The following is a 57,671-nucleotide window of genomic DNA, read 5'->3' as shown; positions in this document are numbered from 1 at the left end:
CTGAATCAACTTGATGATGTTATCTTTGGCCACGGCATATCGCTCCTTCGGTGGAGAAGTGGAGGCGTCAAGCACCCCCACGATATGCCGCCTTCCCGATTCCCGCCGTCACCAACTTTCAGCGATAGCTCTGGACTGGAAGCGGGTCCAGACCGTGGCGGTCAAGCCGCCGGAAACTGTTGGGTATAGCGCTGCGGCGAAGTGAATCAGTGGGCTGAAAAGGCAAGAGAACCGGGGCAAAATGTGCTCTGGTCGGGTCAATGACGCCGCCCGATCACAACCTCCCGAATGACGTAAAGATGCTGAGAGCCATGGTGCTTGCGATGGCCGAGAGGCGGCCCGCGCCGATGCTCTGGAGAGCGAAGTCGCCGATCAGGGCGCGCAACGCCGATGCCGATGCGCGTATCGAGCGGCTGACGCAGATCCTGAAGGTCCTTCGACCGCGCCCGGTTCGGCCGACGAACCGGAAAAGCTCGGCTCTGCGAACGGTGACGATGAACAGCAGACCTTTGTCTTCGAGGAAATCGAGACCGGCATCGCTGCGATCAAGGCCCAGGTCAACGAGGGCCGTGAGCAAGCGGATGGCAAGCGTACCGCGTCGGCGCCAGGGCTTTGCGCCCCATCTGGAACGGATCGAAACGGTCATTGAGCCGGAAGAGCTGGCTGAGCATGCCGTCAAGCAGAAGGTGGTGATCGGCGAGGACGTGTCAGAGCGTCTGGATGTGGTGCCGGTGAAGTTCCGTGTGATCGTTACGCGCCGTCAAGAAGGAGGACGGCGTGATCCAGGCCCGGCCCCGGTCCATATTATTGAAGGAGGCATTCCGACGGAAGCGCTTTTAGCCCAGATCGCCGTCGCCAAATATGCCGATGGCCAACCGCTCTACCGGCAGGAGGCCATCTACGTCCGCGTGAGTAACAGAATGCGCTAAGTGCAGACCGCATGGCTGCTCCGTGACGCTCAGTCTCAAGGAGTTATGCTGGGATCATGATCTGTGGGGCCATTTGCCGAGGCCTTTCGCGCCTTCTCCAATGCGTCATGTTCATCTGGCTCTATGCGATCGAACCAAGAGCCCGGAGGAAATGCCGCGATGCGCTTGGCAAAGAAGGATTGCGGCTCCCAATCTCGTCGCGCCCGCTTCTCGAAGGTGATGACCCCGTTGCGGGTAAAATAGCGCGGCCCTGGAATGTTACAGTTCACCAAAAGCAGGACACGCCACATGTCACCCTTATCGGTCGCATTCTCATTCGGCTTCGGCACGTAATCCACTACAACGGGTTCCATGATATTGCAGCGGCCGCGCCGCAGAAGATTGCCGAGCTTTCCTTGCGCCGTCGTCACGAAGTTGAAGTTGGCCGGATCATGCAGAAAGTGAAGATTAGCGGTCCTTTCGCCATCTGCGATTTCACCGGCGATCAGCGAGAGCGCAAAGGCGCGCCAGCCCAGTTCAATGGGCTTTGCATATGTCGACGCCACTTCAATGCCTCCGTCAGATGCGACCTTCCAGGTGATAACGTACACTTCGTCTGATGCACGCTCGTGGTGCCTTGTCCACGACAGATACACGTATTCAGTTCGGTCAACTCCTTCAGCGACCCCCCACGTTTGAGTGACGAACTGCGCCACCTTCGAGACTTTGGAGGTAATTTGTTCTATGGTCTCGCCGTCCTGCGCTCGCCATGTTGACCTGACCCGTTCGACAAGGGCGTTGTCGTTGGCGCGAACACTGTTGCTCGTCGTGGCCAGCTCGGCGTGGCAGATCAGCGATCGAATGAGCCAGAACCAAAGCACATGTCTTCCAACCGTTTTACGCTTCATAGTTGTCGGCTCGTCTGGCTTTCATCCACACACATCAATTCCGAGGCGGGTAACTTCAACGCGCTATGCGCGATCGCATGAAGTTAGCGGCGACGTGACGGGGGCGCCCGCTGGTGTCCCGCGCGAGCAGGCGTAGTCCCCTTTGTGTCACGCGCCGCTAACTTCGGTGGCTAGCCACAGCCTCAACTTGCAATGCTGGACCTACCCAGGAGGAGAAGCCTGGGCTACCGAGAGCCTGCATTCTTCGTGCCAGCTAATAGGCGGCCGTTTGCACTATAATTGTGTCGCCTTTGTCGACTTTCCGACCTGCGTACGTTGCAATGCGTCCCTTCAGTCCGCCTCGACCTGCAGAATTCATGGCACGCGCTTGATCACGCGCTTAATCTCCGGTGGCGCAGGTGATCGACTTGCGGCGAGGTGTCTCACGACAGTCTAGCCCGTCCTATTCGTGAGAGTGCGGTTTTTTGGTCCGATTGATGTGGCCGCACATCTGCTCTGACGAGGCGCGCGGGATTGCCTTCGGCTTTTCACCGCCTGACGACCCGTACTTTGCAACGCGCTTAAGGTGTAGGTTGGGCGAACGGGGGGCGGACGCCCCGCCGGTCAAGGACCGAGCGGCAGCAGCGCGCCTGGCAAGCCGCGGATCAGGTCGGCTTCGGGACATGCCGCGGCAAACGCAAGGCGAATGCGGCTCGTGGTCTCGACGACACGGGCAGCGAGTTTCAAGAGCCGAAGACGCAGCGTCGCGAACTCGGCAGTGGCCAATTCCCGGACTTTGGGAATCGCGTCGCGCACGGTCAGCATCAGCCAATAAGCGGCGGTGTGGAGAACGAGGCGGACTTGATTGGCGAGCGCCGAACGACAGCTGGTGCGATCGGAGGCGAGCTGTGTCTTATGCAGCTTGATCAGATTCTCGGCTTGGCCGCGCGCGCAATACAGGCTGTCGTAGATCCACTCGGCCGAACCGACATCGAGGCTGGTGACGACCGAAGCGGATGTCGAGGCCAAGCATCGTCGCCTCAATACGGGCGACGGTGCGCCGTTCGCGATCCCAGGACTTTGCCTTGTGGCGCGTCTCGGTATAGCCACGCAGAACCGGCAGGTTCTCGATGGCGCGTCGCGTGCGGATGTCGTCGGCGGCCTCGTCGACTTTTCTGGCGAGCGGCTTGGTGCCGGACAGACCGAAGATGTAGTCGATGCCGTTGGTCTCGCACCACGCCATTGCCTCCGGCCGAGCATAGCGCCCGTCGCCACGGAACGTAATTCGCGTGTTGTGCCACCGCGTCCGGATATGCCGGATCAGGCGGCGCAGATGGGCACGCACCTCGACGCCGCCCGGCGTCTTGCCGGGCCGCAGCACGACCGCCACGGGCCGGCTCTTCTCCGTGTCGTAGACGTGGATCGGCAGGAAGCAGCGTTCGTCATAATGAGCGTTGAACAGCGAGAGCTGCTGATGGCCGTGGACGACATCGCAGGTATCATCGATGTCGAGCGTGACGGATGCCGGCTCGCGCGGGTAGCTATCCATCCATGCGTCGACCAAAGTGTAGGTCAGTCGGATCACGTCGCGCAGGCGCGGAGCATTCTCCAGCCGCGACAGCGTCGGTTGGGAACACAGATCGCGACCCGTGTCCGGCAGCCGTCCGCAGGCCAGCTTGAATGCGGGATCGGACCGCAGATGATCGAGGTCGTCGGCGTCCTCGTAGCCGCAGCAGATCGCGAACATGCGCGCGCGGAACATATCGACAAGGCTGTGCACGACCCGCGTCGGATCGCGCCGATCCGGGAACACCCGGGCCAAATTGTCGGCCAAGCCGAGACGCCGCTCGGCCATCGCCAGAAGCATCACGCCCCCGTTCGAGGTCAGCCGACCGCCATCGAAGGCAGCTGTGACTTTCCTGGCGTGAACGGCTGGAAACGAGAAGGGCAGAATCGTATCATCGGTCATGGCGGGCGTGGTGTTCGCGGCTGAAGGTGATGGGGTGGCTTTGCAACCGAATCCTACGCCGCATCAGCGCTTTACACCACGCTCGCCAGCCTCTCAGGCGCCCTCTGACGAATAAGACGGGCTAGAGCAGATTGTCTACCATCGAACCCGTCGTTCGGTTTTGAACGTCGTGGCTCTATCCACACGCGATTGGCGCTCCTTCGCGACTATGCGACAGTCCTGAAGTGCTAGTTGCAGCGCCAGGCAGATGTGCTTGGCACTCAAGGGCCCACAACGATACGAAACCGCCCATCAGCGCCGGGCGTTTAGAACAGACGCCGCCGAAGTGCACGCTTTAAGCAGGCGGGCGAGATGATAGCATTCACTGGCATGCGCGATCGCTCGTGTCGGCCGGCGCATATCGTGCTCTTCAATCGACCGGAAGATGCGGCTTCGACGCAAGTCCTGTCCTCCGCAAGCAGGTAGAGGCGCTGAGCCGTGCTAGCCTCGGCTTGAGCCGATCAATAGTTTCGAGAGAATCTGTCGAGCGGCGTTACTCAAGAGCGGTCTTACCATCAATCCGAACAAGCCGACCGCCGAGACGGCAACAGCAAAGACACCGAGGGCACTCCAAACAGCCATTTTCATTGCGAGCCGGTCTCCTTGGTTTGGTTGATATGCTTGCCTGGGCAGTATCGCCAAAAAGTGTCCGAGAGAGCTGGCGCCGGTTGTTTGGACAGCGCCCCGCGGGATTTAAGTGGATTCCTGCCGGGTTATGCTGAACGCGGGGCCTTACGATTTTGTCGTTGCGTCGGGAGGGCGTAGCCCGACCAGAGCGACGACAAAATCGTCGGCGACGGTCATGCGGCGATCACCATAGCTTGCGTGCCGAAGTAAGCCTCGTCGGGCGTGCGCCCGTCAAGGCTCGAGTGAGGGCGTCCCTGATTGTAGAAGGCCAGATACTTGGCAATTGACGCTCGCGCCTCGGACACGCTGTCGTAGGCGCGGAGATAAACTTCTTCGTATTTGACCGTGCGCCAGAGCCGCTCGACAAACACGTTGTCGCGCCAGGCGCCCTTGCCGTCCATGCTGATGGCGATCTTCGCGTCCAGCAGCACATCGGTGAACTCGAGGCTGGTGAACTGGCTGCCCTGGTCCGTGTTGAAAATCTCGGGCCTGCCGTGCTTCGCCAACGCCTCCTGGACCGCTTCGACGCAGAAGGCCGCCTCCATTGTGATCGAGACGCGATGGGCCAGGACCCGTCGGCTGAACACATCGACGACCGCCGCGAGATAGACGAAGCCACGCCGCATCGGAATGTAGGTGATGTCCATTGCCCACGCCTGGTCGGGCCGCTCGATCTTCAATCCGCGCAACAGGTACGGGTAGATCTTGTGACCCGGTGCCGGCTTACTCGTGTTCGGGCGACGATAGACCGCCTCGATCCCCATGCGCTTCATCAGCGTCGCGATGTGGCGGCGACCGGCGTATACGCCCTCCCGCCGCAGCAACGATCGCTGCATACGCGCTCCCGCGAAGGGATAATCGAGATGCAGCTCATCGAGCCGACGCATCAAGGCAAGGTCCTCGGCCGAAACTGGCCGAGGTTCATAGTAGACCGTGCTGCGAGCCAGCTTCAGGACCTTCGCCTGGCGCACGATAGAAAGATCATGACCGCGGTCGATCATCGCTTTGCGCTCAGCAGGCCCGCCTTGGTGAGCGCGCCGGACAAAAAATCGTTTTCCAACGCCAGCTCGCCGATCTTGGCATGTAACGCCTTCAAATCGACCGGCGTCTCGGCCGACGCCTTGTCATGCCCAAACACGCCGGCGGCGCCTTCCAGGAGCTGGTTTTTCCAGATCGTGATCTGGTTCGGATGAACATCAAACAGTTGCGCCAGCTCCGCCAGCGTCTTGTCGCCTTTGACCGCAGCCAAAGCAACCTTCGCCTTGAATGCCGGAGAATGCATCCGGCGGCTCTTCTTCGTCATCTTCGCTCCTGATTCGCGGCAAGAATCCTCGCCGCTGTCAGGCAGAAAATCCACTCAAGCTACTGTCCGAATTTGCGGAGCCAGCTCTGAGTGACGCCTACCAGAAATGGCTGGCATCACAGAAACACCTCGCGCCGCGTATGCTATCTTATTCGGTGGATCGTTGATTGCTTGGAGAAGGCAGCGCGCCGTGCTTGATGAACCGGGGCCAGCTTGCATGAAAGCCGTCTGTTCGACCAAGTGGTCCTCGGCGCAAAGGCGGCGTATTCGGATTTGTCGCTGCCCACGCGGAGGGACTTTCGGGATGTCATCCGATGTCCGTGATTGCAGAGCGACTTCTGCATCGAGGATGAACGGTGGGCATGCCGCTAGGCACATTAGCAGATCGCAACATGAATTCGCGAGGTTGACGGAACATCCCTTTTGCCGATAATTGAAGGTGTCGAGGTTCTCCAGTCTCATTAGGCCGGAGCTAAGAGGGAAGCCGGTGTCAATGCCGGCGCTGTCCCCGCAACTGTGAGCGGCGAGCCGCTGTCCAACGAAGTCACTGAAGCCTGACGGTTTCGGGAAGGCCGGACAGCAGCGCTGAGCCGCGAGCCAGGAGACCTGCCCCGACACTATCTTCGTCCACGGGCGGGGTGTCCCGGTGGTGCGCCAAGCAGCGGTCGCTCGCGCGACTTCTTCTGCCTGCGTCCGCCATGGCCTTTGCCCCCAATATGGGGTTAACGCTATGTCTCTTCTCTCTCTTCCGGTTGCCACACTCGGAACGCCACGCATCGGTCCAAGGCGAGAGCTCAAGGTTGCGCTCGAAAGTTACTGGGCCGGAAAAATCGCCGAACAGCAGTTGCTCGAGGATGCAGCTGGCCTACGTGCCGCAAATTGGGCTCGCCAGAGGTCTCTCGGTATCACCGTGATCCCATCGAACGATTTCTCGCTGTACGACCAGGTGCTCGACACCAGTGTCATGGTTGGTGCCATCCCAGAAGTCTACGAGACGAATGCCGGATCCATTTCGCTCAAGACATACTTCGCCATGGCACGCGGGTCACAATGCGACGGTCAGGATGGGAGTTGCGGTCACCCGTCGCGTGGATATGGCGCACCCGCGCAGGAGATGACCAAATGGTTCGACACCAACTACCATTACATGGTCCCGGAATTTCACCCGGGGCAGACTTTCAGACTATCCTCTCGCAAACCAATCGAGGAGTACGAGGAAGCCAAGGCCCTTGGCTTTCAGACGCGCCCTGTCCTGATCGGGCCGGTTACATTCTTGAAGCTTGGCAAGAGTGCCGATCGTGCGTTCCAGCCACTGTCACTGCTGGATGACCTGATACCGGTCTATATTGAGCTTTTGAAGGAATTGGCCAAACGCGGGGCAAATTGGGTTCAATTCGACGAACCTTGGCTAGTCCTTGATCTGGATGAGAGTTCGCGAAACTCCTTGGTACATGCTTATGGCCGGCTCGCAAAGGAAGGGCCGGCCATCAAGATCATGGTTGCAAGCTATTTCGGTGGCCTCTGCGACAATCTGGACGCTGCCCTGCGCCTGCCTGTTGCCGGGCTTCACGTCGATCTGGTTCGCGCGCCAGAGTTATTGAGCCAGATCATTGCGAGCGGCCGAAGTGACCTCGTCATGTCGCTCGGCGTCATAGACGGTAGGAATGTTTGGCGATCGAATTTGTCGGCGCTCCGCCAGCGACTGGACCCCGCGATTGCGAAGCTTGGTAAGGACCGCGTACAGATCGCCCCATCCTGCTCGCTGCTTCATGTGCCGGTCGATGTTGAACTCGAGACCGGGCTCGCCTCCGACGTCAAGAGCTGGCTTGCTTTCTCGGTTCAGAAGATGCGTGAGCTTGCGACCTTGGCGCGGGCACTCGCAGGCGACCAGAATGTTGCGAAAGCTCTTGCGGAATCGGAGTGTGCCGCAGCCGTCCGCCGGACGTCGCCGAAGATCCGAGATGCCAATGTCGTTGTCCGGCTGAGTGCGATCAACCAGGCCATGCGCCGGCGCGCCAGCCCATTTGCCAGTCGGGCCGAGATCCAACGCAAGCGCTTCGGGCTGCCAGCGTTCCCGACCACGACGATCGGATCGTTTCCTCAGACCTCAGAGGTCCGTAATACCCGGGCGGCGCATGCGCGAGGCGCGATGAGCGACGAGCAATACGACAAGTTCCTCAAGGAAGAGACGGCGCGCGCCGTACGTTGGCAGGAAGACATCGGTCTGGACGTGCTCGTCCATGGCGAGTTTGAGCGCAATGACATGGTGCAGTACTTCGGCGAGCAACTCTCCGGCTTCGCATTTACCAAAAACGGTTGGGTGCAATCCTATGGCTCGCGCTGTGTCCGGCCGCCGATCCTGTTTGGAGATGTCTCGCGGCCGAAGCCGATCACGGTGGACTGGTGGCGCTATGCGCAGTCGCTAACCAAAAGGCCGATGAAGGCGATGTTGACCGGACCAGTAACGATCTTGAACTGGTCGTTCGTTCGCGAGGATATTCCCCGAAGCGAAGTCTGCCGTCAGATTGCGCTCGCAATTCGAGATGAAGTCGGCGATCTCGAGAATGCGGGTGCTTCCATGATCCAGATCGATGAGGCTGCACTACGCGAAGGCTTGCCATTGCGTCGTGCGCAGTGGACCGTTTACCTCGAGTGGGCTGGAGATTGCTTCCGCATCTGCTCATCGGGCGTCGCCGAACAAACTCAGATTCATACCCACATGTGTTACTCAGAATTCAACGACATCATCCATGCGATTGCTGCAATGGACGCAGATGTCATCTCGATTGAGACTTCGCGCTCGAAGATGGAACTGCTCGACGCGTTCAGGAACTACAACTATCCGAACCAAATTGGGCCAGGCGTGTACGACATTCATTCCCCACGCGTTCCCGAGACCGGCGAGATGAAGGAGCTCATGGCCTTGGCTCTGAAGCGGCTGCAGCGGTCGCAGCTCTGGGTCAATCCGGACTGTGGCTTGAAGACACGCAAATGGGAGGAGGTTCGCCCGGCACTTGTCAACATGGTCGCTGCGGCCCGCGAACTGCGCGCTGCATCCGCTCCAATAGGCCATTGATCCTTGGTCAGGTCTTTCGTCGAGCTGATCGGCTTAAGGAGATCTCGATAGTCCCGGGAGAGCCTTCGTGAATACAAAAGGCCCGGCCGCGTTTAGCGGCCGGGCGGAAGTCGAGTCTGGGAGGAGCGACGCTGCTAGGCATCGCGGCCACTTCCATCGGCAGAGGGAGCACGGCCGACGGCTCGATCTCGGCGAGGACATTCGCCGAAAATCTAAGTCCCAGTTAAGGCACAGGATGATCGTAACTCAATTATGCCCTGGTATGCGGCCAATATAGCCAAGGATTAGAAAACTACACCAAGGTTGTTGCTGATGAGGACTGTCTCAACGACTCGCTGAGTCGAGCATGGGTGGGCGATGATGTGGAGCGATCGCCGCATGGAAGGCAACGGGCCGCAAAACGTGGTGCGCTCTCCTGCCCGCAAACAATACGCTCAATCACCGAGACATACCAAAATCGCGCACGCAAGGACCTCATCATCACCAATGAAATGAGCAGCTTGAGTTAGGCCAGATTCGGTCGGTCGTTGGTCAAACCGTTGTCGCCCGATTGGAATCCTCGGTTCCAACGAGTGTTTGAAATCTACGTGCGGCTCGACGTAGTGGGTGTGACGACGCTTGTAGATAGCTCGGGACCGGATGCCAAATCGGCGTGCTATCAGCCGTGCGATACTCCTAACCAGAAGCCGATTTGGTGATGTTGATCTCCGATCGGAACCGGATCGGGTTGGCTTCGGTTCAAACCGCCCGACTGTGCGTAGCCCTCGACCCAGGGAGGTGCGCGTCGAACGAAGATGCGACGCTCCGGACCAGAAACTCTGCGCCATCGACCACGGAAAGTCGACCGTCGTCCAGTACGGCAACTCCATCTGCGATCAGGTTGGCGAGTCGAGAACGATCGACGACGGCCAGGCTCGGATCCTTGCCGTAACGACGGCATGTCTCGCAAAGATCGACTGCCATGCCGCACATGAGTCGCTCGATGATTTCGGCGCGGAAGCGATCGTCGTCGGCCAGCAAATAGCCCTTCATCGTGGCCAGCCGTTCCTCGGCGATGCGAGCAAGGTAGTCCTTTATCGACACAGCGTTCGCGACGAACCCTTGTTGCATCTGGCCAATGGCGCTGGCGCCGAGTCCAAGGAGGGTGTCCGCCGAATCATCCGTATAACCTTGAAAGTTGCGCCTCAACCTGCCTTCCTGCCGTGCCAGGGCGAGATTGTCGTCCGGCAGGGCGAAGTGATCGATGCCGATGCGTACATATCCAGCGTCGACCAAAGCTTGCGCGATCGTTTCCGATTGCAGGTGTCGCTCGACGCTGTCGGGCAGAGTGGATCCATCGATCTTGCGTTGATGCTTCTTAAGGAAAGGAACGTGCGCGTAGCCAAACACCGAGAACCGATCCGGATGCAGTTCGAGACATTTGGAGAGAGTGTCGAGGCAGGAAACGACGGTCTGCTGGGGCAGCCCATAGAGCAGGTCGAAATTAATCCGGCCGATGCCGGCGCGGTGTAGACGATCGACCGATACTGCGGTCTGTTCGAAGCTCTGCAGACGGCCAATGGCCCGTTGAACAACCGGATCGAGGCTTTGGACACCTAGGCTCGCCCTGTTGACCCCGCAATAGCCTAGCGCCTCGGCCATCGGCTCGGTCAATATGCGTGGATCGATCTCTACGGCGATCTCGGCATCAGGCAAAATTGCGAACGAATAGCGCAACGAGGCGACCAGATCAGCAAACGTTTCAGGTGTCATGATCGTCGGCGTGCCGCCGCCGAAGTGGACATGGGAGACCGGTTGTCGTCGACCGATGGTTTCTCCAATGAGGTAGGCTTCAGTTCGCAGTGCGGTTGCATAGGTCGCGAGCGGCTCCTGGCGTTTCATGACAGATGTGTGGCAGCCGCAGTACCAGCACATGCTTCGGCAAAATGGCACGTGCACGTAAATCGAGGCGGACTGCTGGCCGCCTAACGACTTGAGCCACGCTTGATAGTCGGATTCGCTAACTGACGCCGAGAAATGGGGAGCCGTCGGATAGCTGGTGTAGCGTGGCAGGGAGTGCTGCCCGTAGGATTTTGCCAAGTCGGGTCGCATTCTTCTTCTCTGGGTCCAAATCGCAGATACGCCGGATAGGTTTTTGCGCTGCGTCAGTTTAATTGGTGGCTGATGGCAGTGGCGAGTCTGAAGCCAAATTGGTAGGGCATGCCCACGGCGTATATCGTCCCTGGATCGCGATGAAGCGGTGATGCCGCAGCAATGGGCGGCATGCAGGCCAGTTCTCGTTTTGATCCAATTGGGCCTGCATGAGCAAAGGGAGAAAGTATTCCTCTCCCGAAGGATATTAGCCGTCCCTCGTGAGGCCATGTAGCGGGCTGCCGGCCATTCCGGAGGAAAGAGCGACCGAACTCCGTTCGGCTTCAGCTTCTTGCTCCAATTCTAGGATATGCGCTCTTAGCGCATCGGAGGTCGCCCTTGCTGCTTCGCTGAATAGGGGATCACCATGATCGGTGAGAGCAGAAGCGATGTCGGTCCAATCCTGAGGGGATAGAGCCAGAACGGCGGCGGGAAAGAAATCTCGTTCTTCCAACATCATGTGGTGCCGCTCGCGTACGATAAAGTCGCGTACGATATTGCCGACGTCTTGCCGAACGAGTTCACGATCCGCGAGGATCCCATCAATAGCTTGAACGGCGTGGTGCAGACGGTCGACGACTTCCTGGTGTTCATGTGCGAGATTGCCGACGATCGCAGCCGCATCCGGATCGCGAGTCTCGAGCTTTGAGAAAATCAAGTCTTCTTGAGGATGATGGTACATCGCCGGGTAAACCTCGAAGTAGCTGAGGATCGCGCGAATGACCTCATAGTCCGGACGGGTCCCATGCTCGAAAACCTCCAATTCGCGTTGGAGGAAAGTCAGAAGAAGATCAATATTGCGATGCTCTCGAAGCAACAGATCGATGATCATTGTGGGCTCCATGGAGGAACAAGGTAGCAGATCGCTCAAGCTAAGGTTCAGTGTCCTTCACGGCGCCGCAATTGTCCGCGCTGTTCTTGCAGAATTCGCATTTTCGCCGCGGCTTGTGACTTAACCCAAGTTCTGCACATAGCGGCTGGATAATCTGCCGTCACGCAGCTCGACTCGGCGTGAGGTTGGTAGGGCAATAACGCCATTCTGCTCAAGTTGGGTAAAGGTGCGCGACACCGTCTCGATGGTCAAACCAAGGTAATCGGCAACATCCTGCCGTGACATGGGAAGTTCGATCGCACCCTTCTTGGTAGCGCGGCGAGACATATCGAGCAGAAAGGCCATCACCCGATCTTCTGCGCTGCCGATCAGGAGCATTGAATGTTGCTGAAAGCGGCGGAGCTCCAGCGCCATACCGTCCCACAGCTGTCGCGTGAGCTCCCTCTCGTGACTGGCGCGAACAATGACGGCGGAGCGCTTCACCATCAGCAGATGCGTCTCACAGATCGCCTCGGCCGAAGAGATATGGCTTTCTCCGGCCTCGAAGCCGAAGATGTCGCCGGGCAGATAAAATGCACCGATCTGACGGCGTCCGTCCTCCAGAATCTTGTAGGTTCGCACAGCACCTGACACCACTTGATACAGGTATTCAGCTGCCTCATCCTCGCCGAAGATCTCGCTGTTGCGAGTGAACCGCATCGGTGCCGCAATCATACCAAACGGACCACAACCATGCGGCTGCCTGCGCAAGACGCTAGTCGGATGTCGGCTGATCTCGTGAGAAGGTGCGGCCTGGGCCTGCATGGCGGACTCAATCTTGCTAACGACGATGGGGCTCAGATTGGCCGCTTCCAACGGGCCGGCAAATTCGGATGTTTTCCCTAAGTAGAAGCCACTAAGTATTTACACGTAGGTCCTGTAATGCCGTCCTAGTGCAGCGCTGCCCCTGGCTTGCTCCAACCCGCTCGAAGCCGGCCAGGCGGCCTTTGGATCGAAAGAGGCTGCCGGCTTGGTCGGCCTTGCCGATGGAAACAATCGCAAGCCTGGGCCAATCTCCCGGGAAGAGCCAGGCGGAAGCGCAATGCCTTAGAATGTGGCAGGTCGATATCGATCGAGCTGCTGGAGGAACTGCTCACGGACAGTCTTGCCACCAAAATCACCGGAGAGCGGCAAGGCCAGCCGTTGAGCCGGATCAATATGTCACCCGAGCCAAGTTCTCGGGCTTACACGTGCGCGCGTATCAGATCATACCAAGCTCGTCGTCCAGGTGGACCTGGCGTAACCGATGAGGGGATGCCGCCAATATGCGCGTTGTCACAGCGGCGGCCGGCCGGTGGCTGGAGAAGGATTATTGGCCAGGTGATCCTAAGGCGGAGAGCCGAAATCGGCCGTGGACGAAGGCGCCGGATCCGCCCATCACCAGCAGGTCGAAGCTTTGGTGCGCCGCGAGCGACAGGAGGGTGCGCCCCGCTGACCGCAGGGGAATCGCATATGGGTTTTGGCTAGCTATTGCGTTGGAAGGCAAGAAGGATTCTGAAGACGACTCCCGGATTCTGGAGGGAGTCGGATGCGGAAGTTCAGAAGGGCGTTTGGGCGCTTGCCGGACCCGCGCGCAGGCAATGCGAGCCACGAACTGCTGGAAGTTCTCTTCATCGCGCTGGCGGCGGTTCTGTGCGGAGCCGGCAGCTGCGCGGAGATGGAGGAGTTTGGACAGTCCAAGGAAGGCTTGTTGCGCCTCTTCCTGAAGCTGGAGCACGGCATCCCCAGCCACGATACGTTCAGTCGGGTGTTCCGTCTGCTCAAGCCGCAGGCCTTTGAGTTCGCCTTCCGCCGCTTCATGGCGGCGTTTGCCAAGGCCAATGGGCTCAAGCTTACCGGCGTGATTGCGGTCGATGGCAAAGCTCTGCGGCGTGCCTATGAACGCGGCGGACGGGCAACGCCACTGCATCTGGTCAACGTCTTCGCAGTCGAAGCACGCATGGCTCTGGCGCAACAAAAAGCGCCGGGGCGCAACGAGACGGCGGGCGCCTTGGAGGTGCTGGATCTTCTCTCCCTTGAAGACTGCACTGTGACCGCCGATGCCCCTGCATTGCCACCGCCGATTTGCTGCAGCGGTGCTTGATCGGGGCGGACATTATGTTCTGACGATCAAGGCGAACCGTGGCCTCTTGTTCAAGGCGGTGACGCAGCAGTTTGCGCGATCGGGGCAGCGCAGCACCGTCCAGCAGACCGACCGCCCGGCCCATGATCGCAGCGAGGCGCGACGTGCGACCGTCATGCGCAACACGACCCTGGCTGAACGCTTCCCCGGCGTGGCGGCCGTGGGCCGCGTCACCTCGCGCCGGCGCCTGCGTGACCAGCGCGCCGATCCGCCGGTCGTACGTTACTATCTGCTGTCCAGATATATCTCTGCCAAGCGGCTGCTTGACGTCACCCGCAGTCACTGGGCCGTTGAGAACCGGCTGCATTGGGTGCTCGACGTCCATTTTGCCGAGGATCGCAACCGCTCCCGCAAGGACCACGCACCGGAGAATCTCGCCATTCTCCGACGCCTTGCCCTCAACATCCTGCGAGCCCACCCCGATCGCAAGTCCATCAACCTCAAGATCAGACGCGCAGGCTGGGACGAGGCCTTTCTCATGCAGGTTCTTAGCCATATGCGATAGCCCTGCCGCTGACCGGGATGCCGGGAGTGAAACGACCTTTGCAGCAAGGCCTGACTTTGCAAGGTACTGCCCCAAATGCTCCTTAGAACTTTCCGCCGGAAGCCTGTTTGGAGCGGCGATCGCGACAATGGTGAGGACGTCAGCTTCGCGCAGCAGCGGCATCGCGTCGTGCAACGCGCGGGCCGCGCGACGGCTGCCGTCCCAGCAAATCCCGATTCGCCTGGCCGAAAACGGGCCGTGGAAGATGCATGGCAGGTACAGAGCGGGTCCGCCGGCTTGGAAAAGCATTCGCTTGGGAATAACGTTATCGTAGCTGTCATAGCCGCCCTGAGGTTGCGTGACGATGCTCATATCGTGGACTCGCGCGCTCGCGCAGATGATCCGGCGCGTCGGCCGGAACCGCACTCAGCGCGCGGCTCACGTAGGAGATACCGGTGTTTCTTGCCTGCAGATCAAAGACACAGAGTGCCGCTTTGGCTCGCTCCAATGCACGCTCCTGTTCGACCTCAAAGACCGAAGTGACGGTCGCCCCGCCGAGCGCAACGAGCGGAGCAATGGTCCTTTCGTACCCGATCGCGACAACATCAAGATGCGCGCCCGTGCTCAATGCGAAGGAAATCGAACCATCTACCGCAGCCCGCACCGGTAGCTCCGTAGGAAGACGGACCAATATATTCCTGAACATTGCCGCTCTCTGGCGTGAAGGACATGCTGGTTGTCGAAGCACAATCCGGGCCGTTTAATTGATCTGCTTCATACGCAGTCGCTGATTTGGTTAGGCACGATTAAACTGGACGTGTAGCTGTCGCGCAATGGCCCGGTGTCAACTAGAGAAAAGCCAGCATGGCATGTGGTCCGTCGGTGATGCCAGCCGCGCAACTGCATCATTCATGCACAGCGATTATGCCGCCGAGACCAGGAAGGGTGATCGAGCAAAAGATTGCGGATGCCGTTCTTAGCCATCACCTGATCGACATTGTTAGTCGCGGCAAAACAGGTGCTGAATACCAGGATGACAAGCAAGCAACCGAGGTGATGCACGACTCGTTCGGCGCGGTCAACCTGTCCGCCAGTGCGTGCCGAAGGCGTCTTTCTGAGCCCGGTTCGAAGCCTTGCCTCCGAAACTACTGTGCACCATCAGGTGCGCGCAGCCTGAAAAAGCCATTTCGCGCCGTTTGCGATACTGCTAGAGCCCTGAGACGATGGCGATCCGCATCAACTCGGCAATGCTGCGGGCATCGGTCTTGGCCATGAGGTTAGCGCGGTAAACCTCGACTGTCCGGGGGCTGATGCCAAGATCCCGGGCGATCACCTTGTTGATTCTGCCGGCTAATAGTCCGTGCAGGACGTCACGTTCGCGCGCCGAGAGATCTGCGAGGCGGGCGTCCGCCTGCAGTTTTGCTGCGTCACCGATTGGCTTGATCGGCCGCGCGTCCAACGCACTATGGACGGAACGCAATAGCACCTCATCCTCGAACGGCTTCCCGATAAAATCGGCCGCACCCGCCTTCATCGCTTCGACTGCAAGCGATACGTCGCCATGCCCAGTTATCAGGACGACAGGATAGCCGACACGATCGGCCTTGAGTTTGCGCAGCAGTTCGAGGCCACTCATGCCGGGCATGCGGATGTCTGAGATAATACAGTCGACAGGGCCGCTAGCGACCTCATCGAGGCACTGGTTCGCCCTCTCATAGGCTGCTACGCAAAAGCCTTTTACATCAAGCAGAAGCGCGAGCGAATCCCGCATCGCGGCGTCATCATCGATCACAAGAATGCGCCGCATAATCATGCGTCTTCACCAACCTCCGCAAATGGCGGGGTGAACTGAAAGATCGCACTCCCGCCCGGATTCGTTTCTGCGAGGATGTGGCCGCCATGGGATTCGATGATCGCCCATCCGATTGATAGTCCAACCCCCATACGATGCTCTTAACTCGTGACAAGGGGTTGAAACAGGCGGTCGGGGCTAATGCTGGGGCCGCTACCAGCACGAGTAAACCTGGCCAGGCCGTCTTGGTAGCCCCGACGGTCAATTTTCAGCACCAGTAGGGAAGCCATCGTCTCGATTGCCGTTCCCATCAGGTTCAGCGCATCCTGGCGCATTCTCCACTAAGTCCTGCCGCTCGCCATTGGCCGCGAATTCACGTGAGCGCCTGGCGATATCGTCGGCGCGAGGAGGCCTGTCGGGCGGCGTGTTCGAGCGCGTTACCAACGCGATTGACGTCTGGCTTGTCTGATGCCGGCCCGAGCAGGTAGTTTGTAGTGGCGAAGACTGGCTGGTTGATTTCATGGGCGATGGCCGATGCCATCTCACCCATGGTGGTCGGCCGCGAGACGTGCACGAGTTCAGATTAAACCCATGCAGCCGCGGTCCCTCAGTGCCATAGCGATACCGGATGCGGTCGGCATATTTCGCGCCAAGCACACTCATTCGATTCGCTCTACATCGCCTGCGAGAGGGCCACTGAGTGGAAGCGTAGCATTCACGGCATCTAAGTGCTGGATGGCCCGCTATTTCGACCAGATGCGCCAGTGTGTGGGTCGCACAGCGACGTGTTCTCCGGTCTTGGTCTTAATCCAGCCGCCGAAGATCCGGCGGCAAGGAAACACCAGCCGGTGAATGGTATTACCCTCAATGACGGCAATCTCCAGATCCCGATCAAAGGGCGCCGCTTCGATCCGTTCCCACGTCATCTTGTCAGTAGATGCTGTATGGTGTTTATCGCCGCGAATAGACAATTGGGGCAACCTTCTGAACAGCATGGATCAGTTCGCTTGGTCGGTGCGGGAACAGGTTGAGCCAAATATTGGCCGAGCGGCGCGTGATCTCGATCGCTTCGGTTGCCGTCCAGGTCCTATAAGTCATAGTTCGTTGAACCCGTGATGGGACATGATCCGCTCGCTAACTGAATTACGAGGATTAACGCTCCGATACAGCTTCCCGGCTACGATCGAGAAGATCCCGCCCTGCTCAAGACAATGCCGGCTAGTATCGGCCGCTGTCTTGCAGAAATCAGACTGAACTGCTGCCTGCGAAGTCGTGCCAGCGGCGCCACAAGTGTTCCCGTGGTCTTTCATGTCGAACATCCTTCATTGGTGAGAAGACTCCCAAGTGGGCGAGCGTGAGATGGATGGCCTCAACGCGTCCTTGCGAGCCTGGCGGGCGTGTCCAAGCGAAAATGTGACGCCCCCGGCTTCGCTTGATGCCATGCCGATCGATCTAGCTGCGCTCGGCCCCAATCATTGCGCCGGTCCGCCGGTCGACGAAGTGGACGCCATCACAAGCAGCGCAGGTTATTGGGGCAGGTCGTCGGCGCCTAGCTCGGAGGCGTCATCCGGCAGCAGTCCTTGAACCCGGTCGCCGGTATTTGGACACGAAAAGATGATGGGCCGCCAAGTCCTTCTGTCTGCCATGTCTCTGACCTTGACCGGAACGTCTTTTCTATCGCTAAGCCGCCGCCGCAGTATTGATGCAGGTCAAAAAAGCCGATGCACGTCGAGAATCGCCAGCGGTGAGCCCGGTGCGAGGAGCACAGCGTCCCTGCAGCAACATGTATCGGCTTGGTTGATTGGAGCGATTTGCTCGGCCCCATTTTGATGCATGTCAAATCCCATGGGCCGCCATCAGCTAAGGCTCTTTCGAGGGATGTGACACACGGTGAGCCAATCTGCACATATCGGTCGTCCTTGGCGGTTCAGAAATCTGCTTAGGCGGTTACGAGCAAGCCTGTCTCGGTCATCTGAGCTAGCTTACTTGAGCTCTCACGACATCGATGCGATCGCGCGTGAGCTTAATCTGTCCACGTCCGCCTTTCGCAGGATGGCTCAAAGTCCGGGTTCTCCTGAACTCTTAAGCAAGCGCCTCGCACTTGCCGGTTTTTCCGAGAATGCGCTTGCCGCTCGTCATGGTGACGTAATGCGCGATCTGCAGCGGGTGTGCGGCCTGTGTCGGGCTAAGGCCCGCTGCGCCGCCGACGCCGGAAAGGAGAAGTATACAGGTCTCCCGGACGACTGCCCTAACGAACAAACCCTGCGCGCGCTTGGTCGCGAGATCGAGAGCGTCCCCCGGCGCTTTCGCGATTGACCGCGCTCAATCGTTCCAACCGGAACTGTAAGTTCCCAAAAAACCACGACATGATAAACCCACCCCTGCCTGAACTCCACGACAATGGGCGAAGCAGGCCTGGTGTCGGTATTCGCTGCTTCTGCTTATGTTGCGTTTTCACCTGAGCTAGGGGGCGCGATCCCGCATTGAATCCACGCATTGCTGGCTTCCGCCGGCAATCTAGCCGCTGGAGCTGTCATCTCAATCGCTACTATGAACGGCCGGCGGTATAACGGTTCGTCTCCAAATCCTACATCGCCTGCGCATGCAGGGTGCCCTGATTCAGTGGTGGTACGGCCACAACGCCGTCGGGTTCTTCCTGAGCGCTTGTTTCGTTTCGATCATGCACTACTTAATTTCGATGGAGAGCCCGGCGCCCGGTCTCCTATCTTCTCCCGAGATCCAATTTGCGCGCTGATCTTGTACATCTGCGGCGGACCGCCATGATCAACAGCCGGCTCTCTCAGAGCTGGCTCCGCAAATTCGGACAGTAGCTTGAGTGGATTTTCTGCCTGACAGCGGCGAGGATTCTTGCCGCGAATCAGGAGCGAAGATGACGAAGAAGAGCCGCCGGATGCATTCTCCGGCATTCAAGGCGAAGGTTGCTTTGGCTGCGGTCAAAGGCGACAAGACGCTGGCGGAGCTGGCGCAACTGTTTGATGTTCATCCGAACCAGATCACGATCTGGAAAAACCAGCTCCTGGAAGGCGCCGCCGGCGTGTTTGGGCATGACAAGGCGTCGGCCGAGACGCCGGTCGATTTGAAGGCGTTACATGCCAAGATCGGCGAGCTGGCGTTGGAAAACGATTTTTTGTCCGGCGCGCTCACCAAGGCGGGCCTGCTGAGCGCAAAGCGATGATCGACCGCGGTCATGATCTTTCTATCGTGCGCCAGGCGAAGGTCCTGAAGCTGGCTCGCAGCACGGTCTACTATGAACCTCGGCCAGTTTCGGCCGAGGACCTTGCCTTGATGCGTCGGCTCGATGAGCTGCATCTCGATTATCCCTTCGCGGGAGCGCGTATGCAGCGATCGTTGCTGCGGCGGGAGGGCGTATACGCCGGTCGCCGCCACATCGCGACGCTGATGAAGCGCATGGGGATCGAGGCGGTCTATCGTCGCCCGAACACGAGTAAGCCGGCACCGGGTCACAAGATCTACCCGTACCTGTTGCGCGGATTGAAGATCGAGCGGCCCGACCAGGCGTGGGCAATGGACATCACCTACATTCCGATGCGGCGTGGCTTCGTCTATCTCGCGGCGGTCGTCGATGTGTTCAGCCGACGGGTCCTGGCCCATCGCGTCTCGATCACAATGGAGGCGGCCTTCTGCGTCGAAGCGGTCCAGGAGGCGTTGGCGAAGCACGGCAGGCCCGAGATTTTCAACACGGACCAGGGCAGCCAGTTCACCAGCCTCGAGTTCACCGATGTGCTGCTGGACGCGAAGATCGCCATCAGCATGGACGGCAAGGGCGCCTGGCGCGACAACGTGTTTGTCGAGCGGCTCTGGCGCACGGTCAAATACGAAGAAGTTTATCTCCGCGCCTACGACAGCGTGTCCGAGGCGCGAGCGTCAATTGCCAAGTATCTGGCCTTCTACAATCAGGGACGCCCTCACTCGAGCCTTGACGGGCGCACGCCCGACGAGGCTTACTTCGGCACGCAAGCTATGGTGATGGCCGCATGACCGTCGCCGACGATTTTGTCGTCGCTCTGGTCGGGCTACGCCCTCCCGACGCAACGACAAAATCGTAAGGCCCCGCGTTCAGCATAACCCGGCAGGAATCCACTTAAATCCCGCGGGGCGCTGTCCAAACAACCGGCGCCAGCTCTCTCGCGCGCGTAAGACAATCGCCGCACGGACCGGTGCTCCGCATGCTGATGGTCTCGGTCGGCTTTCACGGCAGGCCACATCAGGTCGACGACACCGCCTCGCCCTTCACCGATCGCTGCATATCCGGGACTTCTTCCGGGCGCTCGTCGATCGGAAGCACCATCAGATAGCAGTCAGGATGATTGGCGGTGATGGAAGAACGCGATGTTCTGCATTAGCAACAGTCTGGCTCTGATGGCAATTAAGGTTGTCAATTCGCTCCGTAACTGCACCGATCGGACGGTGAGCTATGTGCACTCCGGAGCGTTGGGTAAGTCGGCTTCGTGTCGTTCGGTGCCTCTATTGTCTGATTGCCTGACTTTGGAATCGTCAGCTGTATAGCCTCAAGCTCTCAACAGGCACTTCTCGATCGGCAAGATGGGGATCGTGTCCCCATCGCCGCATGTGGGTGTTCGGCATCCCATAGGGCCTAATGTGGCGCGCCTACACTTCGCTTGGTTTCCTCGAATACTCGTTCCTCGACTGCGTCGAGGCCATGAATCCCATCTTCATCATCCGTGTACCGGCGGCGCAATGTTCCCGACAGTGCGCTCATCATGCCGACCATTCTTTAGATGAGCTAAATCCAGAACTCTGACCCGCTCCGCGTCGCGGAATAGGTCATCGCATGTCTCTCTGGAACGAGAAAAGATCCTTGAGAAGAACTCGATCATCCGCGAGCTTAACACAAATAACGAGTCTGCCCGATTTATTCAGGCTCATCGCCATTTGGTTGCTCATCGTTCTCCATAGCTTATGACCGACGTTGCATGATGGCGCGAGTTCCTGCGACTGCCTCGTTTTTAACATCGTCGTCCCGAAAAAACTATGTTACAAGCCGCCCTCTCAAAAGGAGCATTAGTCGTGAAAAAAGCAAGCAAGAAACGCGTTAAGCGGCGCGAGTGGACCAAGGCGGATATCAAAGAGCTCAAGGTTCATTCGAAGGCTCGGACTCCGGTCATAAAAATATCAAAAATGACCAAACGCAGCGTCGGTGCGCTACGCCAAAAGGCCCTCAATCTCGGAATCGGGCTCGGGCATCAGCGATAGCTTACTAAGCAGCGCGCTAAGTTGCACAATAGGGCGGCTTGTGGGCCGCCCTTTATGGCCACTGGAGTTGGTCGCAATTCGCCTTACAGATTGCTGTGGATGATCTACCAATCCCAATTCTGGTACATTCGGTGCAAAGCTGCCGTCCACACGCGGAGAATTTTTCGGTCTGGATGACTCTCCACCGCAGGGGGGCGATTACGAGCGGTAGTGAGGCGTCAAATCCGGTGAACGCAGGGAGATACAGCTTGCAGAGTTCTGGCGCGGCGCGGCGACAGTCTGATCTGCCTGTCGATGTAGTCTCGCGCAGGCCCGTTTAGCCATCAACTGTGATGCGCCGAGGATCTCAGCCGTCTGATCGCGGGAAAACCTCTCGTTCAAGACACCAACGATGGCTTGCCTCGAGGCCGACCGCCGGGACGAGACGCGAATGCGTCGTGCTCCTGGGCCTTGTCATAGATGGGAAGTAGGCTTCAGATCGGCACACGCAGCAACGGGTTTTGTAAGCTACCAGGATGGATGATCAGAGTAGAGGAATGAGTGCTTTGGTACTGCCGGATGGCCCGTCTCTGCGGCGAAGGGGTTCAGTGTCTCGTCATCTTTGGTGAAAAGGTTCTTGAGCGACGCGTCGTGGCCCGCGTCTGATTAAAACCCGCAGCGGACGACATCCAGCTTTCTTCTGATCCTGGCAGGCATTGAGATGTATGCGGAGGCGCCGGCGAAATTGCTCGACACGGTCAGGCTTAACTCGGCACCTTGCTCTGAGTCACTGCGATCGGCTACGTCGGCTGTGCGTTATAGCGCGAGAATAGACGATCGAAAAGTTGGACGCGACTCGGTTGCCCTGGACTCACAGCTCTGGTCAAAAGAAAGCAACCCTGAGGTTCGTACCTTGAAGATATCGATAGATTAAAGTTTACGCGCAAGGGGCAGCTGCCGAGCCTGTTTGTTAGCTTGAGCTGCAAAATTATACGGTGCGGTCAGCAGCAATAAAAAAGGCGCTCTGTTAGCTTGATAGCTGGCGGCGGTCCGGCTACGTCCTGAACCCGTCATTACCTGCGCGCCTTCGGCCGTGTGAACGGACCACACCCACCTTCGCCCGCGCTGCCTCAAGAAAAAATCAAAGGTGGGAAAGTCGACATGGCTAGCCATCTTCGTTTCTGACGATTGTACGTTTGGTTCTCAGAACGCCGGAGCGGCTCTGATGGCAAGCCTTCTCTAGGCTATGCCTCAATGTAGCCAGCCCGCCCAATAAACTCGCTTGATACCTTAAGGCCCAATTCATCAAGAGCGAGCTCATCCAGTGCTTGCTGTCGTGGCACCAGAGTTGCGAGATGTTCACGAGTGTTGGCCGTCAACGAGATCTGCACGACCCGAGCATCGTTTGCGGAGGAGGACTTACGCCGCAGAAATCGGCCTTTCTCTGGCACCTTTGAGTGGGTCGTGACGAAGGAAGGATCAACGTGCATCAACTTTGACACCACATTGACGGGCACACCATTTTCTTTGCCCAAATAGGCCACCGCCATCAGGATCATCCACTGTGGCCCGGTGATGCCAAGCACATTGGCGCGGAATTTGGCAAGCTCTTCGAGACACGCACTGATCGATCTGATTTCCCACATGAACGGCCAACCATCTCCTGTCCGTCGGTAGAGAAACTGTCGAGGGTGGTTGCTCGACTAAGAAACTCCGGCGGCCCATAGCTCAGATTTCTATCCTTCACCGGCCTCCCCTAGCGCGGATTGGAAATTGGAGCAACGCCGAAAGATTATGTAAATCAGTTGCTTGGTACGATTCGGACGGGCGTGGACCTTGCTGAATTATAAGCCGGGCGACGCTGTTCTGACGTGCGCCCCCCTTGTCTAGACGGACCAGCGGCGGCCGGGAGCTATCGCCAAATTTTGGTGACGGCGCGGCCGGTCAGGCGGCGGCGGTTATGGGCTGACGGTCAGTCGGTTTGGCGATGACCTCGATCCCATCGTTGAATGTCACACCGAGAACGAGTTTTGGCAACTGGTTGTGGCCATCGAGACGACGCCAGCTTTTCTGCGCGGCCTCAAGCAGTTTGAAGATCCATCGCGAGCGCCGTTCTGTTGGACAGGCAGCCCTTCGATCGGATCGTGCGGTGGCGCACGGTAGCGAAGGTGCTTTCAATGGGATTGGTAACCGGTATGAGATTTCTCGGTGCCGATGTTCCGCTGCGATATTCAAGATCGTAGCGTATGGTGCGACCATCGGGACAGAGGCACCGGGAGCACGAAGGTGCGGGCAGGCCGATGCATACGATGAGCCGCGAGCTCGAGTTAGTAGCTGGCCGCCTCTGCGACTCGCCCGGTTGCGCTGAGAGCGCGAATCCGTAGTTGTCGTGTCGCCCGTAGCTCCCGTCATGTATTCTGATTGGCAGGAGGTGCGAATGCGACGGGTGATTGGCATCGACGTCCACCGAACTTTCGGGGAGGTGGTGGTTTGGGAGGACGGCAGGCTCAGACATGCGGGCCGCATTGATATGACGCGGACTGCGTTGGAGGGATTTGGCAAGACCCTGCTGGCCAGTGATGAGGTGGTGGTCGAAGCGACCGCCAACAGCATGGCGGTGTCGCGGGTTCTGGCGCCGTTCGTGGCACGGGTGATTATCGCCAATCCGCTGCAGGTGAAGGCGATCGCCCAGGCTCACGTCAAGACCGACAAGATCGATGCCGGCACGCTCGCCAGTCTGCAGGCGGCCGGGTACCTGCCGCAGATCTGGACGCCTGACGCGGAGACCGAACGCAAGCGTCGGCTGGTGGCGCGGCGCTACCAGCTCGTGCGGCATCGCACGCGGCTCAAGAACGAGGTGCATTCGATCCTGCACGCGCACCTGATCCCGAAGTGCCCGCATGCCGATCTTTTCAACGGCCGCGGCCGGGCGTGGTTGGCCGCTCAACCGTTGCCAGACGATGAGCGCGCGGCGATCGATCGGCACGTCCGCGAGCTTGACCGGCTGGCGGAAGATCTGGCCCTGCTCGACCGCGAGATCGCGCAGGACGCCATCGACGATTCCGCGGTCAACAGATTGATGACGATCACCGGCGTCAACTTGGCGGTCGCCGCCGGCATCGTGGCGGCGATCGGCGACATCAGCCGGTTCAACAGCCCGCAGAAGCTGGTGAGCTATTTCGGGCTGAACCCGCGGGTGCGGCAGTCCGGACTGGGCGCCGCCCATCACGGCCGCATCAGCAAGATCGGCCGCAGTCACGCGCGCGCCATGCTGGTCGAGGCGGCCTGGGCAGCGGCCAAGGCGCCCGGTCCACTGCATGCGTTTTTCCTGCGCATCCGCGCCCGGCGCGGCCATCAGATCGCCGCGGTGGCCGTGGCCCGGAAGCTCACCGTGCTTTGCTGGCATTTGTTGACGAAGGGCGAGGATTACCTGTGGGCGCGCCCGGCACTGGTCGCCATCAAGACCCGCGCGATGCAGCTTCAAGCCGGACATCCGCAACAGAAAGGCAGCCGGCGTGGGCCAGCGTATGCCTACAACATCAAGGCATTGCGCGACCGCGAGATGTTGATTGCCGCCCAGGCAGAGCAAAGCTACGAGCGCTTGGTGACGCAATGGAAACCACGGCGGCCAAAAACCGGCGCGCGGGCGCCTCAGCTCGGCAGGACAAAATAGGGCAGCCCGGTGACGCTTGCAGCCGATGCGCCACGCTTCGCCACGAGGTCGCCCGCGCCCACCAAGGATAATCCCGCCTGACGGCAAGGGCCAGCCAGGAATGCAGTCCCGTTCCACGCCAGCATGCCGCCGTGCTCGGGCCGGTCAAGGCCAAGCCTTGCGGTGGCCGCAAACGCGGCCAGCCTTGACCGCCCCTGCGCGCGGCGGCTGCGAGATCGGTGGCCGGGACGGAAGAATGGCCCGCGGCGCAGCCGAACAAAAGAATGGACGTACGCGATTTCTGCAATCGTCATCTCGGTCATGAAAAAATCGCTTGTCCATCTCATCCGTGGTCCGCAGGTGTTTCCAGTGTTCGGCCGGGAAGTCGTAGAACGCCAGTAGCGTGTCCCGATCCTTGCTCAGGCAGTCGGCCGCCTTCTCGTATTTGGGCGTGTAGCTCTCGATGAAGGCGTCGAACGCCAGCTCGGCGGCGGCCTTGGTTTCGGCCATCCAGATCTCCTGCAACGCGCGTTTGGCTTTAGGCTGCTGGCTCTTCGGCAACTTGGCGATCACGTTGGCGGTCTTGTGTACCCAGCAGCGCTGCTCGCGCGTTTTCGGCCAGACCTCGCCGGCGGCCTTCCAGAACCCGAGCGCGCCGTCGGCGATGGTGAGCCGCGGTGGCACGCCGAGCCCGCGCCGCTTCAGGTCGAGCAGCAGATCGCGCCAGTCCTGCGCGCTCTCGCGGGCGCCATCGGTGAAGCCGACCAGTTCCTTGCGGCCTTCCGGCGTCGCGCCGATCAGCACCAGGATGCACTGCTTTTCGTCTTCGAGGCGTGCTTGGAGATGGATGCCATCGGCCCAGATGTAGACGTAGCGCTTCGCCGACAGATCGCGCCTCTGCCACGCGGTGTGTTCGTCAAGCCAACCGTCCTTCAGACGGCCGATGGCGGATGCCGACAACCCGGCAGCATCCTTGCCGAGCAGCGCCGCCAGAGCCTCGGAGAAGTCGCCGGTGGAGATACCCTTCAGGTAAAGGATCGGCAGCAGCGTCTCGATCGATTTCGAGCGGCGCATGTAGGGCGGCAGGATCGACGGAGAGAACCGGATGCGGTCGGGATCGGTAGCCTCCGCCTCGCGATCGCGTACACGCGGCTGGCGGACGCCGACCGGACCGATACCGGTCATAACCTCGCGTTCCGGCAGGTGACCGTGGCGCACGACGCGCTGGTGGCCGTCCGCAGTCTTCAAATCGGCATGCTTGCCGAGAAAGTCCGCGACCTCGGCCTCGACCGCCTGGGCCAACAGAGCACGCGCCCCATTGCGCAAGATTTCGGTGAGTTGATCGTCGACGTTTCCTGGCTGAATCAACTTGATGATGTTATCTTTGGCCACGGCATATCGCTCCTTCGGTGGAGAAGTGGAGGCGTCAAGCACCCCCACGATATGTCGCCTTCCCGATTCCCGCCGTCACCAACTTTCAGCGATAGCTCCAGCGGCGGCCTCCACGGGTAGTTGGGTCGCGACCGATGAAGAGCTGGCGAAATTGGCAGTCCCAGCCAAGTGATGGTCTGTTTCTTTTCCCACTCGTCGACCTCTCTGCTCCTTGCCGAATTTCACTGATGCTTGCCGATCATATGCGAGGTGCATGTCGCATTTACATTTTCAATGGTTAAGCAAACAGCATCGTATCGATTGGATGCAACAATGTCCCATGTGCCGTCTGGTTACCTCTTAAAGTTCCCACCCTGTTTGCATCTTTCCATATGCGCGGCCGATCGTCGTTCAATCGCGCTGGTCCCTTGACTTCGTCTCAGCTGCTGAGCAATCGGGGAGCAACTCAATGCTTCTGGGATCCCCCAATCGATCGAACTGAACAGCAATCTCAGAGAACTTTCGCTCCGCGTCCGATATCGATAGTGCGGAGAGGCGCAAACACCTAGCGGGCATCGAAGTTGAGGAGAATTTTCCGGTCGGCGAATTCACTGGTGGCTCTGCTGTACGGGGCAATCTTGCGCAGAAGCTTATGGGGTAGGGGGCTGGATGCATTCAGAAGCCTGACGCATCTATCGAGAAGCTCTTGGGTGATGTCGTGCGGCTTGAGCAGCTCTTCAAAATACCTTAGGGTGATCTGGATACTTGCGATCAAAATACGCTGGCTGATCTAGCCAAGATGCTTAGCCCACACGGGCTGATTGCACCCCGATCACGTGTGAGGCGGACTGCGGTGAATGCGATAGGATGCCGGGTATGCATGTCTGCTGCCTCAAGCAGTGTTTGACCTGATCGACGAGCCCTTCGCCTTGGCGAGCCGTTTGCGCCGCTTGCATTCCTCATCCGGGCTCGAGCCATGAAACGGCGATCACAAAGATCTTGCACCGAAAAGAACACATGCTGCCGAAACATCTACGCCGCCTCGAATCCGAATCGATCGAAATTATGCGTGACGTGGTCGCCGAGTTCAAAAGACCGGTGCTGCTTTACTCGATCGGTAAAGACTCGAGCGCGATGCTGCACATCGCGATCAAGGCATTCTATCCCGCAAAGTTGCCTTTCCCCCTGCTTCACGTGGACACGACTTGGAAGTTCCACGAGATGATTAGCTTCCGGGATGAGACAGCCAAGCGGCTCGGCCTCCAGCTGATCGTCCACATAAATAAGGAGGGCGTCGCGCGCGGGGTCAATCCGGTCGACGCCGGCTCTGCGCTTCATACCCAGGTGATGAAGACCGACGCGCTGAAGCAGGCGCTCGACCTCCACGAATTTGATGCTGCCTTTGGTGGAGCGCGGCGCGACGAGGAAAAGAGCCGCGCAAAAGAAAGGATACTCTCGTTCCGTTCCGCGGGACACGTATGGGACCCGCGTAACCAGCGGCCGGAGCTCTGGAACCTGTTCAACACACGGATCCGCCGGGGCGAAACCATGCGCGTTTTTGCGATGTCAAACTGGACCGAAATCGATGTGTGGGAATACATCATGCTCGAGAAGATCCCGGTTGTCCCGCTCTACTTCGCAAGGCAAAGGCCGATCGTGCGTCGAAATGGCGCGATGATCATGATCGATGACAAGCGGTTGCCGCTTGACTCCGACGAAGTTCCGGAAATGCGGATGATCCGTTTCCGTACGCTTGGATGTTATCCTTTGAGCGGGGCTATTGAGTCCGGTGCAGCGACGATCGAAGATATCGTCGCGGAACTGCGGACCGCGAGGCTGTCGGAGCGCCACGGACGCCTGATTGATACCGATGAAACCGGTTCGATGGAGAAGAAGAAGCGGGAAGGCTACTTTTGATGCTTGCCAAGTCGATAGTGGAACCGTTCCAACCCAAGTCAAAGGATCAGTTGCGATTCATCACATGTGGTTCAGTGGACGACGGGAAGTCGACCCTGATCGGCCGCCTGCTGCACGATAGCAAGTTGATTTACGAGGATCAGTGGACGGCGCTTGAACGGGACAGTGCCAAGCACGGCACCTCCGGCCGCGACATCGATTTCGCGTTGCTCGTCGACGGGCTTGAAGCCGAACGCGAGCAGGGCATCACGATCGATGTGGCTCATCGCTTCTTTGCGACAGAGCGGCGCTCGTTCATGGTGGCCGACACGCCCGGCCACGAACAGTACACCCGCAACATGGCCACCGGCGCCTCCAACGCTCAACTCGCGGTCATCCTGATCGATGCACGCAAGGGCGTGCTGGTCCAAACCAAGCGCCACTCCTTCATCTGTTCGCTGCTTGGTATTCGGCATCTCGTCCTGGCCGTGAACAAGATTGACCTCGTTAGCTACAAAAAAGAGATCTTTGACCGGATCTTCGCAGACTATGTGGCGTTTGCTGCCGATCTTGGCTTTGCCTCGATCGTTCCGATTCCGATCTCCGCCCGGTACGGCGACAATGTCGTCGATCGCTCCTGTAATACTCAGTGGCATGATGGCCCATGCCTGCTCGGTCACCTTGAGAGCATTGACATCGGCTCCGACAGCGCGGGCCAGGCGTTCCGCTTTCCTGTCCAGTGGGTGAACCGGCCGAATATTTCCGCGGTTATGCCGGGTCCGTGGCTTCGGGGAGCATTTCTGTGGGAGACGATATCGTTGTCGCCACATCCGGGCGGATCGCGCGAATCAAGCGGATCGTGACTCGGGACGGCGATCTCGCTTGCGCTGAGTCCGGCGACGCCATCACGATTGCGCTTGAAGACGAGATCGATGTCCGCCGTGGCGATCTCCTGGCACGACCGACCGAGCGGCCGCAGGTCGCCGACAAGTTCGCCGCTCATCTGATCTGGATGGATGAGGACCCGCTTATTGTCGGACGCAACTACATTCTGCGCATCGGGACGCAGACCACAGCCGCTTACATTACCGCAATCAAGCACGAGATCGACGTCAATACGCGTGAGCATCAGGCAGCTAGGACGCTGAGTCTCAATGAGATCGGCTTTTGCAATGTCTCAACGGCACTGCCCGCGGCGTTCGATCCTTACGAAGTGAATCGCAAGACCGGATCATTCATCCTCATCGACCGTTATACCAATCGTACGGTCGCAGCCGGCATGATCGCATCTCCATTGCGACGGGCTGCAAACGTCGCCTGGCAACCCCTTGACGTGGGAAGGAAGGAGCGGTCAAGAACCAGAAGCCTTGCATTATCTGGTTCACCGGCCTGTCCGGCGCGGGAAAGTCGACGATTGCCAATATCGTCGATCAGAAGTTGTTTGCAATGTCGCGGCATGCCATGTTGCTGGATGGGGACAACGTCCGGCACGGACTAAATGTGGACCTCGGTTTCTCCGATGTCGACCGCGCGGAGAACATTCGGCGTGTCGGAGAAGTTGCCAAGTTGATGGCGGACAGCGGCTTGATCGTGATCTGCTCGTTTATCTCGCCTTACAGGGCGGATCGAGACCTGGTGCGCGGCTTGGTAGGTGGGGAGGAGTTCATCGAAGTCTTTGTCGACACGCCGATCGAAGAATGCACGCGGCGCGATCCCAAAGGTCTCTATTCAAGAGTGAAGTACGGTAAGATCAAGAGCTTCACCGGCATCGATGCGTCCTACGAAGCCCCCATAAGACCCGAAATTCATCTCAGGACCATGGAGCAAACGCCTGAGCAGTCAGCGGAAGTTGTGGTCGGTGCCTTGATAGCGCGCGCAATCCTTGGCGGTTCGTAGCGCAGAACCTGACACTGCGCATCGCACGATAGATTTTGTAGGAGATGAGCTCACCAGTCTGCTGGCTGGCCAAGGCGACTCGGGTTAAGCAGGGGCATCGATCCGAATTGTCCTCTAAAGGAACAAAATGGTCGCACCCGCTCGTCGACTGCCCGCTTCTGGTTACGTGCGCGAAGTCGACGGTCAGTTCAAAACCGAATTCGCGACCAGAGATGGAGCTTGGGCAGGAGCGGAGGAGCTCAAGAAACGCCGTCCCATGCTCCAGGTCAGAGTCTACGACGCAATGATAAAGGACCACCGCGCGGCGTCGCGGTCAGGCAATCTCGTTGCTCAAGCGCTTCAAGGTCTTCTACACACTGATCAGCGCGAAGATCCGCCTGCAGAAACCCGGTATTCCGGCCTGGTTTCGGCAAGGATCGCGCATGAAGCCAGAGGATCAGCCAACTTCACTTGTCTGCAGGCATCGAGCTAGCAGGCGAAACGCCGACCATCCTGTTGTCGACAGGGGATGACCAGCAGGATGTTGAGGGCGGGACTCTTGACCGCCCTCGCGACAGGCTCTCTGCGGTAGCCATTGAGAACGCCACTGCGCTCGGAATGCCGATGCTAGGCATCTGCCGTGGACTTCAGGAACTCAACGTTTATTTCGGCGGCACACTCCGGCCATCGCTAGCGGCGTGGAGGCCCGAGAGTGGCCAGATGCATGCCGAGAAACCAGATCGTCCAAGGGACCGCCAGTACGATGCCGCACACAGCGTGAGAATATGTTCTGACGGTGCGCTGTTTCCGATCGCGCGCGCCGTCGCAGCGCAAGTTAACTCCCTGCACAATCAAGGCATAGAGACACTTGCCGCCGCGCTAAAGCGCGAGGCGTGGGCGCCTGACGGCCTGGTCGAGGCAGCTTCAGTCATTGGCGCGCCGACAATGCAAATCGGAGTGCAATGGCATCCCGAATGGCACGTAGCAACCGATCTCCTCAGCCAGCAATTGTTCGCGGCATTTGGAGCGGCGTGTGCTGCCTATCGCCAAACAAAGAAGCAATAGAGGCGGATGGTGACATTTCAATCGAAGCGCGGTCCGTTAAGGTCGAAAGGAGAGGCGCTCGGGACTGATGCGCGAGCATGGTTCTGGGGGCGTGCTGCAGCATTCCATGGGCAGAACAAGAGCGGGCGATCGGCAAGTCGCTTCGCTCTAGGAGTTCTCTTTGTGTATCCGTCCGAGGGCGGCCGTCTTGCGAGTTTTTCCGATCTGTAGCTGACTGTCCTTATGGACGGACATAAGGACAGTGCGGTGCTGAGCCGCATGGATTTGGTGGAGACCGGTCGGCGGCGACGCTGGACGCGTGCGGAGAAGCTCAGAATCGTAGAGGAGAGCTTCTCGGGGCCACGACTGGTGTCGGCGACGGCTCGCCGGTATGGGATATCACGTCAGCTTCTGCTGAGCTGGCGCAAGGCTTGGACCTGTCATGATCCGGCCGAAGAGGATTCGATCGGCCCGACATTCGTCCCTGCGATAGTTGCGGCAAGTACGCCGCCAACGACGGAAGCTGTCGAGACAGGTCAGATCGAAATCGTGAGCCCTCAGGGGCTGCGCGTGGTCTTCGGCCCCGGTGCGGATATCGAGGCGGTCGTTCGAATTGCTCGGGGCCTGGCGCGCCGATGATCCCGATCCCGACGGGCGTGCGGGTGTGGCTGGCGACGGGCCATACCGACATGCGGTGCGGCTTTCCGAGCCTGGCTCTGCGCGTGCAGGAAGTGCTCAAGCGCGACGCCATGGGCGGCGGTCTTTTCTGCTTCCGGGGCAAACGCGGTGATCTATTGAAGGTCATTTGGCACGATGGCCAGGGCGCCTGCTTGTTCACCAAAAGACTCGAGAGAGGCAGGTTCATCTGGCCATCGGTTGCTGGTGAATCGGTAACGATCTCTCCGGCGCAGTTGAGCTATCTGTTGTCCGGGATCGATTGGCGCAACCCTCAAGAAACCCAGCGTCCGACGCGGGTCGGATAGTCGTTTTACGGTTTGAATCTGCTGCTCGATCTGATTCAATGGCTCCATGATATCGAAGCCGGATGATCTTCCATCGGACCTTGTCAGTGCCCTGGCGGCGCTGCAGGCCGAGCGTGAGGCGCGACAGAAAGCCGAGGCGAAGGCCGCCAACTGGCAGGCGCAAGCCGCGAATGCGCAGGCGAAACTGTCGGATACCGAGGCGCTGATCGCTCATCTCGAGTTGCGCATCGAGAAGCTGAAACGCGAACTGCACGGGCAGCGATCCGAGCGCTCGGCACGGCTGCTCGAGCAGTTGGAGTTGGAGCTCGAAGAACTCGTCACCACGGCGAGCGAGGATGAGCTTGCCGCACAGGCCGCAGCGGCGAAGACGCAGAACGTCCGCCCCTTCATGCGCAAGCGGCCGGTGCGCAAGCCATGGCCTGACGATATCGAACGCGAGCGCGTCGTCATTGAGACTCCAACGACCTGCGCCTGCTGCGGTGGATCGCGGCTGGCGAAGATCGGTGAGGATGTGACCAAGACGCTGGAGGAGATCCCGCGCCGCTTCAAGCTGATCGAGACGGTACGCGAGAAGTTCACCTGCCGCGATTGCGAGAAGATCAGCCAGCCGCCCGCGCCGTTCCATGCCACGCCGCGCGGCTTCATCGGCCCACAATTGCTGGCGACGATCCTGTTCGACAAGTTCGGCATGCATATCCCGCTCAACCGCCAGAGTGCGCGCTTTAAGGCCGAGGGGATCGACCTGCCGTTGTCGACGCTGGCCGACCAGGTCGGCCACGGGACCTTCGCCGTCATGCCGCTCTTCCACTTGATCGAACGCCACGTGCTCGCTGCCGAGCGCCTTCATGGCGACGACACCACCATCCGTATTCTGGCGAAGGGCAAGTGCACGACCGGGCGGATCTGGACTTATGTGCGGGATGACCGGCCGTTCGCCGGGCCTGCGCCGCCGGCAGCGGTCTATTACGCCTCGAGCGACCGACGAGGCGAGCATCCACAGAGACATCTGGCCGCCTTCGCCGGCATCTTGCAGGCGGATTGCTACAGCGGCTTCGAGCCGCTGTTCGACCCGCAGAAGAAGGCGCTGCCGATTACGCCGGCGTTTTGCGTGGCCCATGCGCGGCGGGGCTTCTTCGAGCTGGCTGATATCGAGAAAAATGCTCGGGAAGGCAAGAAAGGCAAACCGGTCTCCCCGATCGCGCTGGAGGCTGTCAGACGCCTCGATACGTTGTTCGAGATCGAGCGCGCCATCAACGGCCGCGGTGCCGGCGAGCGGCGTGCCGCTCGCCAGGAACAGAGTAAGTCACTTCTCGAGGACATGCATGCCTGGCTGCTCCGCGAGCGCGAAACCCTCTCGCGTTCCTCCGAGGTCCTGAAGCCGATTAACTACATGCTCAGGCGCTGGGACGGCTTCGCCCGCTTCCTCGACGACGGCAGGATCTGCTTGACCAACAATTGCGCTGAGCGCGCATTGAGAGGCATCGCCTTGGGAAGGCGCAACTGGACCTTCGCCGGCAGCCAACGCGGCGCCGACCGTGCCGCCATCATGCTGACGATGATCACGACCTGTCGCCTCAACGACGTCGATCCCAAGGCCTGGCTCGCCGACGTCCTGGCCCGTATCGCCGATCATCCCGCATCGCGTCTGCACGAGCTCTTGCCCTGGGAATGGAAGCTCCTGCGCCAGGCCGACAAGCCAGCCAATCAGCAGGCCGCCTGACCTTCACCCTTCACCCAATGCCATCATAGACCTCGCCGTGCCCGCGCGCATGCGTCAATCAGGCGGCCTCCGTCGTATGCGTACCTCTTTGTGGCGCTTTATGTCGTCGTGAGCGCCGCAGGGGAGGTTTATGCCGCGTCGTATTTTCAGCAGGCAGACGTGTTCGTCGCTCTGCTGCTGTCCTTTGCTGCGGTTTGTCTAATGTTCAATCTCCTAGCTCGCCACGAGGGAGGCGAGGCGCGGCTGACGAAGCGCTCGCTCCTGGTTCTTGTCTCGCTCAATGTCGTGACCGCGATAAGCTGGATCGGCTTGTTCATCGGTCTCAAATATGCAGAACCGGCGATCGTCGTCGCGTTCATGGTGGCGTTAGGGCCCACAGCAACAGTGTGGTTAAATGCACTGATCAGGCGACAGGGCGTCCCTCCAGCATCCGATGTTGTCGTGAGCGTTACGATCGCGGCGATTGGATGCTACATGATTTGGATCTCGGCTAGCGGCAACGCGGGCATGGAGTGGGGGACTCGATCGTCCTTTGGCATCGTCTTGGCAATCGTGGCCGGTCTATCGCTGGCCCTCACAAATATTCTCGTCAAGTTGCTCTTCGACCGTGGGTTTTCTGTACGGCAAGTGCTGGCCCATCGGTTTAACGCAACCATTCTGCTGCTGCTGGGACTGGTTGACTATTCCTCTCTCGTGCTTGAGATCTCGCAGCATTGGCTTGCAATCGCAACGATTGGGCTGTCGACGATCATCGTTCCTTTGCTCTTGATCCAAGCGGGCATTCGCCGCGTAGAGCCCTTCACAGTCAACATGGTCCTGTCCACGGCTCCTATCATCACCTTTCTGTTCCAGTACTTCGATTCTCGCATCGTGCCTTCCTCACATACGTTCGTTGGAAATGTTCTCATTACGGCTGTCGCCTCGGGCAACATCTACTTGCAGTATCGGAGATCCGCATGAAGGAACGCAGTTGCGTAATCGTGGACGCATACTCGACCGGTCGATACCTACCGGAGGAGTTTGAGCGTTATGAAATTGGAACGGTGCACGTGATGTCTGCTGCGCAAATTCCTGCGATCTTTCAACCGCATTTCAATGCAGATCTGTATGATGAAGTCATTCGTCCGCCCGAGCAAATGTCTAATGAGGAGATCGTTGAATTTCATGCTCAGGTCCTCCGCGGCAGGAAGCTGGAGTTTGTTATCGCGGGGTGCGAAACCGGTGTTGAGCTCGCCGACTCGCTGTCGGAGCGGCTAGGGTTACCTTCAAATGGGACGGCGCTGTCAGCCGCCCGACGTGACAAGGCGCGTTTGTCTGACGCGCTGGGCGCTGCAGGCGTGCGATCGATCAGGCAGGTCGTGTCCAATAATGCTGAAGAGGTCACGAACTGGAAGCATCGCGCGGATTTCGATGAAATCGTGGTCAAGCCTCTGAACAGTACGGGTACCGAGGATGTGTTCTTTTGCTCGACTGACGCCGATATTCGGAGAGCTGTAGGCGCAATTGTCGGGAAGACGAACCGTACAGGAGCGTTCAATCATTTTGCGCTTGGACAGGAGAAGATAAACGGCCAGCAGTACACCGTAAATGCGGTCTCGATCGACGGCGAAGCCTTCGTTACCGAGGCCTGGACCTATGACACCGTTCCTATTGAGGGGGCGTCGTCGGTTTGCTCGGTGGAGCGGTTGCTGGGGGGCAGGGAACCGATTGTTCATAAACTGTCCGACTACTTGGTGCGCGCTTTGCAGGCGCTTCAGATTGTCGACGGACCTGCTCATGCCGAGATCATCGTCGACCATCGGGGACCGGTTTTGGTGGACTTCGGAGCGAGGCTTCAAGGAACCATGTCGGCAAAAGCACGAACAATGGCGTTGGGTCATAACCATATGGCGCTGACGGCGTGGCGCTACGCAGATCCCCAAGGCTTTGCTGCGTATATGAGGCGGCGTGGGGCTTACAAACGGCAGGCTCATGCACTGTGCGTCTCGCTGATTTCCGACACGGCCGGTGTTGTTAGCGGCTATTCGGGTCTGGAAACGATTCGCAAGCTCCCGAGCTTCGCTGATGCCATTGCTTTCGTTCCGATAGGCCAAAACCTGGTTCCGACGGTCGACTTAGCATCGACACCGGGAATTGTTTATCTGGTGAATAACGAATTGAATCAGCTTGAGGATGATTATCGCAAGTTGCGAGCGATGCGGATGGACCACGTGTTTGATTTGATGACGCAGGATCGCAACTGATGTTAACCGATGCTATTGGGGTGAATCCAACCCACGCGACAATGATCGGTGTGAGTGATTTTGATGGCGTCCTGCGGGGCAAACACATCTTACAGGAAGATGTCTCGGATCGAGACGGAGTCATCAAGTTCTCTGAAGCGGTGCTCGCCTGGGATTGTTCGGACCGAGTGATACCAGCCGGCTTCACGCAGAAGCCTCTGTCGGCGTTCGGAGACGCCGATCTGCGTATACTGTCAAGCACCGGACGTGCTGTGTCTTATGTCGGGGATCAACGCCTCTACCTCGCCGAGTTTACGGGCGCGCATGAGGGTATTTGCCCGCGTGGCGTTCTGCGCAAGGTCCTTCGAAGGGCTGCTAACCATGGATACAGCTGCGCTGCCGGGTTCGAGTTTGAATTTATGCTGTTCAAGGAGAACGCAGACACGATAGAAGAGAAGCCCTTTGACAAATGGGTTCCGTTAACGCGTGGTCCATTCGGTTACTCGATTGCGCGCTCTGTCGCACACCAGGAGCTGTTCGGTGAGATCTTGGTGCTTTGTGACAAGGCCAGAATACCTCTTATCGGGCTGCACTTTGAAACGGGGCCTGGCGTCATTGAAGCGTCACTTCATGATTGTGATGCGCTGGAGGCCGCGGATCGAGCAATCGTACTCAAATCGATGATAAAAGCGTGGGCGCAAACGCGGGGCATGATGGCCACTTTCATGGCCAAGGTTTCTGAGAAATGGCCCGGCCAGTCCGGACATATTCACATCTCAGTTGCGTCCGACGGTGACAATGCGTTCTACGACCGCGACAGGTTCCGCGGTATCTCAAAACAGATGAGTCAATTCATTGGCGGACAGCTGAAATACATGAGTGATTTCTGTGTGCTCGCCGCGCCGAACTTCAATAGCTACAAGCGGTTGGTGCCCGGCTGCTGGGCTCCAACCTGTCCAAGCTGGGGAGTTGACAACCGTTCCTGTGCGGTACGGGTCATTCCGGGAGACCCGTCTGCTCATCGCCTAGAGTACAGGCTGACAGGCGCGGACATGAACCCATATCTCGCGCTCCGTGCGCGATCGGTTCAGGCATTCTGGGAATCGAAGAAGATGCTGCATTGCCGGCTTCGATCGTCGGTGATGCAAGCGAGAAGACCTGCCATACTTCCGCTAGACTTCCGCAAAGCTTATCAGAGGCGACATACCGACTTGCACGGTCTCCAGTCGCCAGGGATGTCTTTGGAGACAGGTTTGTTGAAGCCTTTTCTTGCTCGCGCCGTTGAGAATGGGAATCCGTTCAACATCGTGTTACCGACTTTGAACGTCAGCGGTACTTCGAGATCACCTAGCGTAAGCTCCATGCTGCTCCAATGGTTCGTGATGTCGGCTTGACCTCGGATCCTTGGTCAGGATGCACAAGCGCCTTGCAAGCCCGCTGGCCCGAGCGTATCGGCGATCGGCATCACCAACCGCACGTTTCCGGCTGTTCGATCGGCCATTCTGTTCGAGTTCGTCAGCTCCTCGAAAGCGAACCTTCTTACCATTCGAACCTCGGCTCAAGAGGTCGATGCTGCCTATAACCGAACGTCGCGAATCTGGGATGTCCGCTCGGCAAATAGGCTACCGGCGAGAGCTTTATGGTCTTCAGTTGGATAAGCGGTGCTGGCTCGCCAGGAATTCGAACGGAGTACGCCGGCAGAGAGGAGGACAAAAATCTATTCAAGCAGGCCGTGAGCGCCACCAGAACAAACCATGCGGAGATGAAAGCGACGATTGAGCTGACGCGCAAGCGGGTCGGCTGCAAAGGTCGCCGACACAACACGTGCGTCATCGACGCAATGGTGTAAGTCGGGTCATCATCTGCTCCAACTGTATCGACAGAGGCTCCGATTTGGAGCTCGAGCGATCCATACGGCAACTTTTCACGGTGACTACTCTTGGAACAACGACGTATGGGGCGCGTGCGCTGGACCTCAGACGAATTCAGCGGGAGCAGTCAACCAGTGGGACTCAGCGGGAACAGCTCCGTTCAGCCAGGCTCGCTCGATTGTCCAGCTTGGAGTATGATGGGCGGTATCGAGGGCGGCTGCTTGCTGATCTTGAGCCGCGTTATGCTGCGCCGGCCGTCGACGCTTACGGGCACGTCGCCATCGATCGTGGCCCGGCGCATGACGCGATGATGATCGCCATAATCGTTGACCGCGTAGTGCAACGTTGCGCGGTTGTCCCATATCGCGACGTCGCCCTCCGTCCAGTTCCAACGCACGGTGTTCTCGGCTGCAGTGATATGATATTGGAATAAATCGAACAGTTTCTGACCGTCATATTTGGGAATGTCGACAAACCGCTGTACCAACGCGCCGAGCAATAGCGTGCGTTCACTGGTCTCGGGGTGGACGCGGACGAGAGGATGCTCGGTCTCAAAGATGGTTCTGGTGAAGACATCGTCAAAATGCTTCTTGTCGACTTCGCGGACACGGGCCATTCCGGCGTAATCGAAGAGGTTGCTGTGAACGGCCCAGAGGCCGTCGGCAAGCCGTTGTAGCGGAGGCGGCAGATCGAGATACGCGGCTGCTGTATTCGACCACAGCGTATCGCCGCCGAACGATGGGATTACAACGGCTCGTAGAACCAGAATCTTCGGATATGCGTCGGCAAAGGTCCCATCTGCGTGCCATATGTCAGCGCGACCTCCGCCGCGGGTGGAGTCGAGCTCAAGGAGCGACGCAGTTCCGTTGGCAGCACCGAGCATCGGGTGCGGTACCAGCTTTCCGAACCGAGCTGCAAAGCGCTCCTGCCCAGCATCATCAAGGTGGCTCTGGTTACGGAAGAAGATCACCTTGTGCTCGAGTAACAGGCCACTGATCGCAGCGATGATCTGGGTCGGCAAATCGCCCGTGAGCCTCAGATCTTTGATTTCGGCACCGATGCGCGCTGCGCGTTTCACAACGTTGCCGCGCGGAATGACATCATCGATCAAAGGTGTTGCACTCATCGTGACATATCTCCCACGTCTGGTCGTCGCTTCCCTCGTCCCAGCCAGTGAATGATCCACAGCAAGCATTGTGCCAGGCGAAGGGACCGCGCCCCGGGCGGCCATGTACGACACGGACACTAAAGGATTGGAATATTTGGCGCGAGCCGGCCAGGGACTGAGCTCAGGCGCAACTATGCCGCTTCTAATCGTGGCTCTGGCCGGGCAATGCGCGGCCGTTGAGCAACTTCGGATGCTCCAAGGCGTGGATCGAGCGCTTCTCGTCCACGCATAGCGCCTTCGCTGGCGGGGCGACGTAAAGGCCGACGACATCGGCAGCTTTGGCCGCAACGTTCGGGTCATTGCTCTCCCACCAGGACTGCGAGCCGCGAGGTCAATCTTGTGGTTGTGCAGGACCGCCAGACATATTGGACATCAACATCGCCCAGCGCCTCGGCCAGCAGAGGGCGGGTGGTCCAGCGCGCAAACCCTTGCGCGGGGCGCCTTATCCAGCAGCTTGAGAATCCGCTTGTCGGTCGTCTTCGTATAGATCGCAGCTTGCCGGGCCGCGGCTTGTCTTGCAGCCCTTCAAGACGTTGCTCGGCATAGCGATGCCGCCAAAGGCTGACAATCCGCGGCTAGACCCCGACTTCCTTGGCGATCGACCGGGGGCCGCGTCCGGCCGCCGCCAACAGAAGTATCCGCGCTCGCTTCAAATCACGCTGCAATGTCACCGGTGAGGGGCAACAGGTTTCAGGCACCTTGCGATCTTTCCTCGAAAAGCGGACTTCTCTTGCTTCGGGTATTATCTCGCTTGAATCACGACTCTCGTTCCACGAAAAGTGGGTGCTAGGGTGAGCAGGGGTTGATCGAGGCGGGTGTAGAGAGCCTTTCGTTCGAGCAGCACAAGAAAGCATGTTCAATCGAGATCGCGCAGAGTCATCGACGGGGAATACACCTCAGTTGATAAGCGGTCCAATCGACATGTGAAAGCGGCAGTCGTGACGCCGTCACGGCGACTTCAACGCCTCATCGATCCAGTGCCGCGGCATCCTTGTAAGCAGATCAACGTCCCCGGGTGTGCCAAGATACTGTGCTCCAACGGTTTCGCGGCCGATTGGCTCGGCCGGCTTTGCCGGAGCTTGCGCTCGCCACGCCGGGCCGCGGCAGAAGCGGTTGTCAAGAGTCCAAGCCGCGCCGAGCGTCGAAGCTTCTATGGGTGTACCGCGCAAGGCGGAAGCGCGCTGTTTGGAGCTTGGAGGGCCTGCGAGAAGAAGGGAGGCGGGCCGTTGTCCAAGACGCTGCAAATCTGCTACTGGCGGGGCGAAGAGCGGCATGATGAGGGCGCGCTGCGCGGTTTACGGAATGTGGAGCGCGTCATGGTCGAGTAGGTTGCAGCTTGGAACAGCAGCGGCGTTGAAGAGGCTGAACAGGTTTCTGGACAATTGCTGAATCGATGATCCGATAAGGTCATCCATTTCGCAAGTGGATCGACCGGATGGGCTATGGGCGAAAGTTGGTGACAGCATGAAGAGGTAAGGCGGCGTATCGTGGTGGTGTTCGAAGCCTCCAGTTTCGATCGAAGGCGCCGTGACCGACTCTAACGGTTTTCAATTTTCCCAGCCAGGAAGCTTCGCGGACCCGCTTACCGAGGTTTTTCGCAGCGGCGCGCGAGCGCTGCTGATGCAGGCCGTGGAGGCCGAAGTGGCGGCTTTGCTCGGCAGGCACGCCGCAGGTTACCGATGATGGCCGCCAACGGCTGGTGCGCCACGGCCATCTGCCCGAGCGAGAGATCATAACTGGCATCGGCTCGGTAGCGGTGCGCTGCTCGCGGATATCTGTCGTACTCACAGTTACGCAGAAGAGTGACCGTCGACGCGTGGTCGATGAAGGCTCCGCGCGTCCAGCTCAAATTGTCTTCAGGTCTTTCACTCCGTGGTTGACGCTTGCTCTTCAGGAGCGATGCGATGCGCCTCATGCGGCGGCACCGGCCGAAATCAAGTCGAGGTGTCCTGCAAACCTACAACTCAATAGGGTCCGAGTTCAGGACGGTGATGCGTCTGGGCAACTGTTGTCGACTAGTTCAAAAATGTCACGCCAAGTCGGCGCGCATCACGCCAAACTACCTGGCATATCGTATCGACGTCCGCGCTTGGAACGCGCAGCCCAAAAGCTGCGGGCATGAAACGCGCGTCAGGCGTCTGAACGATTGCGGAGGATGCCGTGAGGTGGCGGACCTTGCAGCGCATTGGACTGCCATCAACCAAGATCTGTCCTGCGCAGACAATGCTTTTCCGCTCATTCGACATATTCCGCCCTCCCCAATATAGCACCTGCACTTTTGTGCCGGCGACTTCCGCCTCAAATAAGGCCAGACCATGGTGTCACGCTACTCTCGGCGTCTCTTTTTCAATCCCAGCCAACTTTGCCAACGTCCCATCGTGTGTCCACAATTCTCCACCCGGCGTGCTTCGTGTCGTGGCTAATCAACGGGAGCTTTGCGCGGAGCCACTGCTCGAAGGCTTCCGCCAGCGGTCGGCTTTTCTGTTGCCGAACGAGACAGCGCTCCTCGGCGCTACGGCCACGGATGTCCTTCTCGATGGCATAGAACTCGGCGATATGCTTGAGCGCCTCGCCCGCAATGGGCGCGGGACCGGGGGCGGCGAGTTCGTAGAAGTTACGCCGCATGTGGGACCAGCAGAATGCAAGCTGAACGTCGCCACGCTCGGCCAGCTTGCCATAGCCAGCATAGCCATCGACCTGCAGGATCCCCTTGAAGCCTGCCAGATGGGCGATTGGTCGGTCGGCCTTGCGATCGGGAGCATAGACATAGGCGACGCCCGGCGGATCGGCGCCGCCCCATGGCTGGTCGTCCGCCGCATAGGCCCAGAGCTGGCCGGTCTTGGTGCGCCCACGGCCAGGATCGAGCACCGGCATCGTTGTCTCGTCGGCGAACAGCTTTGGCCGTCGCCTGAGCTTGCCGAGGAGACGGTCATGCAACGGACGCAGGTGGAAGGCGGCTTGTCCGACCCAGTCCGCCAGCGTCGAACGATCGAGCTCAATGCCCTGGCGGGCGTAAATCTGCGCCTGCCGATAGAGCGGCAGGTGATCGGCATATTTGGACACCAGAACCTGGGCGATGGTTGCTTCGGTCGGCAACCCACCCTCAATCAGTCGAGCCGGGGCCGGCGCCTGCATGACGCCGTCCTCGCAAGCGCGGCAGGCGTATTTGGGACGCCGGGTCACGAGGATCCGGAACTGCGCCGGGACCAGGTCCAGCCGCTCGCTTCTATCCTCGCCGATCCGGTGTAACTCGCCCTGGCAGCAGGGACAGGTCTTGCCCTCGATGTCGACGACGACTTCGATCCGCGGCAGGTGCGCCGGCAAAGGCGCCACGGTTGACGCGGCGCCTACCGGCTTGCACCTCACGGCCTTCAGGTGCGCTGACGTCCTGCGCCGTCTCGCCGTACGCTGCGACCTGCTCGACGTCTTCCAGGCCCAGCAGCATCTGATCTTCAGGCAGCGTCTCTGCCCGTCGGCCAAACCGATGTCGCTGCAATTCCTTGATGATCTGACGCAGTCGTTCGCTCTCGCACCGCTCGGCAAGCAGCATCGCTTTCAGCGTCTCGGGATCGTCAGGCAGGGCGTCACTCACACCCAATTCAGAGCATATTCGCCGCCATCTGGCGACGCGTCCGACGCTCCTGATTCACTTCGCCGCAGCACCGCCAACAACTATCCCGCTTGTGTTGGCGCCGGCGTCGCCCGTGCCTCATGCACAAGCCGCCAGTCGAGCCCCTCCAGCAGCGCCGACAATTGCGCCGCCGACAGACGCATCACGCCGTCCTCGACCTTCGGCCAGCGGAAGATCCCATCCTCCAGCCTCTTGGTGAACAGACACAGACCCGTTCCGTCCCAGAACACCAGCTTGATCCGATCCGCCCGCTTGGCCCGGAACACATAGACAGCTCCCGAGAATGGGTCTGCCCGCATGCTCTCGCGCACCAGGGTCGCAAGCCCTTCCATCCCCTTGCGGAAGTCTACCGGTTTGGTCGCCACCATCACCCGGACCACACCCGACGGACCAATCACCGGCTCGCCTTCAGTGTCTGGACGATCGACGCAATCATCGTCGGGTCCGCACCACGACCGGCCCGGATCGTGATTCCGTCGACTTCGATCTCGATGATCCCGGAATCCGTCTTGGCCTTGCAGCGCACCGCTTTGCGCTCACGGCCAAGAGCGGGCGCCGGCACTACGGCATCCACCACCGCCGGCACAAACTGTACTTCTTCCACTTCGGAATGACCGCCCGCAGCTTCTCGCAACTGACGGCGCCAGCCAAACAACTGCTGCGGCGACAATCCATGCCGTCGCGCTACCGAACAGACCGAGTCGCCGCTCGCCACGATCTCCGCAACAATCCGCGCCTTGTCCTCGTCGCTCCACTTCCGCCGACGGCCGGCTCCAGTGAAGACCTCAAGCCGTCGCACCGGCTCCGTGATAGCACTATGCACTGTGTCCATTCTAAGCCTAACGGTTCAAACAAACCGCAGACTCGCAGATCGCCCCGTCAACCGGTAGGTGGCCGCTGAACAGCGCTTACGCTGCGCCATCGGGTGCTTGCGATCTACCGGCAAAAGGCGATTGAGGCCGCCTTGCGCAGCATCGACATGACCGGGATCGCGCCTGAGGCCGAAGACGAGGCCGAGTACTACACACGTCAAAACGCGTTGAGTTGGCGACTCATTCCTGTTGCCACGACCGAAATCAAGGCTCGTCTGGCGTCGTACGGTTTCGATCAGCACTCCATCAACACCGACGTCTACGTCCAGGCGCGCGACATCTTCGTCTTGTTCGAGGGCCTGCTTAATGCCACGCAAGCGAGACGATTGCTGCTCATCAGGGAGATCAGGAGGCATCGATCCCCAGACTAGCGCTTCGGCGCCATCTTTCGGAGAAACAACCCATGCTTAGGGAGGCCGAGCGCGCGAAGAGCTTTCCCACCGCTCTCGGGGCTCGTCCAGTTGGCCGAGCTGTTCGCCCGCCTTCCGAGTCAGCTCGAAGCTCACCTTGCCGACCTCATCAATGGCGATAACTACGCTCGGCTGCTGAAGCCCCTGCAGGCCACACCTTACGAATACATCTGCAAATGCTGGACAAAAGAGCCCGAACGATTCACCCTCAATCCGCTCCAGCAAATGCCGGGACTAAACACCTAAAGCAGTTGACGGTGCTCAGACCGTGTAGCGGCACACGGTATATGCAAGTATATGCAAGTATATGCAAGTATATGCAAAGAAAATGCGACAGATGCGTTAATAGAATCGCAGAATCTTAGATGTCGAACGCGATGCTCAAATCCAGCTACGACCTCCCGAATTTACCGCGCCCCCCAACGCCTTTCCCGAAGACCCCGGGTCGCTGGCTGCCAAAAGAGGTCGCGCGACTGAGCATTCTTGACGGCATGCGGGGAATTGCTGCCATCTGCGTCGCCTTTTTACACTTTTATGAACCCTTTCAGTTCGGTCCTCAGAACTGGATTCCTCGCGGTTATCTCGCTGTAGATTTTTTCTTTTGCTTGTCAGGGTATGTAATGGCATTTGCCTACGACCCTTCTCGCGTAGAATTGTCACCCACAGAGCTTATTAAACGGCGTCTGATACGACTGCATCCGCTGGTCGTAATTGGCTCCTTGTTGGGCTTCGTTGTGGCTGTACTCGGACGATTCTATGCGCCTGTGGCTGCCGCATTATTCAATTTTAGTGTCACGGAGTTTTTTATTCTCCTCACCTCCAGCGCACTTCTATTGCCGCACCTATTTCTCAGCGATCCCAGCTTTCCTATTTTTCCTTTAGTCGCTCCCGCCTGGTCATTGCTTTGCGAGTATGTGGCGAGCCTAACGTTTGCTCTTTTTCTGCGCCAACTATCGCTTCGATGGTTGCTAGCGATGCTCGCCTTCGCCGCGGTTGCAACGGCATACACGTGCTACGATTTCGGAAGCCTAAACGGCGGTTACGACCGCAGAACCTTCTGGATTGGCTTTGTACGGGTAGGTTTTTCATTTATCGCGGGCGTTGTTGCTTACCGTATTGGCAGGCAACCGCTGTTGCCACGGGCAGCATATTACCTTCCACTTATCCTGCTTGCGACCTTCTTTTGGCCCTTCCTTTGGAAGCCCTACGATTTCCTGATCGTCACAATCGTATATCCGCTCCTTGTTTGGCTGGGCGCTAATGCAATCGGGAGTCCGTCGATCAACCGTTTTAGCGAGTTTATCGGAGATCTTTCATATCCGCTTTATATGACCCACTACGTTCTACTCATGCTATTGTTCGGCGGAACTTCGGCAGGTTGGGTTGCGCAGAATCATGCAGCGCTAGCGGTACCAACCATGACTCTAGTGGCAATCGCTTTTAGCTTTCTTGTTAAGCGATATCTCGACGAACCGATCCGAGCCACTTTGCATCACAGATCAATTGAGCACTGATCTGCCTTTCCTTCCCGTTCGTGTAACTGATCACGGATGTAGCGGCCGAAGCTGAATCCATCGACCGCATGTTGATCGATCAAGGTCTCGTCATAAAGGCTCATAAGTTCGATAGAGCAACCATCGAACTGAACGAGCTGCATGCACGTCCCCCATGGATGCCTGCCGAGGGGGCGTGGTGCGAAGCCAAGCGCTGCACAACGGTCGAGCAAAAGAGGATGGTCGATGCCAGAAGGCGGTCATGATAGCTCCGGATGGGGACCTGCTCAAAAGCCCGAGAACGACGTGGTGGAACGAGGTTTCTGGCGGGCAGGAACCCCAGCGACGGTCGTTCCAGGGTATCCCTCCATTGAGGGCCGCCTTGTTTGACGGACGCGAGCGCTGCAGGTCCTAGGGGTAATCCTAGGAGAAGCGCTATGACGATTTCGCGGGCAGAGGTGATCACATCGGTCGAGCGGCGGCGTCGGTGGTCACAGGATGAGAAGGAACGGCTAGTTGCAGCATCGTTCGAGCCCGGAGCCACTGTTTCCGAGGTGGCTCGCATGGCCGGCCTTCATGTGAGCCAGCTGTTCAGGTGGCGCAAAGAGCTTTGCAAGCACGGTGAAACGAGTGTAGCGCCGTTGGTGCCGGTCGAGATTGGGCCGTCTGTGCCGCCGCGGGATGTGGCCGAAGCGCCATTGACGACGGCGCCGGCGCGTCGACGGAGGAGCCAGGGCATCATCGAGATTGATCTCGGTAGCGGACACCGCATCCGGGTCGACGGTGACGTTGATGGAGACGCGCTGCGGCGAGTTCTCGATGCCCTGGTGCGCCGATGATCCCGGTTCCGACAGGCGCGCGAGTGTGGCTCGCGACAGGCTACACGGATATGCGCAGAGGCTTTCCGTCGTTGGCACTCCAAGTGCAGGAGGTGTTGCGCAAAGACCCGCTCAGCGGTCATCTGTTCGTCTTCCGCGGTCGCCGCAGCGATCTTGTGAAGATGATCTGGCACGATGGCCAGGGAGCATGCTTGTTTACCAAAAGACTCGAGAGAGGAAGGTTCATCTGGCCATCGGTTGCCGGTGAATCGGTAACGATCTCTCCGGCGCAATTGAGCTATCTGTTGTCCGGGATCGATTGGCGCAACCCTCAAGAAACCCAGCGTCCGACGCGGGTCGGTTAGTCGTTTTGCAGGTTTGAATCTGCTGCTTGATCTGATTCAATGGCTTCGTGATATCAAAGCCGGACGATCTTCCATCGGACCTTGTCAGTGCCCTGGCGGCGCTGCAGGCCGAGCGTGAGGCGCGGCTGCGAGCTGAGGCGATGGCTGCCAGCGCGCAGGCGGAGCTGTCGAACAACGAGGCGCTGGTCGCGCATCTCGAGCTGCGGATCGAGAAGCTCAAACGCGAACTGTACGGGCAGCGCTCCGAGCGCACGGCGCGGCTGCTCGAGCAGTTGGAACTGGAGCTCGAAGACCTCGTCGCCACGGCGAGCGAGGATGAGCTTGCGGCGCAGGCCGCAGCGGCGAAGACGCAGAACGTCCGCCCCTTCACGCGCAAGCGGCCGGTGCGCAAGCCTTGGCCGGACGACATCGAACACGAGCGCGTCGTCATTGACGCTCCGACGAGCTGCGCCTGCTGCGGCGGATCGCGGCTGGCGAAGGTCGGCGAGGATGTGACCAAGACGCTGGAGGAGATCCCGCGTCGCTTCAAGGTCATCGAGACAGTGCGCGAGAAGTTCACCTGCCGCGATTGCGAGAAGATCAGCCAGCCGCCTGCGCCGTTCCATGCCACGCCGCGCGGCTTCATCGGCCCACAATTGCTGGCGACGATCCTGTTCGACAAGTTCGGCATGCATATCCCGCTCAACCGCCAGAGTGCGCGCTTTAAGGCCGAGAGGATCGATTTGCCGCTGTCGACGCTGGCCGACCAGGTCGGCCACGGGACCTTCGCCGTCATGCCACTCTTCCACTTGATCGAACGCCATGTGCTCGCTGCTGAGCGCCTTCATGGCGATGACACCACCATCCGTATCCTGGCGAAGGGCAAGTGCACGACCGGGCGGATCTGGACTTATGTGCGGGATGACCGGCCCTTTGCCGGGCCTGCGCCGCCGGCGGCGGTCTATTACGCCTCGAGCGACCGACGAGGCGAGCATCCGCAGAAGCATCTGGCCGCCTTCGCCGGCATCCTGCAAGCCGATTGCTACAACGGCTTCGAGCCGCTGTTCGACCCGCAGAAGAAGGTGCTGCCGATTACGCCGGCGTTTTGCTTCGCCCATGCGCGGCGGGGCTTCTTCGAGCTGGCTGACATCGAGAAGAATGCCCGGGAAGGCAAGAGAGGTAAACCGGTCTCTCCGATCGCGCTGGAGGCGGTCAGGCGCCTGGATGTGTTGTTCGAGATCGAGCGCGCCATTAACGGCTGCGGCGCCGAAGAGCGGCGCGCCGTGCGCCAGGAAAAGAGCAAGCCGCTCCTCGGGGACATGCACGCCTGGTTGCTGCGTGAGCGCGAAACCCTCTCTCGCTCCTCCGAGGTCCTGAAGCCTATGAATTACATGCTCAGGCGCTGGGACGACTTCGCCCGCTTCCTCGACGATGGCAGGATCTGCTTGACCAACAATTGTGCTGAGCGCGCATTGAGAGGCATCGCCTTGGGAAGGCGCAACTGGACCTTCGCCGGCAGCCAGCGTGGTGCCGACCGTGCCGCCATCATGCTGACGATGATCACGACCTGTCGTCTCAACGACGTCGATCCGAAAGCCTGGCTCGCCGACGTCCTCGCCCGTATCGCCGATCTTCCCGCATCGCGTCTGCACGAATTGCTGCCCTGGGAATGGAAGCTCCTGCGCCAAGCCGACAAGCCCGCCGATCAGCAGGCCGCCTGACCTTCACGCAAACGCCATCATAGAGCTCGCCGTACCCGCGCGCATGCGTCCATCACGCGGTCCTCGTCGTATGCGTACGTTCCAGGCGCAACGGGGTCAGAACGATCGAACCGGCCGCGACGACGCTTCCCTCGCCGATATCGATTCCGCCCAGGATGATCGTGCCGGCGCCGATCGTGCATCCACGCCGCAAGCGGGGATGGCGGCGGTCGCTGCTATCCTTCAGGGTGCTGCCGAGCGTGACGCCATGCCAGATGCTGACATCGTCCTCAATCTCCGCAGTCTCCCCGACAACGAAACCCAGACCGTGATCCAGCCAGACTCCGCGGCCGAATACCGCTCCGGGATGAATGTCGGTCGCGAAGGCTTGACCGAAGATCGTCTTCGTTGCTAGTGCGAGCTCTTTTCTACCTCCACGCCAGAGCGCATGTGCCACCCTATGCGCGAGGACGGCGTGAATGCCTCTTGAGAACAACAGGGTCTCAATTTCTCCGCCCGGCTCGAAATTTCGCACCGTCGTGACCGCGACGTCGATCATCGACGCGCGCGGCACGTCGGGATCTCGTCGGAACACTTCCGTTGCAGTCGTCAGGACAGCCCGCCTCGCCTGAGGTTCCTGAACGGCGTTGGCAAGCACTGCTGCCATGAGGTCCCTAGGAGCTTGTCTGGATAGTCGCTGTTCAAATCTGGTCGGGTCTGATTCAACATTGGGCGATGAGCAAGTATTTTCGGCCTTGGAACATCGATCAGACGCTGCTTCTGCCGCCGAATGTGCAGGACTTCGTGCCGAAAGGCCATGTCTCGCGGTTTATGGTTGATCTGGTGCGGGAGAGCCTCGATCTCAGGGAGATCATGGGCAGCTATGTGAGCGGGCTTGGGCAGCCGCCGTTTGATCCGCGGATGATGGTGGCGCTGCTGCTGCATAGCTATGCGAGTGGGCTGTATTCGTCGCGTCGGATTGCCAAGGCCTGCCGGGAGCGGAACGATTTTGTGATGATCGTGGCGCTGGATGCGCCGGATTTTCGGACGATCAGCGACTTTCGCAAGCGACATTTGAAGGCGCTCGGCGCGCTATTCGTGCAGGTTCTGAAGTTGTGCGAGACGGCCGGGCTGGTCAAGCTCGGTCATGTCGCGCTGGATGGTACGAAGATCAAGGCGAACGCGTCGAAACACAAGGCGATGAGTTATGAGCGCATGAAGAAGCGCGAGGCGGAATTGAAGGCCGAGGTCGCTCGCATGCTGGCGGCCGCCGAGGCGGCGGATGCCTCGGAGGATGAGACTTTCGGCAACAGCGACGAACTGCCGGACTGGACCGTCGACAAGCAGAAACGGCTGGCGAAGATCCAGCAAGCGATGGCGGCGCTGGAAGCGGACGCCAAACTGGCGGCGGAGGAAGAGCGCCGCATCGAGGCCGAAAAGGAACAGCAGCGCCAGGCCGAAGGCCGCAAGAAGCCGGGCAAACCGGCGGCGCTGCCATCGGAGGAACCCAATCCCAAGGCGCAACGCAACTTCACCGATCCGGAAAGCCGCATCATGAAGTCGAAGGATGGCTTCGTTCAGGCCTATAATGCCCAGGCGGCCGTCGATGCACATGCCCAGATCATTGTCGCGCAAGAACTGACCCAGCACGGCAGCGATCAGGGCCAGTTGGTGCCCCTGATCGAGGCCATCGAGAGCAATCTTGGCCGCAAGCCGCGGCAGGCCTCAGCGGATTCCGGCTACTGCAGCGAAGCCAATCTCGAAGCGCTCGACACACGCAGCATCGATGGCTATGTCGCGCCCGGACGCGCCAAACACCCGACAGTAGCGAACGGAAAAGTCGGCGGCCCGCTGACACAGGCCATGCGAAAGAAGATCGACGATGGCGGCTTCGAAACACCCTACCGATTGCGAAAGCAAGTGGTGGAGCCGGTGTTCGGGCAGATCAAACAGGCAAGAGGCTTCCGCCAGTTCCTGTTGCGGGGCATCGAGAAAGTGCGCGCCGAGTGGACAATGATCTGCACCGTCCATAACCTCCTCAAGCTGTTCAACCTCGCAAACGCAGCCTGAGCCTGCTACTCTACAACAAATGCCCGTCACGAAAACATATCTGGACGGGCTCCTAGCGGACGACATGGAGCCGAGGTCGAGCGACAGAACGTCGAACACCGACGCCTCCCGGCCCGCCAGGTCCTAGCCTTGGCTGAGAAGGCGGCTGCCCTCGGGATCAAAAGAGCCGGAGACGTCAGATTTGTCGGTTGCGGCGATACTCAGATCTATTGCTCCCGCGCCGGGATAGCGGTCAGCGCACTGTGTCAGTCGATGAAGGAAGGAACGGGGTGAGTGGCGGCGAGCTGCCGCAGCGTCTCGAGACGCGCCCGATCCAGCGGGGCGCCTGGTCCGGCGGCAAAGATCAATGCCAGCTCTTGGCCGATCTGCGAAAAATCATCCATGCCGAGGCCGCGAATCGTCAGGCCCACGGTTCCGAGACGGAAGGCCGTGCGTGGTTTTCCTGAGCGGTCAGGCGCCCGCATGGCATTTCCCAGGATGCCATACTCGCCGAGCTTCGCGACCAGTTCCGCTTGCGTCCAGAGCTCGCCGGTAAACGCCATGACCATGTGCGAGTCGGTGCCGCCGGTGTATAGGACCACCCCGCCCTCTTCGAGGCCCGCCGCCAGAGCCTTCGCATTCGCAAGGACGTTACGCATGAGTTCGGCGAAGGCCGGGCGGGTGATCATCTCCATCTGAACGGCCCTGGCGGCGATCAGATTCGCCGCTGCCGGCCCCTGCAGGCCAGGGAATATCGCGGCGTCGATTTCGGCGCCGAAGCGATTCTTGGCGAAGACGAATGCGCCATTCCGCGGTCCGCAGAGCGTCTTCTGCGTCGAGGTCGTCGAAACGTCCGAAAAAGGAACCGGATTAGCGTGCAGGCCGGCCGCAATCAGCCCCGCCACGTGCGCGATGTCAGTGAACAGGAGCGCGCCCACTTCATCGGCGATGGCGCGCAAGGCCGCAAAGTCGATTTCCCGAGGATAGGACGATGGACCGGCAATCAGGATATGCGGTCGCGTCTTGCGCGCCATGTCCCGAGCGTGATCGAGGTCCACCATGCCAGACGGCGTGACGCCGAAGGATGTGACCTCGCGATTAGAGCCGGTGATATGACGCATTGCCCCATGGCTAACCCGTCCTATTCGTGAGAGTGCTTTTTTTAGTCCGATTGATGTGGCCGCACATCTGCTCTGACGAGGCGCGCGGGATTGCCTTCGGCTTTTCACCGCCTGACCGACCCGTACTTTGCAACGCGCTTGAGGTGTAGGTTGGGCGAACGGGGGGCGGACGCCCCGCCGGTCAAGGACCGAGAGGCAGCAGCGCGCCTGGCAAGCCGCGGATCAGGTCGGCTTCGGGACATGCCGCGGCAAACGCAAGGCGAATGCGGCTCGTGGTCTCGACCACACGGGCAGCGAGTTTCAAGAGACGAAGACGCAGCGTCGCGAACTCGGCTGTGGCCAATTCCCGGGCTTTGGGAATCGCGTCGCGCACGGTCAGCATCAGCCAATAAGCGGCGGTGTGGAGAACGAGGCGGACTTGATTGGCGAGCGCCGAACGGCAGCTGGTGCGATCGGAGGCGAGCTGTGTCTTATGCAGCTTGATCAGATTCTCGGCTTGGCCGCGCGCGCAATACAGGCTGTCGTAGATCCACTCGGCCGAGCCGACATCGAGGCTGGTGACGACGAAACGGATGTCGAGGCCGAGCATCGTCGCCTCAATACGGGCGACGGTACGCCGTTCGCGATCCCAGGACTTTGCCTTGTGGCGCGTCTCGGTATAGCCACGCAGAACCGGCAGGTTCTCGATGGCGCGTCGCGTGCGGATGTCGTCGGCGGCCTCGTCGAGTTTTCTGGCGAGCGGCTTGGTGCCGGACAGACCGAAGATGTAGTCGATGCCGTTGGTCTCGCACCACGCCATTGCCTCCGGCCGGGCATAGTGCCCGTCGCCACGGAACGTAATTCGCGTGTTGTGCCACCGCGTCCGGATATGCCGGATCAGGCGGCGCAGGTGGGCACGCACCTCGACGCCGCCCGGCGTCTTGCCGGGCCGCAGCACGACCGCCACGGGCCGGCTCTTCTCCGTGTCGTAGACGTGGATCGGCAGGAAGCAGCGTTCGTCATAATGAGCGTTGAACAGCGAGAGCTGCTGATGGCCGTGGACGACATCGCAGGTATCATCGATGTCGAGCGTGACGGATGCCGGCTCGCGCGGGTAGCTATCCATCCATGCGTCGACCAAAGTGTAGGTCAGTCGGATCACGTCGCGCAGGCGCGGAGCATTCTCCAGCCGCGACAGCGTCGGTTGGGAACACAGATCGCGACCCGTGTCCGGCAGCCGTCCGCAGGCCAGCTTGAATGCGGGATCGGACCGCAGATGATCGAGGTCGTCGGCGTCCTCGTAGCCGCAGCAGATCGCGAACATGCGCGCGCGGAACATATCGACAAGGCTGTGCACGACCCGCGTCGGATCGCGCCGATCCGGGAACACCCGGGCCAAATTGTCGGCCAAGCCGAGACGCCGCTCGGCCATCGCCAGAAGCATCACGCCCCCGTTCGAGGTCAGCCGACCGCCATCGAAGGCAGCTGTGACTTTCTTGGCGTGAACGGCTGGAAACGAGAAGGGCAGAATCGTATCATCGGTCATGGCGGGCCTGGCGTTCGCGGTTGAGGTGATGGGGTTGGCTTTGCAACCGAATCCTACGCCGCATCAGCGCTTTACACCACGCTCGCCAGCCTCTCAGGCGCACTCTGACGAATAAGACGGGCTAACGTGGCCGCCCGCAAGCTCGTCGAACATCAGCAGCCGCGCCCCGTCCTCTCGAACAACCGCGCGCAACACCGCTACGTTGGCAATGGTCGAAGAGAGCGCCTGTACATTCGCGTATTCGGCGGCGAACACGGCTTTGGCCCGCTCGGTCGCGAGAACCTCGATCGCGTCAAGATGTTCGCAATTCGCGACAATTCTTCGGCCGGGTAAGCCAATTGCAGCGCGATTGACGAGATGGGTCCCCTCAATCTGCCGAAGTCCCAGCGGGCAATAGGACACGGAGGCGATCAGGTTCAGCGACCGCACCTCGAGCGCGCGGTCATCTCCAATTAGCTCAACGACATCGGCGCCGAGTTGTGCCGCATCGGCAGAGAAGATGCCTTGCCAGCCGCTGTCGTTCGGTTGGGTCGACAATCTCTTGTTCATCGCTCTCGTCATTATGTCACCTTTTCGGTTTGGTCAGTTAGGCTCGACGGGCACCGCCGCGAACATTTTTCGCGCACTAGTGCCGCAAGACACGGGACAGGAAGGTACGGGTTCTCTCGTGTGACGGACGGTCGAAAATCGCGCTCGGCGTCCCGATCTCGAGAATCCGACCGTAATCGATGTAGACGACCCGATCTGCGACCTCGCGAGCAAAGCCCATCTCATGAGTCACAATCATCATCGTCATGCCTTCTCTTGCAAGTTCTCGCATGACGTCGAGGACTTCTCCGACCATCTCGGGGTCGAGGGCGGATGTCGGTTCGTCGAACAGCATGATGTGGGGTTCCATCGCTAGCGATCGCGCAATCGCGACGCGCTGCTGCTGGCCGCCCGACAGTTGCCCGGGAAACTTGTGGGCATGATCGCGCAAGCCCACCCGCTCTAACAGACGCAAGCCTGTTGCACGGGCTTCGGCAGGCGTTTTCTTACGGACGCGAACGGGGGCGATCGCAACGTTGTCGATCGCGCTCATATGCGGAAAAAGGTTGAACTGCTGGAACACCATGCCCACCCCTTTGCGGATATTGGCGAGCTCCTTCTCTCCACCGATCTCCCGGTCGGCTTCAGTCGGCATGTCGAAGCCGTCAACCCGCAATCGGCCGCTTTGGTACATCTCCAGACCGTTGACACACCGGATGAGCGTGGATTTGCCTGATCCGCTCGCACCGATGATGACGACGACCTCGCCTCGCGCCACCTCAAGATCGACGTCCTTGAGTACATGGAATAAGCCAAAGGATTTGTTCAAACGCGAAAGGGTGACGATGCTGTCTGTCGACCCAACCGAAGGCTGCTGTTGGTTAGCGCTCATCGCGCCCCCCTTGCGAGATAGGCTTCGAGCCGGCGCGAGGCGTAGGTGATCGTCGCACCGACGGTGAAATAAACCGCGAGCAGGAAGACGTAGATCTCGTAGATCCGTCCGCTGTTCTGCGGATCGGCAAGGATCATCTGACCGGCGCGTAGAAAATCTGTAAGGCCGATGATGAAGACCAGCGTGGCTCCGTTAAAAATGTCCAGAACCTGACCGACCAGCGCAGGAACAACCACGCGTAAGGCTTGTGGAAGGACAATGTCGACGTTGATGGTCCAGGTGCTCATCCCAAGCGAATTAGCCGCTTCGACCTGACCTTTGGGAAGTGCCTGCAGTCCACTGCGAACGTACTCCGCGACATAGGCGGCGTAGAACAGCGCAAAACCCGCCATGCCACGAAGAAGGCTTGGAACTGACGTGTTCGGCGCGAGAAGTGGAACCACGATCCAGATCCAGTAGACTACGAGGATCAGGGGGACGGACCGCATGATCTCGATATAGGCCGTGCAGATCACGCGCAGGCTCGCGATACGGCTCTGACGGCCGAATGCGAGGAGGATGCCAAAAGGTAGCGTCAGAACCGAAGTTGTGAGCGTCAGGATGACGCTCAGCAGCAACCCGCCCCACGTCTCCAGCCCCGGAGGCGAAAAGACGAAGAAGATCGCCGCTAAACCGAGCAACATTGCCGGCGCAGCCAGTCGCCGCGCTCGAACGGACAGGGAGACCGCTTGCCACACGCCGACGCCGATCCAGGCACTGGCCGTGATGAGCGCCCCATGCGCGGCTCCCACGCTGAAGGAAGCAATAATTCCGGCGGCGGCGCCTAGAATGGCGAGAACCGCCAGAAGACGTCGCGGCGGCTGCATGGAGAGACCGAGACCAGCGCCGAGCATCGCGGAAAGCACGGTCACGGAGAACCATGCGCGCCATAGTTGGTCAACAGGATAGATGCCGACCATCAGCACCCGCATGCTGCCGGTCAGCACATGCCAGCGGGCATCGACGAGCACCCATTTTGCGAAAGCGTAGATGACCCATGCCGAGATCGGGATAACGAAGACAGATAGCACCGCGTCGAACGGTTTGGCGAAGAGGTTGCGGTGAACCCACCGCAGCGCGACGACGTTCATCACGAGCCTCCTCGCGCGTTCGCTCGCGCATTGATCAAGTTCATGCAGGCACTGATGATCCAGCTCAAGACGAGATAGGTCAGCATCACGATGATGACGCCTTCCAGATTGCGCCCGGTCTGGTTTGAGACCGTGCCGGAGACGTTGAAGAGGTCCGGATACCCGATCGCGATGCCAAGAGAGGTATCCTTGGTCAGGCTGATGTAGCGATTGGCGAACGAGGGCAGGACAACCCGGAAGACCTGTGGAAGGATGATGTCGCGCAGCGTGTGCGACCTGGACAGGCCGAGCGCCGCGGAGGCTTCCCATTGCCCCTTCGGCAGCGCATCAATCGCGCCACGAACGATTTCCGCGACATAGGCCGAGCTATTCACCACGATGGCGAGAAGGATCGCGGTCATTTCCGGCGTCAGCACCGTTCCGCCGTTCGCTCCGAAACGCGTCGCGACCGGCAGGTCGAGGGCAAGTGGAAAGCCAACGATGATGGATCCGGTCACAGCTGCGGCCGAAGCGGCACACAGCGCGGCCTTCGTGGCTCTATGACCTACGAACAGCGCTGCGAACGCGGCCCCAAAGCCGCAAACAAGTAGGCTCCACGAAACGGGAGAGGCAACGTCCGAAACGGCGATTCCCGGCAGGAAAACTCCAGAGCGGCTCGCGATCAGGCCGCCAAACCAGCTGGAAGCGGCGTCGGCTGGTGGAAAGCGGAGGACCACCGCGAAATACCAAAACACGATCTGAATGAGCAGCGGCGTGTTGCGTACGCACTCCACCAGCCCGAAAGAGAGATTTCGGACGAGCCAGTTCGTCGACAGGCGGCCGATCCCGACGATGGTCCCGAATGCGGTGCTGAGAAGAATGGCGGAGAGTGTCACCTTGAGCGTGTTGCCCAAGCCAGCGAGAAGAGCCTGCGCATTGGTGTCCGTGGAGGAAAACGGCCTGAGGATGGGGCGCAGGCCTTCGAAGGCTATCACGACGCCCTCACTGAGACTGATCCCCGCCGAATTCCAGAGATAGCCGAAGGAAAACTGGATGCCCTTCTGCGCAAGCGCGTGACGGACGGAACACCCGAACCAGACAACCAGAGCGACCGCGACGCCGACGATTGCGGCCTGCTGCAGATAGCGCCTGGTCAGCAGCAGAAGCCGATGACGAGGTGGACCGGAGAAGGGTATGTCCGTCGTTTGGATCGACATGGGGTTGGCATCCCTTGGACAGGCGCAAGCCCGAAGGCTTGCGCCTGAGGCCTGACTCAATTCCAGGGGGGCGAGTATTCGGCTCCGCCCTTCGTCCAGGACGCGTTGGGGGTGCCGGCGCGGTCGATGAAATAGGGCGTCGTTGGTCCGAGATTTCGGTCGTAGATTTCGCCGTAGTTGCCGACCGCCTTCACCATCGTCGCGATGAAATCGTCGGCCACTCCGAAGTCCTTTCCGAAGCCGCCCTTCACACCGAGGAACTTCTGGATGAAGGGATTCTCGTCCTTCAGTTTATCGGCGATATTCACCGACGTAATGTCCCAATTCTGCCTGGAAAAGGGCGTACGTCATCCAGCGCAGCAGGTTGCGCCACCTGGAATTGTTGGCGGCCACGAAGCCGGCAAACGGCGACTTATCGAGGGTCTCCGGCAGAATCACGTAGTCGGCCGGCTTGGCCGAATTTCCTCGCCATGCAGCGAGCGCGGACTTGTCTGTTGACATCGCATTACAACGCCCACCTTCGAGCGCGCCAAACAGCTTCTCTAGGTTCTCAAAAGTGAGGACCTTCGTGTTTTTGAAGCCACGTTGTCTGATGGTTCCGGCGAGCGTGCTTTCGGTACCGGAGCCCTGGGTCGTGCAGATCGTCGCGCCGTCTAGCTCCGCTACCGACTTCACGCCGGAGGCAACCTTCACCATGACGCCGGTGCCGTCGTAGAA

Annotated in this window: 42 protein-coding genes, 13 pseudogenes and 1 riboswitch (2 of these 56 running past the window's edge); of the genes and pseudogenes, 25 read left to right on the top strand and 30 right to left on the bottom strand. The window is 59.6% G+C overall.

The window, feature by feature from the left end:
- Positions 1–33: pseudogene (locus tag HAP48_RS05740) on the bottom strand (IS256 family transposase); its annotated part reaches 1,065 nt to the left of the window's first position; the annotation flags it as partial.
- A gap of 227 nt (positions 34–260) precedes the next feature.
- On the opposite strand from HAP48_RS05740, the pseudogene HAP48_RS50695 reads away from it, so the two are divergent.
- Positions 261–908: pseudogene (locus tag HAP48_RS50695) on the top strand (transposase domain-containing protein); the annotation flags it as partial.
- A 56-nt stretch (positions 909–964) separates the two neighbouring features.
- On the opposite strand, the gene HAP48_RS05725 reads toward HAP48_RS50695, so the two are convergent.
- From HAP48_RS05725 to HAP48_RS05715, 3 genes and pseudogenes are all read right to left on the bottom strand, one after another.
- Complete coding sequence (locus HAP48_RS05725) at positions 965–1,816, bottom strand: nodulate formation efficiency C protein (protein WP_166214486.1); 852 nt, start codon at positions 1,814–1,816, stop codon at positions 965–967.
- Positions 1,817–2,419: 603 nt separating this feature from the next.
- A pseudogene (locus HAP48_RS05720) lies at positions 2,420–3,764 on the bottom strand (IS1380 family transposase).
- Positions 3,765–4,603: 839 nt separating this feature from the next.
- A protein-coding gene (locus HAP48_RS05715) for an IS3-like element ISRj2 family transposase (protein ID WP_166206328.1) occupies positions 4,604–5,733 on the bottom strand; the annotation gives its coding sequence in 2 pieces (ribosomal slippage) (positions 4,604–5,481 and positions 5,481–5,733; 1,131 coding nt in all).
- 428 nt (positions 5,734–6,161) lie between these two features.
- Positions 6,162–6,361: riboswitch (cobalamin riboswitch) on the top strand.
- Between the two features lie 102 nt (positions 6,362–6,463).
- Here HAP48_RS05715 and metE point away from each other — a divergent pair.
- The gene (metE, locus tag HAP48_RS05710) at positions 6,464–8,809 is read left to right on the top strand and encodes a 5-methyltetrahydropteroyltriglutamate--homocysteine S-methyltransferase (RefSeq protein ID WP_166214487.1); all 2,346 of its coding nucleotides are present in this window, start codon (positions 6,464–6,466) and stop codon (positions 8,807–8,809) included.
- A gap of 738 nt (positions 8,810–9,547) precedes the next feature.
- Here the strand turns inward: metE and hemN are convergent.
- The 3 genes from hemN to HAP48_RS05695 form a co-directional block, all read right to left on the bottom strand.
- On the bottom strand, positions 9,548–10,900 hold the full coding sequence (hemN, locus tag HAP48_RS05705) for an oxygen-independent coproporphyrinogen III oxidase (RefSeq protein WP_165125887.1): 1,353 nt from the start codon (positions 10,898–10,900) through the stop codon (positions 9,548–9,550).
- Between the two features lie 247 nt (positions 10,901–11,147).
- Positions 11,148–11,771 (bottom strand): hemerythrin domain-containing protein, encoded by a 624-nt coding sequence (locus tag HAP48_RS05700; protein WP_035978447.1) that lies wholly within the window; start codon positions 11,769–11,771, stop codon positions 11,148–11,150.
- A gap of 120 nt (positions 11,772–11,891) precedes the next feature.
- Positions 11,892–12,575, bottom strand: coding sequence for a helix-turn-helix domain-containing protein (locus tag HAP48_RS05695; RefSeq protein WP_166214488.1), 684 nt, complete (start codon positions 12,573–12,575; stop codon positions 11,892–11,894).
- 763 nt (positions 12,576–13,338) lie between these two features.
- On the opposite strand from HAP48_RS05695, the pseudogene HAP48_RS05690 reads away from it, so the two are divergent.
- Positions 13,339–14,437, top strand: a pseudogene (locus tag HAP48_RS05690) (ISAs1 family transposase).
- A 316-nt stretch (positions 14,438–14,753) separates the two neighbouring features.
- On the opposite strand, the gene HAP48_RS05685 reads toward HAP48_RS05690, so the two are convergent.
- The 4 genes from HAP48_RS05685 to HAP48_RS05670 all read right to left on the bottom strand — a co-directional run bounded on the left by HAP48_RS05685 (position 14,754) and on the right by HAP48_RS05670 (position 17,203).
- Positions 14,754–15,080, bottom strand: coding sequence for a hypothetical protein (locus tag HAP48_RS05685; protein ID WP_224496926.1), 327 nt, complete (start codon positions 15,078–15,080; stop codon positions 14,754–14,756).
- Between the two features lie 543 nt (positions 15,081–15,623).
- Complete coding sequence (fixJ, locus tag HAP48_RS05680) at positions 15,624–16,229, bottom strand: response regulator FixJ (protein ID WP_166214489.1); 606 nt, start codon at positions 16,227–16,229, stop codon at positions 15,624–15,626.
- Between the two features lie 352 nt (positions 16,230–16,581).
- Positions 16,582–16,758: a hypothetical protein gene (locus HAP48_RS05675; protein ID WP_166214490.1), complete on the bottom strand. Its 177-nt coding sequence runs from the start codon at positions 16,756–16,758 to the stop codon at positions 16,582–16,584.
- A 193-nt stretch (positions 16,759–16,951) separates the two neighbouring features.
- Positions 16,952–17,203 carry a hypothetical protein gene (locus HAP48_RS05670; RefSeq protein WP_312022757.1) on the bottom strand — a complete coding sequence of 84 codons (252 nt, stop codon included), beginning with the start codon at positions 17,201–17,203 and terminating at the stop codon, positions 16,952–16,954.
- 991 nt (positions 17,204–18,194) lie between these two features.
- On the opposite strand from HAP48_RS05670, the gene HAP48_RS05665 reads away from it, so the two are divergent.
- Together HAP48_RS05665 and HAP48_RS05660 are read left to right on the top strand one after the other, a co-directional pair.
- Positions 18,195–18,524 (top strand): hypothetical protein, encoded by a 330-nt coding sequence (locus HAP48_RS05665; RefSeq protein ID WP_166214491.1) that lies wholly within the window; start codon positions 18,195–18,197, stop codon positions 18,522–18,524.
- 574 nt (positions 18,525–19,098) lie between these two features.
- A protein-coding gene (locus HAP48_RS05660; protein WP_166204126.1) for an IS3-like element ISRj2 family transposase occupies positions 19,099–20,228 on the top strand; the annotation gives its coding sequence in 2 pieces (ribosomal slippage) (positions 19,099–19,351 and positions 19,351–20,228; 1,131 coding nt in all).
- 229 nt (positions 20,229–20,457) lie between these two features.
- On the opposite strand, the pseudogene HAP48_RS50690 reads toward HAP48_RS05660, so the two are convergent.
- Positions 20,458–20,602: pseudogene (locus HAP48_RS50690) on the bottom strand (transcription termination factor Rho); the annotation flags it as partial.
- 4 nt (positions 20,603–20,606) lie between these two features.
- Between HAP48_RS50690 and HAP48_RS05655 the strand changes: the two are divergent.
- Positions 20,607–20,934, top strand: a pseudogene (locus HAP48_RS05655) (cbb3-type cytochrome c oxidase subunit I); the annotation flags it as partial.
- A gap of 344 nt (positions 20,935–21,278) precedes the next feature.
- On the top strand, positions 21,279–21,464 hold the full coding sequence (locus HAP48_RS05650; protein ID WP_175612359.1) for a hypothetical protein: 186 nt from the start codon (positions 21,279–21,281) through the stop codon (positions 21,462–21,464).
- 1,223 nt (positions 21,465–22,687) lie between these two features.
- Here the strand turns inward: HAP48_RS05650 and HAP48_RS05645 are convergent.
- Both HAP48_RS05645 and HAP48_RS05640 read right to left on the bottom strand, forming a co-directional pair.
- Entirely contained in the window at positions 22,688–23,089 is a 402-nt protein-coding gene (locus HAP48_RS05645; RefSeq protein WP_166214492.1) for a MarR family winged helix-turn-helix transcriptional regulator, read from the bottom strand.
- Between the two features lie 298 nt (positions 23,090–23,387).
- Positions 23,388–23,631: pseudogene (locus HAP48_RS05640) on the bottom strand (IS256 family transposase); the annotation flags it as partial.
- 267 nt (positions 23,632–23,898) lie between these two features.
- Here HAP48_RS05640 and HAP48_RS05635 point away from each other — a divergent pair.
- Positions 23,899–25,116 (top strand): IS110 family RNA-guided transposase, encoded by a 1,218-nt coding sequence (locus tag HAP48_RS05635; protein ID WP_224497085.1) that lies wholly within the window; start codon positions 23,899–23,901, stop codon positions 25,114–25,116.
- A 273-nt stretch (positions 25,117–25,389) separates the two neighbouring features.
- Here the strand turns inward: HAP48_RS05635 and HAP48_RS05630 are convergent.
- Positions 25,390–26,487 (bottom strand): annotated as a pseudogene (locus tag HAP48_RS05630) (IS256 family transposase); the annotation flags it as partial.
- A 996-nt stretch (positions 26,488–27,483) separates the two neighbouring features.
- On the opposite strand from HAP48_RS05630, the gene cysD reads away from it, so the two are divergent.
- The 9 genes and pseudogenes from cysD (at position 27,484) to HAP48_RS05585 (ending at position 37,600) form a co-directional block, all read left to right on the top strand.
- Positions 27,484–28,383 (top strand): sulfate adenylyltransferase subunit CysD, encoded by a 900-nt coding sequence (gene cysD, locus HAP48_RS05625; protein WP_166214493.1) that lies wholly within the window; start codon positions 27,484–27,486, stop codon positions 28,381–28,383.
- Positions 28,383–30,258: pseudogene (gene cysN / locus HAP48_RS05620) on the top strand (sulfate adenylyltransferase subunit CysN). Before cysD ends, cysN begins: the two are co-directional and overlap by 1 nt.
- A 450-nt stretch (positions 30,259–30,708) precedes the next feature.
- A complete protein-coding gene (locus tag HAP48_RS05615) occupies positions 30,709–31,302 on the top strand; it encodes a gamma-glutamyl-gamma-aminobutyrate hydrolase family protein (RefSeq protein ID WP_210292795.1) in 594 nt (197 codons plus the stop codon).
- Between the two features lie 222 nt (positions 31,303–31,524).
- Complete coding sequence (gene tnpA, locus HAP48_RS05610; protein ID WP_166202956.1) at positions 31,525–31,920, top strand: IS66-like element accessory protein TnpA; 396 nt, start codon at positions 31,525–31,527, stop codon at positions 31,918–31,920.
- Positions 31,917–32,264: an IS66 family insertion sequence element accessory protein TnpB gene (gene tnpB, locus HAP48_RS05605; RefSeq protein WP_063676425.1), complete on the top strand. Its 348-nt coding sequence runs from the start codon at positions 31,917–31,919 to the stop codon at positions 32,262–32,264. Before tnpA (HAP48_RS05610) ends, tnpB (HAP48_RS05605) begins: the two co-directional genes overlap by 4 nt.
- 46 nt (positions 32,265–32,310) lie before the next feature.
- Positions 32,311–33,984, top strand: coding sequence for an IS66 family transposase (gene tnpC / locus HAP48_RS05600; RefSeq protein WP_166205228.1), 1,674 nt, complete (start codon positions 32,311–32,313; stop codon positions 33,982–33,984).
- A gap of 90 nt (positions 33,985–34,074) precedes the next feature.
- A complete protein-coding gene (locus HAP48_RS05595) occupies positions 34,075–34,944 on the top strand; it encodes an EamA family transporter (protein WP_224496925.1) in 870 nt (289 codons plus the stop codon).
- Positions 34,941–36,227 (top strand): ATP-grasp domain-containing protein, encoded by a 1,287-nt coding sequence (locus HAP48_RS05590; RefSeq protein ID WP_166214494.1) that lies wholly within the window; start codon positions 34,941–34,943, stop codon positions 36,225–36,227. Before HAP48_RS05595 ends, HAP48_RS05590 begins: the two co-directional genes overlap by 4 nt.
- On the top strand, positions 36,227–37,600 hold the full coding sequence (locus tag HAP48_RS05585) for a glutamine synthetase (RefSeq protein WP_477021274.1): 1,374 nt from the start codon (positions 36,227–36,229) through the stop codon (positions 37,598–37,600). The genes HAP48_RS05590 and HAP48_RS05585 overlap by 1 nt, the downstream gene beginning before the upstream one ends.
- Positions 37,601–38,237: 637 nt before the next feature.
- Here the strand turns inward: HAP48_RS05585 and HAP48_RS05580 are convergent.
- Together HAP48_RS05580 and HAP48_RS05575 are read right to left on the bottom strand one after the other, a co-directional pair.
- Positions 38,238–39,203 (bottom strand): TauD/TfdA dioxygenase family protein, encoded by a 966-nt coding sequence (locus HAP48_RS05580; protein WP_051346740.1) that lies wholly within the window; start codon positions 39,201–39,203, stop codon positions 38,238–38,240.
- A 187-nt stretch (positions 39,204–39,390) separates the two neighbouring features.
- Positions 39,391–39,991 (bottom strand): annotated as a pseudogene (locus HAP48_RS05575) (helix-turn-helix domain-containing protein); the annotation flags it as partial.
- Positions 39,992–40,772: 781 nt separating this feature from the next.
- Here HAP48_RS05575 and HAP48_RS05570 point away from each other — a divergent pair.
- A pseudogene (locus HAP48_RS05570) lies at positions 40,773–41,019 on the top strand (IS256 family transposase); the annotation flags it as partial.
- Between the two features lie 596 nt (positions 41,020–41,615).
- On the opposite strand, the pseudogene tnpC (HAP48_RS05565) reads toward HAP48_RS05570, so the two are convergent.
- From tnpC (HAP48_RS05565) to tnpA (HAP48_RS05555), 3 genes and pseudogenes are all read right to left on the bottom strand, one after another.
- A pseudogene (tnpC, locus tag HAP48_RS05565) lies at positions 41,616–42,795 on the bottom strand (IS66 family transposase); the annotation flags it as partial.
- Between the two features lie 122 nt (positions 42,796–42,917).
- Positions 42,918–43,274 carry an IS66 family insertion sequence element accessory protein TnpB gene (gene tnpB / locus HAP48_RS05560; RefSeq protein ID WP_166214495.1) on the bottom strand — a complete coding sequence of 119 codons (357 nt, stop codon included), beginning with the start codon at positions 43,272–43,274 and terminating at the stop codon, positions 42,918–42,920.
- A complete protein-coding gene (gene tnpA / locus HAP48_RS05555) occupies positions 43,271–43,675 on the bottom strand; it encodes an IS66-like element accessory protein TnpA (protein WP_224496924.1) in 405 nt (134 codons plus the stop codon). The genes tnpB (HAP48_RS05560) and tnpA (HAP48_RS05555) overlap by 4 nt, the downstream gene beginning before the upstream one ends.
- 126 nt (positions 43,676–43,801) lie before the next feature.
- Between tnpA (HAP48_RS05555) and HAP48_RS05550 the strand changes: the two genes are divergently transcribed.
- The 3 genes and pseudogenes from HAP48_RS05550 (at position 43,802) to HAP48_RS05540 (ending at position 45,672) form a co-directional block, all read left to right on the top strand.
- Positions 43,802–44,119, top strand: a complete 318-nt coding sequence (locus tag HAP48_RS05550) for a hypothetical protein (RefSeq protein WP_175612360.1) — start codon at positions 43,802–43,804, stop codon at positions 44,117–44,119.
- A 120-nt stretch (positions 44,120–44,239) separates the two neighbouring features.
- Positions 44,240–44,404 (top strand): annotated as a pseudogene (locus HAP48_RS05545) (IS481 family transposase); the annotation flags it as partial.
- Positions 44,405–44,523: 119 nt separating this feature from the next.
- Complete coding sequence (locus HAP48_RS05540) at positions 44,524–45,672, top strand: acyltransferase family protein (RefSeq protein WP_224496923.1); 1,149 nt, start codon at positions 44,524–44,526, stop codon at positions 45,670–45,672.
- Here HAP48_RS05540 and HAP48_RS05535 read toward each other — a convergent pair.
- Positions 45,651–45,815, bottom strand: a complete 165-nt coding sequence (locus HAP48_RS05535; RefSeq protein WP_166214498.1) for a hypothetical protein — start codon at positions 45,813–45,815, stop codon at positions 45,651–45,653. The genes HAP48_RS05540 and HAP48_RS05535 overlap by 22 nt on opposite strands.
- 273 nt (positions 45,816–46,088) lie before the next feature.
- Between HAP48_RS05535 and tnpA (HAP48_RS49930) the strand changes: the two genes are divergently transcribed.
- The 3 genes from tnpA (HAP48_RS49930) to tnpC (HAP48_RS05520) are packed head-to-tail and all read left to right on the top strand — an operon-like array spanning position 46,089 to position 48,534.
- Positions 46,089–46,490: an IS66-like element accessory protein TnpA gene (gene tnpA / locus HAP48_RS49930; RefSeq protein ID WP_166205105.1), complete on the top strand. Its 402-nt coding sequence runs from the start codon at positions 46,089–46,091 to the stop codon at positions 46,488–46,490.
- Positions 46,487–46,834, top strand: coding sequence for an IS66 family insertion sequence element accessory protein TnpB (gene tnpB, locus HAP48_RS05525; protein ID WP_165124204.1), 348 nt, complete (start codon positions 46,487–46,489; stop codon positions 46,832–46,834). The genes tnpA (HAP48_RS49930) and tnpB (HAP48_RS05525) overlap by 4 nt, the downstream gene beginning before the upstream one ends.
- A 47-nt stretch (positions 46,835–46,881) precedes the next feature.
- Positions 46,882–48,534 carry an IS66 family transposase gene (tnpC, locus tag HAP48_RS05520; protein WP_166207527.1) on the top strand — a complete coding sequence of 551 codons (1,653 nt, stop codon included), beginning with the start codon at positions 46,882–46,884 and terminating at the stop codon, positions 48,532–48,534.
- Positions 48,535–48,586: 52 nt separating this feature from the next.
- On the opposite strand, the gene HAP48_RS05515 is transcribed toward tnpC (HAP48_RS05520), so the two are convergent.
- A complete protein-coding gene (locus HAP48_RS05515; RefSeq protein ID WP_166214499.1) occupies positions 48,587–49,180 on the bottom strand; it encodes a serine O-acetyltransferase in 594 nt (197 codons plus the stop codon).
- Positions 49,181–49,248: 68 nt separating this feature from the next.
- On the opposite strand from HAP48_RS05515, the gene HAP48_RS05510 reads away from it, so the two are divergent.
- Positions 49,249–50,583, top strand: coding sequence for an IS1182 family transposase (locus HAP48_RS05510; protein ID WP_166202952.1), 1,335 nt, complete (start codon positions 49,249–49,251; stop codon positions 50,581–50,583).
- A 245-nt stretch (positions 50,584–50,828) separates the two neighbouring features.
- Here HAP48_RS05510 and HAP48_RS05505 read toward each other — a convergent pair whose 3' ends face one another.
- From HAP48_RS05505 to HAP48_RS05470, 8 genes are all read right to left on the bottom strand, one after another.
- Positions 50,829–51,791, bottom strand: a complete 963-nt coding sequence (locus tag HAP48_RS05505; RefSeq protein ID WP_224496922.1) for a PLP-dependent aminotransferase family protein — start codon at positions 51,789–51,791, stop codon at positions 50,829–50,831.
- 73 nt (positions 51,792–51,864) lie between these two features.
- Positions 51,865–53,208, bottom strand: a complete 1,344-nt coding sequence (locus tag HAP48_RS05500; protein WP_166204320.1) for an IS1380-like element ISBdi2 family transposase — start codon at positions 53,206–53,208, stop codon at positions 51,865–51,867.
- A gap of 93 nt (positions 53,209–53,301) precedes the next feature.
- A complete protein-coding gene (locus HAP48_RS05495; RefSeq protein ID WP_166214501.1) occupies positions 53,302–53,757 on the bottom strand; it encodes a hypothetical protein in 456 nt (151 codons plus the stop codon).
- A 76-nt stretch (positions 53,758–53,833) separates the two neighbouring features.
- On the bottom strand, positions 53,834–54,628 hold the full coding sequence (locus HAP48_RS05490; RefSeq protein ID WP_051346800.1) for an amino acid ABC transporter ATP-binding protein: 795 nt from the start codon (positions 54,626–54,628) through the stop codon (positions 53,834–53,836).
- Entirely contained in the window at positions 54,625–55,758 is a 1,134-nt protein-coding gene (locus HAP48_RS05485; RefSeq protein WP_029084901.1) for an amino acid ABC transporter permease, read from the bottom strand. The genes HAP48_RS05490 and HAP48_RS05485 overlap by 4 nt, the downstream gene beginning before the upstream one ends.
- Positions 55,758–56,954 (bottom strand): ABC transporter permease subunit, encoded by a 1,197-nt coding sequence (locus HAP48_RS05480; protein ID WP_165125865.1) that lies wholly within the window; start codon positions 56,952–56,954, stop codon positions 55,758–55,760. Before HAP48_RS05480 ends, HAP48_RS05485 begins: the two co-directional genes overlap by 1 nt.
- A 56-nt stretch (positions 56,955–57,010) precedes the next feature.
- Complete coding sequence (locus HAP48_RS05475) at positions 57,011–57,262, bottom strand: hypothetical protein (RefSeq protein ID WP_224496921.1); 252 nt, start codon at positions 57,260–57,262, stop codon at positions 57,011–57,013.
- Positions 57,246–57,671: the 3' portion of a transporter substrate-binding domain-containing protein gene (locus HAP48_RS05470; RefSeq protein ID WP_224496920.1), read on the bottom strand. Its footprint extends 369 nt past the window's final position; the window shows 426 of its 795 coding nt (coding positions 370–795); the start codon falls outside the window, past its right edge; it ends in the stop codon at positions 57,246–57,248. The genes HAP48_RS05475 and HAP48_RS05470 overlap by 17 nt, the downstream gene beginning before the upstream one ends.

This window comes from Bradyrhizobium septentrionale, assembly GCF_011516645.4.
Taxonomy (GTDB): Bacteria; Pseudomonadota; Alphaproteobacteria; order Rhizobiales; family Xanthobacteraceae; genus Bradyrhizobium; species Bradyrhizobium septentrionale.
This window is presented reverse-complemented; position numbering and strand designations above follow the sequence as displayed.

Coding starts and splice junctions, on each gene's coding strand:
- HAP48_RS05725 (WP_166214486.1), bottom strand. CDS start 1,816: ATGAAGCGTAAAACGGTTGGAAGACATGTGCTTTGGTTCTGGCTCATT.
- metE (WP_166214487.1), top strand. CDS start 6,464: ATGTCTCTTCTCTCTCTTCCGGTTGCCACACTCGGAACGCCACGCATC.
- hemN (WP_165125887.1), bottom strand. CDS start 10,900: ATGCGACCCGACTTGGCAAAATCCTACGGGCAGCACTCCCTGCCACGC.
- HAP48_RS05700 (WP_035978447.1), bottom strand. CDS start 11,771: ATGATCATCGATCTGTTGCTTCGAGAGCATCGCAATATTGATCTTCTT.
- HAP48_RS05695 (WP_166214488.1), bottom strand. CDS start 12,575: ATGCAGGCCCAGGCCGCACCTTCTCACGAGATCAGCCGACATCCGACT.
- fixJ (WP_166214489.1), bottom strand. CDS start 16,229: ATGATTATGCGGCGCATTCTTGTGATCGATGATGACGCCGCGATGCGG.
- HAP48_RS05675 (WP_166214490.1), bottom strand. CDS start 16,758: ATGGGTGAGATGGCATCGGCCATCGCCCATGAAATCAACCAGCCAGTC.
- HAP48_RS05670 (WP_312022757.1), bottom strand. CDS start 17,203: ATGCTGTTCAGAAGGTTGCCCCAATTGTCTATTCGCGGCGATAAACAC.
- HAP48_RS05645 (WP_166214492.1), bottom strand. CDS start 23,089: ATGTGGGAAATCAGATCGATCAGTGCGTGTCTCGAAGAGCTTGCCAAA.
- cysD (WP_166214493.1), top strand. CDS start 27,484: ATGCTGCCGAAACATCTACGCCGCCTCGAATCCGAATCGATCGAAATT.
- tnpA (WP_166202956.1), top strand. CDS start 31,525: ATGGACGGACATAAGGACAGTGCGGTGCTGAGCCGCATGGATTTGGTG.
- tnpB (WP_063676425.1), top strand. CDS start 31,917: ATGATCCCGATCCCGACGGGCGTGCGGGTGTGGCTGGCGACGGGCCAT.
- tnpC (WP_166205228.1), top strand. CDS start 32,311: ATGATATCGAAGCCGGATGATCTTCCATCGGACCTTGTCAGTGCCCTG.
- HAP48_RS05590 (WP_166214494.1), top strand. CDS start 34,941: ATGAAGGAACGCAGTTGCGTAATCGTGGACGCATACTCGACCGGTCGA.
- HAP48_RS05585 (WP_477021274.1), top strand. CDS start 36,227: ATGTTAACCGATGCTATTGGGGTGAATCCAACCCACGCGACAATGATC.
- HAP48_RS05580 (WP_051346740.1), bottom strand. CDS start 39,203: ATGAGTGCAACACCTTTGATCGATGATGTCATTCCGCGCGGCAACGTT.
- HAP48_RS05540 (WP_224496923.1), top strand. CDS start 44,524: ATGTCGAACGCGATGCTCAAATCCAGCTACGACCTCCCGAATTTACCG.
- HAP48_RS05535 (WP_166214498.1), bottom strand. CDS start 45,815: ATGCAGCTCGTTCAGTTCGATGGTTGCTCTATCGAACTTATGAGCCTT.
- tnpA (WP_166205105.1), top strand. CDS start 46,089: ATGACGATTTCGCGGGCAGAGGTGATCACATCGGTCGAGCGGCGGCGT.
- tnpB (WP_165124204.1), top strand. CDS start 46,487: ATGATCCCGGTTCCGACAGGCGCGCGAGTGTGGCTCGCGACAGGCTAC.
- HAP48_RS05515 (WP_166214499.1), bottom strand. CDS start 49,180: ATGGCAGCAGTGCTTGCCAACGCCGTTCAGGAACCTCAGGCGAGGCGG.
- HAP48_RS05510 (WP_166202952.1), top strand. CDS start 49,249: ATGAGCAAGTATTTTCGGCCTTGGAACATCGATCAGACGCTGCTTCTG.
- HAP48_RS05500 (WP_166204320.1), bottom strand. CDS start 53,208: ATGACCGATGATACGATTCTGCCCTTCTCGTTTCCAGCCGTTCACGCC.
- HAP48_RS05495 (WP_166214501.1), bottom strand. CDS start 53,757: ATGAACAAGAGATTGTCGACCCAACCGAACGACAGCGGCTGGCAAGGC.
- HAP48_RS05490 (WP_051346800.1), bottom strand. CDS start 54,628: ATGAGCGCTAACCAACAGCAGCCTTCGGTTGGGTCGACAGACAGCATC.
- HAP48_RS05485 (WP_029084901.1), bottom strand. CDS start 55,758: ATGAACGTCGTCGCGCTGCGGTGGGTTCACCGCAACCTCTTCGCCAAA.
- HAP48_RS05480 (WP_165125865.1), bottom strand. CDS start 56,954: ATGTCGATCCAAACGACGGACATACCCTTCTCCGGTCCACCTCGTCAT.